The 54,609-nt window shown below is 68.5% G+C and carries 58 protein-coding genes and 1 tRNA gene (2 of these 59 only partly in view); 43 read left to right on the top strand and 16 right to left on the bottom strand.

Annotation, left to right across the window (positions count from 1 at the left end):
• Positions 1-1,101: the 3' portion of a UvrD-helicase domain-containing protein gene (locus tag ACSQ18_RS08075; RefSeq protein WP_436036659.1), read on the top strand. It extends 579 nt beyond the left edge of the window; only the last 1,101 of its 1,680 coding nucleotides appear in the window; the start codon falls outside the window, past its left edge; its stop codon occupies positions 1,099-1,101.
• A 23-nt stretch (positions 1,102-1,124) separates the two neighbouring features.
• On the opposite strand, the gene ACSQ18_RS08070 is transcribed toward ACSQ18_RS08075, so the two are convergent.
• Both ACSQ18_RS08070 and ACSQ18_RS08065 read right to left on the bottom strand, forming a co-directional pair.
• Positions 1,125-1,412 carry a transposase gene (locus ACSQ18_RS08070; RefSeq protein ID WP_436036658.1) on the bottom strand — a complete coding sequence of 96 codons (288 nt, stop codon included), beginning with the start codon at positions 1,410-1,412 and terminating at the stop codon, positions 1,125-1,127.
• A 197-nt stretch (positions 1,413-1,609) separates the two neighbouring features.
• On the bottom strand, positions 1,610-3,622 hold the full coding sequence (locus ACSQ18_RS08065) for a DUF262 domain-containing protein (RefSeq protein ID WP_436036656.1): 2,013 nt from the start codon (positions 3,620-3,622) through the stop codon (positions 1,610-1,612).
• Positions 3,623-3,745: 123 nt separating this feature from the next.
• Between ACSQ18_RS08065 and ACSQ18_RS08060 the strand changes: the two genes are divergently transcribed.
• The 5 genes from ACSQ18_RS08060 to ACSQ18_RS08040 all read left to right on the top strand — a co-directional run bounded on the left by ACSQ18_RS08060 (position 3,746) and on the right by ACSQ18_RS08040 (position 8,780).
• Entirely contained in the window at positions 3,746-4,519 is a 774-nt protein-coding gene (locus ACSQ18_RS08060) for a hypothetical protein (protein WP_301040210.1), read from the top strand.
• Positions 4,520-4,678: 159 nt separating this feature from the next.
• Positions 4,679-5,461 carry a DeoR/GlpR family DNA-binding transcription regulator gene (locus tag ACSQ18_RS08055; RefSeq protein WP_436036654.1) on the top strand — a complete coding sequence of 261 codons (783 nt, stop codon included), beginning with the start codon at positions 4,679-4,681 and terminating at the stop codon, positions 5,459-5,461.
• On the top strand, positions 5,458-6,405 hold the full coding sequence (locus ACSQ18_RS08050) for a 1-phosphofructokinase family hexose kinase (RefSeq protein WP_436036652.1): 948 nt from the start codon (positions 5,458-5,460) through the stop codon (positions 6,403-6,405). Before ACSQ18_RS08055 ends, ACSQ18_RS08050 begins: the two co-directional genes overlap by 4 nt.
• A gap of 29 nt (positions 6,406-6,434) precedes the next feature.
• Positions 6,435-8,480: a PTS fructose transporter subunit IIABC gene (locus tag ACSQ18_RS08045; protein ID WP_436036650.1), complete on the top strand. Its 2,046-nt coding sequence runs from the start codon at positions 6,435-6,437 to the stop codon at positions 8,478-8,480.
• A 30-nt stretch (positions 8,481-8,510) separates the two neighbouring features.
• Entirely contained in the window at positions 8,511-8,780 is a 270-nt protein-coding gene (locus ACSQ18_RS08040; RefSeq protein ID WP_067160653.1) for an HPr family phosphocarrier protein, read from the top strand.
• Between the two features lie 69 nt (positions 8,781-8,849).
• Here the strand turns inward: ACSQ18_RS08040 and ACSQ18_RS08035 are convergent, their stop codons facing one another.
• Positions 8,850-9,488, bottom strand: a complete 639-nt coding sequence (locus ACSQ18_RS08035) for an MBL fold metallo-hydrolase (protein WP_436036648.1) — start codon at positions 9,486-9,488, stop codon at positions 8,850-8,852.
• Between the two features lie 97 nt (positions 9,489-9,585).
• Here ACSQ18_RS08035 and ACSQ18_RS08030 point away from each other — a divergent pair.
• Positions 9,586-9,661 (top strand) — tRNA-Glu (locus tag ACSQ18_RS08030).
• 61 nt (positions 9,662-9,722) lie between these two features.
• Here the strand turns inward: ACSQ18_RS08030 and ACSQ18_RS08025 are convergent.
• Positions 9,723-10,868: a DUF4349 domain-containing protein gene (locus tag ACSQ18_RS08025; protein WP_436036646.1), complete on the bottom strand. Its 1,146-nt coding sequence runs from the start codon at positions 10,866-10,868 to the stop codon at positions 9,723-9,725.
• The gene (locus ACSQ18_RS08020) at positions 10,865-11,425 is read right to left on the bottom strand and encodes an RNA polymerase sigma factor (RefSeq protein ID WP_301040202.1); all 561 of its coding nucleotides are present in this window, start codon (positions 11,423-11,425) and stop codon (positions 10,865-10,867) included. Before ACSQ18_RS08020 ends, ACSQ18_RS08025 begins: the two co-directional genes overlap by 4 nt.
• Positions 11,426-11,649: 224 nt before the next feature.
• Between ACSQ18_RS08020 and ACSQ18_RS08015 the strand changes: the two genes are divergently transcribed.
• From ACSQ18_RS08015 to ACSQ18_RS07985, 7 genes are all read left to right on the top strand, one after another.
• Entirely contained in the window at positions 11,650-12,765 is a 1,116-nt protein-coding gene (locus ACSQ18_RS08015; protein WP_436036644.1) for a TerC family protein, read from the top strand.
• A 126-nt stretch (positions 12,766-12,891) separates the two neighbouring features.
• Positions 12,892-14,337 (top strand): 3-isopropylmalate dehydratase large subunit, encoded by a 1,446-nt coding sequence (gene leuC, locus ACSQ18_RS08010; RefSeq protein ID WP_436036642.1) that lies wholly within the window; start codon positions 12,892-12,894, stop codon positions 14,335-14,337.
• A 2-nt stretch (positions 14,338-14,339) separates the two neighbouring features.
• Complete coding sequence (gene leuD / locus ACSQ18_RS08005; protein ID WP_144808034.1) at positions 14,340-14,936, top strand: 3-isopropylmalate dehydratase small subunit; 597 nt, start codon at positions 14,340-14,342, stop codon at positions 14,934-14,936.
• A gap of 66 nt (positions 14,937-15,002) precedes the next feature.
• Complete coding sequence (gene murA / locus ACSQ18_RS08000; protein ID WP_436036640.1) at positions 15,003-16,367, top strand: UDP-N-acetylglucosamine 1-carboxyvinyltransferase; 1,365 nt, start codon at positions 15,003-15,005, stop codon at positions 16,365-16,367.
• A gap of 6 nt (positions 16,368-16,373) precedes the next feature.
• Positions 16,374-17,129 (top strand): lysophospholipid acyltransferase family protein, encoded by a 756-nt coding sequence (locus ACSQ18_RS07995; RefSeq protein WP_436036638.1) that lies wholly within the window; start codon positions 16,374-16,376, stop codon positions 17,127-17,129.
• Positions 17,119-18,249, top strand: coding sequence for an NAD(P)H-dependent glycerol-3-phosphate dehydrogenase (locus tag ACSQ18_RS07990; protein ID WP_436036636.1), 1,131 nt, complete (start codon positions 17,119-17,121; stop codon positions 18,247-18,249). The genes ACSQ18_RS07995 and ACSQ18_RS07990 overlap by 11 nt, the downstream gene beginning before the upstream one ends.
• Positions 18,155-19,240, top strand: a complete 1,086-nt coding sequence (locus ACSQ18_RS07985; RefSeq protein WP_436036635.1) for a D-alanine--D-alanine ligase family protein — start codon at positions 18,155-18,157, stop codon at positions 19,238-19,240. Before ACSQ18_RS07990 ends, ACSQ18_RS07985 begins: the two co-directional genes overlap by 95 nt.
• A 15-nt stretch (positions 19,241-19,255) precedes the next feature.
• On the opposite strand, the gene ACSQ18_RS07980 is transcribed toward ACSQ18_RS07985, so the two are convergent.
• Positions 19,256-19,753 (bottom strand): DUF3515 family protein, encoded by a 498-nt coding sequence (locus ACSQ18_RS07980; RefSeq protein ID WP_436036633.1) that lies wholly within the window; start codon positions 19,751-19,753, stop codon positions 19,256-19,258.
• 22 nt (positions 19,754-19,775) lie between these two features.
• Here ACSQ18_RS07980 and thiL point away from each other — a divergent pair, with 22 nt between their 5' ends.
• On the top strand, positions 19,776-20,768 hold the full coding sequence (thiL, locus tag ACSQ18_RS07975) for a thiamine-phosphate kinase (protein ID WP_436036632.1): 993 nt from the start codon (positions 19,776-19,778) through the stop codon (positions 20,766-20,768).
• A 37-nt stretch (positions 20,769-20,805) separates the two neighbouring features.
• Here the strand turns inward: thiL and rsmD are convergent, their stop codons facing one another.
• Positions 20,806-21,363, bottom strand: coding sequence for a 16S rRNA (guanine(966)-N(2))-methyltransferase RsmD (rsmD, locus tag ACSQ18_RS07970; RefSeq protein WP_436036630.1), 558 nt, complete (start codon positions 21,361-21,363; stop codon positions 20,806-20,808).
• A complete protein-coding gene (locus tag ACSQ18_RS07965; protein ID WP_436036628.1) occupies positions 21,360-21,944 on the bottom strand; it encodes a 1-acyl-sn-glycerol-3-phosphate acyltransferase in 585 nt (194 codons plus the stop codon). Before ACSQ18_RS07965 ends, rsmD begins: the two co-directional genes overlap by 4 nt.
• A gap of 60 nt (positions 21,945-22,004) precedes the next feature.
• Here ACSQ18_RS07965 and ACSQ18_RS07960 point away from each other — a divergent pair, with 60 nt between their 5' ends.
• The 9 genes from ACSQ18_RS07960 to ACSQ18_RS07920 all read left to right on the top strand — a co-directional run bounded on the left by ACSQ18_RS07960 (position 22,005) and on the right by ACSQ18_RS07920 (position 29,101).
• A complete protein-coding gene (locus tag ACSQ18_RS07960) occupies positions 22,005-24,164 on the top strand; it encodes an ATP-dependent DNA helicase RecG (RefSeq protein ID WP_436036626.1) in 2,160 nt (719 codons plus the stop codon).
• An 18-nt stretch (positions 24,165-24,182) separates the two neighbouring features.
• The gene (coaD, locus tag ACSQ18_RS07955; protein ID WP_301040189.1) at positions 24,183-24,680 is read left to right on the top strand and encodes a pantetheine-phosphate adenylyltransferase; all 498 of its coding nucleotides are present in this window, start codon (positions 24,183-24,185) and stop codon (positions 24,678-24,680) included.
• 9 nt (positions 24,681-24,689) lie between these two features.
• Positions 24,690-25,253 (top strand): YceD family protein, encoded by a 564-nt coding sequence (locus ACSQ18_RS07950; RefSeq protein ID WP_436036624.1) that lies wholly within the window; start codon positions 24,690-24,692, stop codon positions 25,251-25,253.
• A 2-nt stretch (positions 25,254-25,255) separates the two neighbouring features.
• Positions 25,256-25,465, top strand: coding sequence for a 50S ribosomal protein L32 (gene rpmF / locus ACSQ18_RS07945; protein WP_050721097.1), 210 nt, complete (start codon positions 25,256-25,258; stop codon positions 25,463-25,465).
• Positions 25,466-25,479: 14 nt separating this feature from the next.
• A complete protein-coding gene (gene rnc / locus ACSQ18_RS07940; protein WP_436036623.1) occupies positions 25,480-26,172 on the top strand; it encodes a ribonuclease III in 693 nt (230 codons plus the stop codon).
• Positions 26,165-27,094: a bifunctional DNA-formamidopyrimidine glycosylase/DNA-(apurinic or apyrimidinic site) lyase gene (mutM, locus tag ACSQ18_RS07935; RefSeq protein ID WP_436036622.1), complete on the top strand. Its 930-nt coding sequence runs from the start codon at positions 26,165-26,167 to the stop codon at positions 27,092-27,094. Before rnc ends, mutM begins: the two co-directional genes overlap by 8 nt.
• A 71-nt stretch (positions 27,095-27,165) precedes the next feature.
• On the top strand, positions 27,166-27,801 hold the full coding sequence (locus tag ACSQ18_RS07930) for a MerR family transcriptional regulator (RefSeq protein ID WP_436036621.1): 636 nt from the start codon (positions 27,166-27,168) through the stop codon (positions 27,799-27,801).
• Positions 27,798-28,751, top strand: coding sequence for a hypothetical protein (locus ACSQ18_RS07925; protein ID WP_436036620.1), 954 nt, complete (start codon positions 27,798-27,800; stop codon positions 28,749-28,751). The genes ACSQ18_RS07930 and ACSQ18_RS07925 overlap by 4 nt, the downstream gene beginning before the upstream one ends.
• Positions 28,748-29,101, top strand: a complete 354-nt coding sequence (locus ACSQ18_RS07920; RefSeq protein ID WP_436036619.1) for a DUF2834 domain-containing protein — start codon at positions 28,748-28,750, stop codon at positions 29,099-29,101. Before ACSQ18_RS07925 ends, ACSQ18_RS07920 begins: the two co-directional genes overlap by 4 nt.
• An 18-nt stretch (positions 29,102-29,119) precedes the next feature.
• Here the strand turns inward: ACSQ18_RS07920 and ACSQ18_RS07915 are convergent, their stop codons facing one another.
• The 3 genes from ACSQ18_RS07915 to ACSQ18_RS07905 form a co-directional block, all read right to left on the bottom strand.
• Positions 29,120-30,202, bottom strand: coding sequence for a GNAT family N-acetyltransferase (locus ACSQ18_RS07915; RefSeq protein WP_436036618.1), 1,083 nt, complete (start codon positions 30,200-30,202; stop codon positions 29,120-29,122).
• On the bottom strand, positions 30,199-31,284 hold the full coding sequence (locus tag ACSQ18_RS07910) for a GNAT family N-acetyltransferase (RefSeq protein WP_436036617.1): 1,086 nt from the start codon (positions 31,282-31,284) through the stop codon (positions 30,199-30,201). Before ACSQ18_RS07910 ends, ACSQ18_RS07915 begins: the two co-directional genes overlap by 4 nt.
• Before the next feature lie 73 nt (positions 31,285-31,357).
• A complete protein-coding gene (locus ACSQ18_RS07905) occupies positions 31,358-31,615 on the bottom strand; it encodes a hypothetical protein (RefSeq protein WP_436036616.1) in 258 nt (85 codons plus the stop codon).
• A 385-nt stretch (positions 31,616-32,000) separates the two neighbouring features.
• Between ACSQ18_RS07905 and smc the strand changes: the two genes are divergently transcribed.
• The 4 genes from smc to ACSQ18_RS07885 all read left to right on the top strand — a co-directional run bounded on the left by smc (position 32,001) and on the right by ACSQ18_RS07885 (position 37,406).
• Positions 32,001-35,507, top strand: coding sequence for a chromosome segregation protein SMC (smc, locus tag ACSQ18_RS07900; protein WP_436036615.1), 3,507 nt, complete (start codon positions 32,001-32,003; stop codon positions 35,505-35,507).
• A gap of 72 nt (positions 35,508-35,579) precedes the next feature.
• On the top strand, positions 35,580-36,452 hold the full coding sequence (ftsY, locus tag ACSQ18_RS07895; protein WP_436036614.1) for a signal recognition particle-docking protein FtsY: 873 nt from the start codon (positions 35,580-35,582) through the stop codon (positions 36,450-36,452).
• Between the two features lie 61 nt (positions 36,453-36,513).
• Positions 36,514-37,014, top strand: coding sequence for a DUF2004 domain-containing protein (locus ACSQ18_RS07890; protein WP_144808014.1), 501 nt, complete (start codon positions 36,514-36,516; stop codon positions 37,012-37,014).
• A gap of 2 nt (positions 37,015-37,016) precedes the next feature.
• The gene (locus tag ACSQ18_RS07885) at positions 37,017-37,406 is read left to right on the top strand and encodes an MmcQ/YjbR family DNA-binding protein (RefSeq protein ID WP_436036613.1); all 390 of its coding nucleotides are present in this window, start codon (positions 37,017-37,019) and stop codon (positions 37,404-37,406) included.
• Here the strand turns inward: ACSQ18_RS07885 and lipA are convergent.
• Both lipA and lipB read right to left on the bottom strand, forming a co-directional pair.
• Positions 37,403-38,419: a lipoyl synthase gene (lipA, locus tag ACSQ18_RS07880; protein ID WP_436036612.1), complete on the bottom strand. Its 1,017-nt coding sequence runs from the start codon at positions 38,417-38,419 to the stop codon at positions 37,403-37,405. The genes ACSQ18_RS07885 and lipA overlap by 4 nt on opposite strands.
• Positions 38,416-39,057 (bottom strand): lipoyl(octanoyl) transferase LipB, encoded by a 642-nt coding sequence (gene lipB / locus ACSQ18_RS07875; protein ID WP_436036611.1) that lies wholly within the window; start codon positions 39,055-39,057, stop codon positions 38,416-38,418. Before lipB ends, lipA begins: the two co-directional genes overlap by 4 nt.
• 66 nt (positions 39,058-39,123) lie before the next feature.
• On the opposite strand from lipB, the gene ACSQ18_RS07870 reads away from it, so the two are divergent.
• The 4 genes from ACSQ18_RS07870 to ACSQ18_RS07855 all read left to right on the top strand — a co-directional run bounded on the left by ACSQ18_RS07870 (position 39,124) and on the right by ACSQ18_RS07855 (position 44,671).
• Positions 39,124-40,077 carry a TetR family transcriptional regulator gene (locus ACSQ18_RS07870; RefSeq protein WP_436036610.1) on the top strand — a complete coding sequence of 318 codons (954 nt, stop codon included), beginning with the start codon at positions 39,124-39,126 and terminating at the stop codon, positions 40,075-40,077.
• A 74-nt stretch (positions 40,078-40,151) separates the two neighbouring features.
• Entirely contained in the window at positions 40,152-41,705 is a 1,554-nt protein-coding gene (gene ffh / locus ACSQ18_RS07865; RefSeq protein WP_436036609.1) for a signal recognition particle protein, read from the top strand.
• 159 nt (positions 41,706-41,864) lie between these two features.
• Complete coding sequence (locus tag ACSQ18_RS07860) at positions 41,865-42,977, top strand: hypothetical protein (protein ID WP_436036608.1); 1,113 nt, start codon at positions 41,865-41,867, stop codon at positions 42,975-42,977.
• Positions 42,974-44,671: a glycosyltransferase gene (locus ACSQ18_RS07855; RefSeq protein WP_436036607.1), complete on the top strand. Its 1,698-nt coding sequence runs from the start codon at positions 42,974-42,976 to the stop codon at positions 44,669-44,671. The genes ACSQ18_RS07860 and ACSQ18_RS07855 overlap by 4 nt, the downstream gene beginning before the upstream one ends.
• Here ACSQ18_RS07855 and ACSQ18_RS07850 read toward each other — a convergent pair.
• Entirely contained in the window at positions 44,665-45,828 is a 1,164-nt protein-coding gene (locus ACSQ18_RS07850; protein ID WP_436036606.1) for a glutamate--cysteine ligase, read from the bottom strand. The two genes, ACSQ18_RS07855 and ACSQ18_RS07850, sit on opposite strands and share 7 nt — an antisense overlap.
• Before the next feature lie 187 nt (positions 45,829-46,015).
• On the opposite strand from ACSQ18_RS07850, the gene rpsP reads away from it, so the two are divergent.
• The 4 genes from rpsP to trmD are packed head-to-tail and all read left to right on the top strand — an operon-like array spanning position 46,016 to position 47,989.
• Positions 46,016-46,447 (top strand): 30S ribosomal protein S16, encoded by a 432-nt coding sequence (rpsP, locus tag ACSQ18_RS07845; protein ID WP_301040168.1) that lies wholly within the window; start codon positions 46,016-46,018, stop codon positions 46,445-46,447.
• Between the two features lie 4 nt (positions 46,448-46,451).
• Positions 46,452-46,682 carry an RNA-binding protein gene (locus tag ACSQ18_RS07840; protein ID WP_436036605.1) on the top strand — a complete coding sequence of 77 codons (231 nt, stop codon included), beginning with the start codon at positions 46,452-46,454 and terminating at the stop codon, positions 46,680-46,682.
• A complete protein-coding gene (rimM, locus tag ACSQ18_RS07835; RefSeq protein ID WP_436036604.1) occupies positions 46,645-47,295 on the top strand; it encodes a ribosome maturation factor RimM in 651 nt (216 codons plus the stop codon). The genes ACSQ18_RS07840 and rimM overlap by 38 nt, the downstream gene beginning before the upstream one ends.
• Position 47,296: 1 nt before the next feature.
• Complete coding sequence (gene trmD / locus ACSQ18_RS07830; RefSeq protein WP_436036603.1) at positions 47,297-47,989, top strand: tRNA (guanosine(37)-N1)-methyltransferase TrmD; 693 nt, start codon at positions 47,297-47,299, stop codon at positions 47,987-47,989.
• A gap of 25 nt (positions 47,990-48,014) precedes the next feature.
• On the opposite strand, the gene ACSQ18_RS07825 is transcribed toward trmD, so the two are convergent.
• Positions 48,015-49,115 (bottom strand): alpha/beta hydrolase, encoded by a 1,101-nt coding sequence (locus ACSQ18_RS07825; protein ID WP_436036602.1) that lies wholly within the window; start codon positions 49,113-49,115, stop codon positions 48,015-48,017.
• A gap of 18 nt (positions 49,116-49,133) precedes the next feature.
• Positions 49,134-49,916: a type I methionyl aminopeptidase gene (map, locus tag ACSQ18_RS07820; protein WP_144808000.1), complete on the bottom strand. Its 783-nt coding sequence runs from the start codon at positions 49,914-49,916 to the stop codon at positions 49,134-49,136.
• 53 nt (positions 49,917-49,969) lie between these two features.
• Between map and ACSQ18_RS07815 the strand changes: the two genes are divergently transcribed.
• The 7 genes from ACSQ18_RS07815 to ACSQ18_RS07785 all read left to right on the top strand — a co-directional run.
• Positions 49,970-50,479, top strand: a complete 510-nt coding sequence (locus ACSQ18_RS07815; protein WP_436036601.1) for an MFS transporter permease — start codon at positions 49,970-49,972, stop codon at positions 50,477-50,479.
• Positions 50,480-50,664: 185 nt separating this feature from the next.
• Positions 50,665-51,012 (top strand): 50S ribosomal protein L19, encoded by a 348-nt coding sequence (gene rplS / locus ACSQ18_RS07810; RefSeq protein ID WP_144807999.1) that lies wholly within the window; start codon positions 50,665-50,667, stop codon positions 51,010-51,012.
• Between the two features lie 181 nt (positions 51,013-51,193).
• Positions 51,194-51,937, top strand: a complete 744-nt coding sequence (gene lepB / locus ACSQ18_RS07805) for a signal peptidase I (protein ID WP_436036600.1) — start codon at positions 51,194-51,196, stop codon at positions 51,935-51,937.
• Positions 51,934-52,593: a ribonuclease HII gene (locus ACSQ18_RS07800; protein ID WP_436036599.1), complete on the top strand. Its 660-nt coding sequence runs from the start codon at positions 51,934-51,936 to the stop codon at positions 52,591-52,593. Before lepB ends, ACSQ18_RS07800 begins: the two co-directional genes overlap by 4 nt.
• A 40-nt stretch (positions 52,594-52,633) precedes the next feature.
• Entirely contained in the window at positions 52,634-52,957 is a 324-nt protein-coding gene (locus ACSQ18_RS07795; RefSeq protein ID WP_144807996.1) for a DUF2469 family protein, read from the top strand.
• 99 nt (positions 52,958-53,056) lie between these two features.
• Positions 53,057-53,419 (top strand): YraN family protein, encoded by a 363-nt coding sequence (locus tag ACSQ18_RS07790; protein ID WP_436036598.1) that lies wholly within the window; start codon positions 53,057-53,059, stop codon positions 53,417-53,419.
• A protein-coding gene (locus ACSQ18_RS07785; protein ID WP_436036597.1) for a YifB family Mg chelatase-like AAA ATPase crosses the window boundary here: on the top strand, positions 53,416-54,609 show its 5' portion. The gene runs 348 nt beyond the window's last position; only the first 1,194 of its 1,542 coding nucleotides appear in the window; the start codon lies at positions 53,416-53,418; its stop codon lies beyond the right edge, outside the window. Before ACSQ18_RS07790 ends, ACSQ18_RS07785 begins: the two co-directional genes overlap by 4 nt.

Here is a 54,609-nt window from a genome sequence, read left to right as displayed (position 1 = left end):
GTCGCAGCGCTCTATAACGCGCACTTCGGCGCGGTCGTCGTCGACGAGTTTCAAGACCTGACTCCGCAGCAGCTTCGTATCGTGAACTCGATCGGCCGCGGGCGCACAACATTCGCCGGCGATCTTGCGCAGGGTATTTATGGCTTCGCTGGAGCAAGCCCTGACGAGGTCAGCCAAGCTGTCCGCGATGAGTGCTCTGAGGTTGTCGAGTTCTCCGAGTCCCATCGCTCGTCTCCTGCCGTGCTCGCGATGGTCAACTCTCTTTCGGGGCTCACGGGTGGAACCTCGCTCACATCAGCGACCCCGGCATCGTGGCCAGGCGGAGGAATGAAGTCGTGGGTTCAACACGACACCGCGACAGGTGAAGCAGAGTGGGCTGCCAAGCTGGCCATCGCACTCATCGAGCATGCTCCGAATCATCGCGTGGGCATTGTCGCCCGCACTGGACCGCGCCGTCGCTTCGTCGATGCCGCACTCAGTAGTGCAACCGTCGAGGTCTACCGCTGGGACGACGCGGTAGTCGACACGGACACCGCCAACCTTCTGAAGAGCCTCTTGCGTCAACTGAACGTCGTGGAGATGCTCTCCGCAGCGGATCCTCTGACCTATCTCCGGGACGCGGCGAACTATTCCTCTGCGACTGAGAGCAAGGATGTGCTCAGGGAAGCGCTGGACTGGTGCCACGACCTGCTCGTCTCCGGAGAAACGGCGGCGGCGGTTCGCAGTCGAATCCGCGTTGGTACCGGAACAACATTGATCACGGAACCGGGGATTCACCTGCTCACCGGCCACACGGGGAAGGGGCAACAGTTCGACTGGGTGATCGTTGTCGGCGCCGAGGACGGAACGATTCCTGATTTCCGGGCGAAGACGACCGAGACGATCGCTGAAGAGGCGCGTGTTCTGTCGGTCATGCTGTCCCGAGCTCGACACGGTGTAGTCCTGAGTTACGCGCTTTCCGTACCTGACAAGAACGGATCTCCGTGGTCAAAGCGCCCCACGAGGTTCCTGACGGAGATCGGAACAGCCAACCCGATGGACGACGCCGAGATGCGCAACTGGCTGAATACTTCGGATTGGGAGGCGCTGTCGGGGCGCTGATCCTCTGGGTCGATCGAGGCTGGTCAGTCGAAACGGTGAAGGGCGCGGAAGACAGCCCCATGCGAGAGGTGGTGACGCCGCTCAAGATCGGCGAGCGTCGCACCTGCCGCGTGCTCCGAAATCAGCCGTCGAGCGTGTTTGTCCGTGACGCCAGATTGGCGGATCGCAGCGTGCTGCTGGCGCAGGAAGCGGAGCAGCGCGGATGGTGCAACACCATGCTTACGCGCGATCAATGTCGCGCTGTCGCCAGCTTCGTAGTCATCAACGATTCGCTGCACCTGTGCCGGAGTGAAGCGCTGTGTCAGTGGCACGCTGGTGCGGCCGCGTGGTGGTCGGGACGCCGAATCCCGTCCACCGCCCGCGCGTAGTTTTGCCAGTCCACAAGGGTTAAAGCCCGACCCGGTATGGTTTGAACAGAGGCGGATAAGGCCAGCAAGGAAAACCCCCGCTCACGCGGAGGTTTTGCATTTGTGGCGATGCGGCGCAGGCGCGGTGCGTACGTCGGGCGTCACGGCATGGCATCCCCGATGTAGGAGTACTTCAGGAACACCTCCGACGCCCAGCCGGCCTCGTCGAGCACACCCTGCACCGCGGTCATCATGTACTTCGAGTCCCACCCCATGTACAGGTACTGACCGTCGGCGACTTCGTCCCACTGGCCGTTCCACGCCATCGAGGGGTAGAGCGGCCCGCCGCGGCGTGCGCTGAAGTCGATGACGCTCTGACGCGAGTCGGCCCACAGGCGCTTGAACACCCGGTTGAAGAGGTAGCGGACGTCCTTGACCTCCCAGTGCTCGCCACGGAACTCCACGTAGTCGAACTCGCGCTGCCATCCCCGGGGCCAGCCGCGACGCTTCTTGGCATCCAAGATCGGGGTGAGGTTGTCGTCGTCGATCCCGACGACCGCCGGACGCGCCCACACCTCCGCGAAGCGCGCCGTGAGGCTCTCCGTGCGCGCCGCGATCGCTGCCGTGTTCCACGACGGCTCGAGCGCCAGCTCGGCGGTGGGAACGACGGCGCTGCGGGCGTAGACGTCGCGCTTGGCGGGGAAGGGAGCGTCGAACGCGCGATCGAACAGGTCGCCTTCGAGGAGCACCAGGTTGCCGAGGGTCTGCGCGAGCGCCCGATGCGCGTTCTGCTCGTCGTCGGTGTAGTCCGCCCAGCGGCGGACGCCGTCGCCGGTCCAGTCGTCGCTCGGGGCGAGCGGGACCACATGGTCGACGTCGAGGCCGTCGTGTTCGTCCACGCCCGCAAGGCGTCCCAGCACATAGGGCGCGTGGGGGAGGTCGCTGTACTTCAGGCCGACGCGGGCGCGCTCATCGGACGGCGTGATGCGGGCGATGGCGTGGACGAGCGGTTCGCGGCCCTCGTCGGCGGCGCGGCAGAGCCGGGCGACCAAGCGGTCGTTGGAGAGGCCGACCACCTTGCGGCGGAGGAGGAGCGACTGGAGGTGCTCGGTCGACGCGATGAGCTCGTCGACGCTCAGCGTGCCCGCGAGGTGGTCGCGGTAGAGCCGCATGACGAGGGGGTACATGCCGCGGCCGAAGGTGTTGAGGTAGGCGAACTGTCGGCCGATCTCCGGGTCGGGGGCCAGCGGGGGGTCGAGCAGCGCGCGGTAGATCTCCGAGAGTTCGCGCCATCGGCCGGCGTGGATGCGCAGCGTGTCGATCCCCAGGCGAGGGAACTCGTTTCGGAAGGCGTCGTACACGCCACGCTCGCCCACGACGGCGACCTCACGCCCGGTCAGCATGACGAGGTAGTGGCGCCAGAACGAGCCGATCTGCTCACCGGTGTTCTGCTCGATCGGGAGCCAGTAGTCGTTCTCGATCTCGCTCTGCTCGGCGTGAGACAACCCCATCAGCACGTAGTTGTGGATGAGTTCGTGGTCGCGCAGCGGTTCGCCGGTGGAGTTGAGGCTCTCGAAGATCTGCTGCGCATTGGCGTCCGCGCCCAGGGTGATCGACACGTGCTCGAGCTTCTGGAGGCCGCGCCAGATGTGTGCGGCCTCGTCGGGTCGGATCTGACTGCGGAAGAAGGCGTAGTTGTCGTCGAACCGCGACTCGCGCTGTGCGTCGTCGGGGGAGCGGCGGTCGAGGACCACGCTCTCGAACACGTCGGCCCACGCCCGGTGCGGTCGCAGCTTCGTGCGGCTCCGGTCGCTGTCGCGCACGAGCACGCGCGCGAGCTCCGCCGCGAGTGCGGGGTCGTCGTCGACGAGGGTGTGGTGGAGCGCCGCGACGAGCAGCATGAGGGTCGTGATGCGCTGCTGACCGTCGATCAGCACGAGGTGCGCATCGTCGGATGCGCTGGTGGACGCAGTGGAGAGGATCGAGCCGATGAAGTGCGTGTGCCCGTGGTCGGTGTCGGCGACGGCGCGGATGTCGTGGAGCAGCTGCTCGCACCCGCCGATGTCCCAGCGGTACTGGCGCTGATAGACGGGGACCACGATCGTGGTCTCGGATGCCGAGAGCCACGCGATCGTGTTGACGGCGGTGGCATCGACATTCGTGGCAGTGCTCATGTTCTCCGTATCGCTCCTCGGAACCCCCGACGAGTCTAATCGGCCCCCGAGGGCGGCTCTGTAGGCTTGCCTAAGTCGGACCTGTAAAAACTTCGCTGGTCCGCGGAAAGGGCATGATTCGTCATGGGTTACATCAAGTCGAAGCATCTCGAGGAGACGGGCTACGTCGTCCTCGATCGCTACAACAAGGAGATCGATCCGAAGGAGTGGCTCGACGTCGAGTACGTCGACTGGAAGTCCTCCGGTGACACGCGCTTCGCGCCGCTCGCATCCGCCAAGGGCGAGATCGAGTGCAACGGGTTCTGGAACCACAAGCCGCCGCGCACCGACAAGGACGGTGTCTGGATCGACTCGCAGACCGCCATCGCGCCCACGCTCACGGAGCGCGCGCTCGAGCCGGGTTCGAACGTCGGCCGCTGCCGCATCATCGAACTGCAGCCGAACACCTACGCTGACTGCCTCTACAACCTGCACCAGGACGACAACAACCGCCTGAACCCCGACGGTACGGGATGGGTCGTCCGCAGCTTCTTCAACCTCACCGACGACAAGGACAGCTTCTTCGTCCTCCGGGAGAACCGCACCGATCCGAGCGAGGAGACGCGCATCGCGCTCCCCGCCGGCGCGCAGCTGATCATCGACACCCAGCGGCTGTGGCACGCGGCGACGCACCACGGTGACGCGCCCCGCTACTGCCTGATCACCTCGTGGACGAGCGGCCCCGAGCTCGACGCGTACATCGAGAAGTACAACGGCGTGAACCGTGTCGAGAGCTTCCCGGTCGACCAGGAGGAGCTCGACGCCGGTCAGGCGGAGCAGGCTCGCCGCCTCGCCGCGCGTGCCGCCGCTCTCGCCGCGCGCGGGCAGAAGGAAGTGACGGTGATGAGCGAGGCCTGAGCCTCGCGATTCACACGAAGGTCCCGGCCGACAGGCCGGGACCTTCGTCGTTGTGGCGGGAGTGGGAGCAGGCATTTCCGTGCGATGCGGTCATCGGCATCCGAGTGTTGTCACATGTTGGTATGTGTTGTAATGTGTGGCTTGTTCAAGGAGGACCACATGTACGCAACGGAGCGCCAGCAGCAGATCGAGCAGCTGATCGCCGCCGACGGACGTGTCGCGGTCGTCGATCTGGCGGATCGATTCGGTGTCACCACGGAGACCGTGCGTCGCGACCTCGCCCACCTCGAACGCACCGGTCTCGTGCGGCGCGTGCACGGCGGCGCCGTCAGTCGCACGCGGGCGAGCACCGTCGAGCGCTCTCTCGCCGAGCGCACCGGTGTCCGCAGCGGAGCGAAGCAGGCGATCGCCCGCGCCGCGGTGGACCTCCTCGGGAACGGCCTCGACGGCGCAGTGTATCTCGACGCCGGCACGACGACCGCGGCCGTCGCCCAACTCCTCGCTCGGGAGACCGTCGTCGGCACCGGGCTCGAGGTCGTGACGCACTCGATGACGGTGGCGCACACGCTCGCCGGTTCCCCGGCCGTCGGACTGACCGCGATCGGCGGACGCGTGCGCGGACTCACTGCCGCTGCGGTGGGCGCCCAGACAGTCGAGGCGGTCTCGCGACTGCGTCCCGACGTGGCTCTCGTCGGCGTCAACGGCATCTCTGCCGCGTTCGGACTGAGCACCCCCGACCCGGACGAGGCAGCCGTCAAGCGCGCCGTGGTCGCCGCGGCGCGACGGGTCGTTGTCGTCGCGGATGCCGAGAAGTTCGATGCCGAACTCCTCGTCTCCTTCGCGCCGCTGTCGGCGGTCGACGTTCTCATCACCGACGCCGAGCCCCGCGGTGACCTCGCACGTGCGCTCGACGACGCCGAAGTCGAGGTGCATGTCGCATGATCGTCACCGTCACGACCAATCCGTCGCTCGATCGCACGATCAGCATCGGCGAGCCGCTCCGCGTCGGCGAAGTGCAGGCCGCCGTCGGTTCGCGGGAAGACGCGGGCGGCAAGGGCATCAACGTCGCTCGTGTGATCGCGGCGGCCGGACACCCGACCATCGCCGTGCTTCCGCTCGACGAGAGCGACCCCTTCGCGGCCGCACTGCGCGGCGCGCGGCTGCCGGTGCGCACGGTGCGCGTGCACGGACCGGCGCGGGCGAATCTCACCATCGCCGACCCCGAGGGCGTCACTACGAAACTCAATCTTCCCGGCATCTCGCTGACCGAAGAGGATGCCTCCGCACTGGCGGATGCCGTCGTCGAGACGGCCGGGGGAGCCGACTGGCTCGTGCTCGCGGGCTCACTGGCCCCGGGGTTGCCCGACGACTACTACGTTCACCTCATTCGTGCCGTTCGCGCCCGCTGGGGCGCCCACGCGCCGGCGATCGCGGTGGACACGTCGGGCGCCGCGCTGCGCGCCGTGGTCGAGCACGGCCATCCCGACCTCATCAAGCCGAACGAGGACGAGCTCGCCGCGCTGGCGGGCATCGCGCTCGAGCCCGGGGCGCCGCTCGCCGAGGCCGTTCTCCCCGTCGCGCGCAAGCTCGTCCCCGAGAAGGTGGGGGCGGCCTTCGTGACGCTCGGTGGCGACGGCGCTGTCCTCGTCACGGCTGACGGCGCATGGCACGGCACCCCGCCGCCGATCCAGGTGCGGAGCACGGTGGGGGCGGGCGACAGCTCCCTCGCCGGCTACCTCCTCGCCGGGGCCGCGGGAGCACCGCCCGAAGAGCGCGTGCGCGGCGGCATCCGCTACGGCTCCGCCGCGGCATCCCTGCCCGGGACGCAGGCGCCCGCCCCCCACGACCTTCCCCCCGGCGACGTGCCGGTCCGTCCGCTCTCGTAACGCACACAACCCGACCACTGGAGGTCACCGTGACAGAGATCATCACCGCGGAGCTCGTCAGTCTCGACGAACCGCTCGGCAGCGACAAGCGCGCTGTCATCGAGGCCCTCGCGGCGCGCGTCGCCGCTCAGGGCCGAGCCACCGACGCTGCGGCGCTCGCGGCCGACGCGTGGGCCCGTGAGCAGAAGGACGAGACCGGGCTCCCCGGCGGGATCGCGATCCCGCACGCGAAGAGCGCCGCCGTCACACAGGCGACGCTCGCGTTCGCGCGGCTCACGCCCGGCGTGGACTTCGGCGCGCCCGACGGTCCCGCCGACCTCGTCTTCCTCATCGCCGCGCCGGACACCGCTGCCGAGGAACACCTCGCCGTCCTCTCGCAGCTGGCCCGCAGCTTCATGCGCGACGACTTCACGACGGGCCTTCGCACCGCAGCGACGCCTGCCGATGTCGTCGCGCTCGTCACCGCCGCCGTCTCCGGCACCCCCGCTGCATCGGCCAGTGCCCCGGCCGCAGCGGAGGCCGACGCCGCGCACCAGATCGACGGGCGCCCCGCCCGCATCGTCGCGGTGACGGCCTGCGCCACCGGCATCGCGCACACCTTCATGGCGGCCGATGCACTGGCGGCAGCCGGTGAGAAGGACGGCGTCGATCTCGTCGTCGAGCCGCAGGGCTCGAGCGGCTACAAGGCGATCGACTCCGGAATCATCGATCAGGCGGATGCCGTCATCTTCGCGGTCGACGTCGACGTGCGCGAGCAGCAGCGATTCGCCGGCAAGCCCGTCGTGCGCGCGGGTGTCAAGCGCGGCATCGAGCAGCCGTCGCAGCTGATCGCCGAAGCGGTGGCTGCGGCCAAGAATCCCGGCGCTCCGCGGGTGGCCGCAGGCGCCGCGACCGGAGCGACCTCATCGGCCGCACCGACGTCGCTCGGGGGCACCGTCAAGCGGGCACTCCTCACCGGCGTCAGCTACATGATCCCTTTCGTCGCCGGTGGTGGTCTGCTCATCGCGCTCGGCTTCCTGCTGGGCAACTACAACGTCACGGACAACGCTCAGGACGTCGTGCTCAACAACTCGCTGTGGAACCTGCCGACGGAGAACATCACGTCGATGTTCGGTCCGCTCGGGCAGTACCTCGGATCGGTGGCGTTCGTCATCGGTGCGGCGTCGTTCGGCTTCCTCGTCCCTGCTCTCGCGGGCTACATCGCGTACGGCATGGCCGATCGACCGGGTATTGCCCCCGGTTTCGTGGCCGGTGCGGTCGCCTCCCTCATGGGCGCCGGCTTCCTCGGCGGTATCGTCGGCGGTCTGCTGGCGGGTCTTGCCGCGTGGTGGTTGAACAGCCTCGACGTCCCCCGTTGGCTCCGCGGCCTCATGCCGGTCGTGATCATCCCGCTGTTGGGCTCCATCTTCGCGTCCGGTCTCATGCTCATGGTGCTCGGTGGACCCATCGCCTGGCTCACCGCCGTTCTGAACGACTGGCTGAGCAGCCTGACCGGCGCGGGTGTGGTGCTTCTCGGCGTGATCCTCGGCCTCATGATGTGCTTCGACCTCGGTGGTCCCGTCAACAAGGTGGCCTACGGGTTCGCCACGGCGAACCTCGCTGCCGGCATCGCGGGAGATGAGCGCTACCTGCAGATCATGGCGGCCGTCATGGCCGCGGGCATGGTGCCGCCGTTGGCGATGGCGCTGGCCTCGACCATTCTCGACCGGAAGCTCTTCTCGAAGCCCGAACGCGAGAACGGTAAGGCTGCGTGGCTCCTCGGCGCGGCGTTCATCTCCGAGGGCGCCATTCCGTTCGCCGCCGCGGACGTCTTCCGCGTCATCCCGGCCGCGATGGTCGGCGGCGCGATCACGGGTGCACTGTCGATGGCGTTCGCCGTCACGTCGAAGGCTCCGCACGGCGGCGTGTTCGTCTTCTTCGCCATCGACAACTTCTGGCTGTGGCTGCTCTCGATCGCCATCGGCACGGTCGTCAGTGCGGTGCTCGTCGTCGTGCTGAAGCGGTTCGCCCGCCGGCGTCCGTCCGAGGTTATCGACGGAACGGCGGACGTGCCGGCAGTGGCCGTCACGGCATAGGCTCGTAGCACCGATCCAAGGAGGAACACCATGGCAGAACGCACCGCCACCGTCGCGAGCAGCTCCGGGCTGCACGCTCGCCCCGCCAAGCTCTTCGTCCAGGCGGTCCAAGCCACCGGTGTGCCCGTCACGATCGCCGTCGACGGCGGTCCCGACCTGAACGCCGGGAGCATCCTCACCCTCATGGGTCTGGGCGCCACGCAGGGCACGGTCGTGACGCTGAAGGCCGAGGGTGACGGCGCCGAGGAGGCGCTGGACTCCCTGGTCGCCTTCTTGGAGACCGACCATGACGCCGAGTAACACCCGACAAGAAGACGGATGCCGCGGAGCGAGAGCCCCGCGGCATCCGTCTTTCGTCTTCGGTGCGGTTCAGAGGTCGGTGGACTCGCCGGGTTCCAGCGCGAGGAACTCGCCGCCGCCCTGTGCGGCGGCCCAGGTGAGACGCTGTCGATGCATGTCGAGGCCGATTCGGGAGAGGGTCATGTCGTGGGTGCCGAACGCGCGACGCGGCGCGACGGCGAGCACGAAGTCCATGGCCTCGCCGATCTTGAGCCACGGCGCGCCGATGGGCGCGGCGAGGAGCCCCACGTCGACGCCCTCGGGCACGGTGTAGGAGTCGCCCGGGTAGTAGAAGTCGCCGTTGACGAGCACGCCGAGGTTGTCGACGACGGGCATCGAGGAGTGGATGACGTTGTGCGTGCCGCCGAAGAAGTCGAGGGTGAAGCCGTCGACCGTCACGCTGTCCCCGGCAGCGACCTCGGTGACGTCGAAGCCGGCCGCGGCGGACACGACGCCCGCCGGTCCGAACACCTTCGCTTCGGGGAAGGCTTCCGTCAGACGCTCCAGATGCTCGGCCGTCCAGTGGTCGGGGTGCTCGTGAGTGAGGACGATCGCCACGACCTTGCGGAGGTCGTGCAGGGGCAGGGTGAATCCGCCGGGGTCGATGATCAGGGTGCGCCCCTCGGACTCGAGTCGGAGGCAGGCGTGTTCGTGCTTCGTGACGCGCATGGTGCAAGTCAACGCGTTCGGAGGGGCCGGAAGCAAGGCGCGGCACCGATTTGGCCGGAGCGTTCGAGGCATGGCATAATCGAACGGTTGCCTGATCGGCCCCATCGTATAGCGGCCTAGTACGCCGCCCTCTCACGGCGGTAACGCGGGTTCGAATCCCGCTGGGGTCACCAACACACGAAACGCCCGTCTTCGGACGGGCGTTTCGTGGTTTTCGCGCTCGGTGCGCCTGGTTCAGCGCTCGTCGTCGGCCGCCCTGGACGCCGTCTCCACCGCGCGGCCGCGACGGTCGCGCACCACCCGGCGTACGCCCCAGACGATCAGTCCGGCCACCGCGAGCACGGCGAGCCAGGGGAGCAGGAAGCCCACCGCGATGACGAAGCCGTTGAGCGCCGCCACGAGTCCGTTCCAGCCCGCCGCGACGCCGTCGCCGAATCCGGCAGGATCGGCGGTGACGACGGGGGCCGGTTCGAACAGCGAAACGGTCAGCGTCGACATCCCGACCTGTTCGTCGAGGTACTTCAGTTGCTGCTGGTAGGCCTCCAGCTCGGACTGGCGAGTCGCGAGGGCGTCTTCGGCCGCGATGAGGTCGGCGGTCGATTCGGCCTGCCCGACAAGATCGCGGAGGCGGTCGACCGAGGCGCTCAGCGCGTCGATACGAGCGCGGACGTCTATCGCCTCGGCGGTCACGTCGCGGCGGTCGACCTGCGACGACGTCACGTCGCCGATGTCCGACAGGGCGTTCGTCGTCTCGGTGAGGCTGACGGCGGGTACGCGCACGGTGATCCACGCGCTGGATGCCGGCGGGGCGCTGCCGACGGCGACATCTTCGCCCGCATACGGATCGACGGGATACGGCTCGATCGGCGATCCGCTCGTGCCCACGCTCATGGCCTCGACGTAGCCGCCGGCGGCCTCGGCGATCTCGCCGATGCCTGCCGCTGCCGCCTCGGCATCCGTCACCCGCACCGTCGCGGATGCCGTGGCGATGATCTCCCGCTCGCCCGCAGAGGGCGACGTCACGGGACCGTCCTCTTCAGACGCGGTCGTGGAGCCGGTCATCTCCCCGCCGGTGCCGCCCAGATCGGGATCGGTGGCGGGGGCGATGTCAGGGACGCCCTCCGCCGTGGAGGCGCTGCCATCTCCGCCGAGCAGCGCGGGCATCGACGGGGCGAGCACGGCTGCGACCACCACGACGGCGGCCGCTCCCGCCGCTCCCAGCCACATCCGGCCGCGTCGTGCGCGACGGGCGCGCTCGACGCCGCCGCGTTCACGCCGTTCGTCGTCGATCGCGGCGAAGAGGCTGCGCTCGATCTCGTCGACGCGTGCGTCGGTCAACTCGGGCAGTGTGATGTCCTCGGTGTTCATGTCGTCGTTCACGTCCCCTCCGGTTCCACGACGGTCCGCAACTGCGTGCGGATACGGGAGAGTCGATTCCTGACCACACCATGGGTGACGCCCAGCTCCTCGGCCGCGGCCTGATAGGCGTAGCCTTCCGCGGCGCACAGGCGGAAGATCTGCTGGTCCAACGGGCTCAGCGTCGCCACTTCCTTCAGGATGCGCTCGACGAGCTGCGACTGCACGACCTGGTGTTCGACGTCCACCGTCGACGGCAGCGTCTCCTCCGCAGCGGCCGCCGTGTGGGTGCGGTCGCGCTGCTGCCGCCGGATCCGGTTGGCGCACTGGAAGCGGCAGATGGTGACGAGCCAGGGGAGCAGCGACTCACCCGCGAGCTCCATGCCGGGCAGCTTTCGCCACGCGGCGAGGAAGGTCTCCTGAGTCACCTCCTCGGCATCCGCGGGGTTGCCTACGAGCCCGTGGGCGATCCAGTACACCGGCCGCACGTACGCCCGATAGAGCTCGCGGAAGGCGTGCTCGCTGCCGCCCGCCGCCGCAGCGACGAGCTCGGCGTCGGTGCGCTCCGCGGGTTCGGTCATGATGGTCATATCGTCTCTCAGCCTTGGAGTGTCGGCAATGACGCGAACGTCTCATGACGTGGGTGAGCGGGCGGCGCGCGAGGGGTAGTCTGAACGGGCGAGAGGGAGTATCCCGAAATCGCGCGTCCCGTCATCACGGGCTCCGGAGATGGAGCCCCGGGAGCGCACCGCGCTCTGCGGGGGAGAGACTTTCGACGATTCGTCATCCCTTCCGAAAGGCCCCCATGGACCTCGATCTGCCCATTTGGTTCGAGATCGGCTCGTTGATCGTGCTGACTCTCATCCTGGTCGCCGACCTGCTGATCATCCTCAAGCGGCCGCACATCCCCTCGACGAGGGAGTCGACACTGTGGGTGGTCTTCTACGTGACGCTCGCGCTGATCTTCGCGGGACTCATGTGGATCTTCGCGGGCGGGGAGTTCGCCGGGCAGTTCGTCGCGGGCTGGCTGACGGAATACAGCCTGTCGATCGACAATCTGTTCGTCTTCGTGCTGATCATGAGCCAGTTCGCCGTGCCCCGCCGCTATCAGCAGGAAGTGCTGATGGTAGGCATCATCATTGCGCTCGTCCTGCGCGGGCTCTTCATCCTCGCCGGCGCGGCCATCATCGAGCAGTTCAGCTGGGTGTTCTACCTCTTCGGCGCGTTCCTCGTGTGGACGGCGTGGCGACAGGCATTCCCGGGCGGCAACCACGAGGACGAGGTGCAGCGGGAGAACTTCATCGTCCGGCTGCTGCGCCGGACGATCGACATCTCCGACTCCTACGACGGGGCCAAGATCCGCACGGTCGTCGGTGGGAAGAAGATGTGGACGCCGATGATCATCGTCTTCGCGGCGATCGGTGTGACCGATCTGCTCTTCGCGATCGACTCCATCCCCGCCATCTTCGGCATCACGCAGAGCCCCTTCATCGTCTTCACGGCGAACCTCTTCGCGCTGATGGGCCTCCGTCAGCTCTACTTCCTGCTGGGAGACCTGCTCGATCGGCTGCGCTACCTGCACTACGGCATCGCGTTCATCCTCGCCTTCATCGGCGTGAAACTCGTCTTCCACGCGATGCACGTCAACGAGCTGCCCTTCATCAACGGTGGGGAGCACATCGAGTGGGCGCCCGAGATCTCCACCTGGATGTCGCTCGGCGTGATCGTGGTGGCCATGGTCGTCGCCACCCTCGCGAGCCTGGCCGCATCGGCACGAGAGCGCCGCGCGATCGCCTCCGACGGCGCCGCGACGTCCGATGCGACGCCGGTGGGCGCCGCGCAGACGGTCGCGGAGGAGAAGGGAACGCCGTCGACCGTGGTCGATCCGTCGACCGACGGCACGGACGACCGCCGATCGTGAAGTGGTAATCTGGCCCGATGCGGTTCGCTCGCCTTCTCCTTAGCGGCCGCGGCGAGACCTCGTTCTGAGCCCTCTCTCGTCGCGGAGTCCGTCGCGGGCACACCCCCTTTCTGGAGAACGAGATACATGAGCACTGCGATTCCGGACCGCCCCCGCACCCTGGCCGAGAAGGTCTGGGACGACCACCTCGTGGTCAAGGGTGAAGACGGCCAACCCGACCTGATCTACATCGATCTGCACCTCGTGCACGAGGTCACGAGCCCGCAGGCTTTCGACGGCCTCCGCGCGGAAGGGCGCCCCGTACGTCGGCTCGATCTGACGATCGCGACGGAGGATCACAACACCCCGACGCTCGACATCGACAAGCCGATCGCCGACCTCACCAGCCGGACGCAGATCGAGACCCTGCGGCGCAATGCCGCGGAGTTCGGTGTGCGCCTGCACTCCTTGGGCGACAAGGAGCAGGGCATCGTGCACGTCGTGGGCCCCCAGCTGGGGCTCACGATGCCGGGGATCACCGTCGTCTGCGGCGACTCGCACACCAGCACGCACGGCGCCTTCGGTGCGATGGCGTTCGGCATCGGCACGAGCGAGGTCGAACACGTGCTCGCGACGCAGACGCTGCCGCTCAAGCCCTTCAAGACGATGGCGATCACGGTCGAGGGAGAGCTCAAGCCCGGTGTCAGCGCGAAGGACATCGTGCTCGCCGTCATCGCGAAGCTCGGCGCCAACGGCGGGCAGGGCTACGTGCTCGAGTTCCGCGGCAGCGCGATTCGCGCGTTGTCGATGGAAGGCCGCATGACCATCTGCAACATGTCCATCGAGGCGGGCGCCCGCGCGGGGATGGTCGCTCCCGACGAGACGACGTTCGCATACGTAAAGGGGCGCGATCACGCTCCCACGGGCAAGGACTGGGAGGATGCCGTCGCCTACTGGCGCACGCTGCCTTCCGACGAAGGCGCCGTCTACGACGCCGAGGTGTTCCTCGACGCGAACGAGCTCGAGCCGTTCGTGACGTGGGGCACGAACCCCGGGCAGGGCGTCTCGCTGAGCGACGTCGTCCCCGATCCTGCGTCGTTCGCCGACCCGAACGAGCGGGCGGCAGCCGAGCGAGCACTCGAATACATGGACCTGACGGCGGGCACACCTCTGAAGGATGTCGCCGTCGACGCCGTGTTCATGGGTTCGTGCACCAACAGCCGCATCGAGGACCTTCGCCAGTTCGCCTCGATCATCCAGGGTCGGACGAAGGCCGAGGGCGTGCGCGTCATGGTGGTGCCGGGCTCCGCGCGCGTCCGCCTCGAGGCGGAGGCCGAAGGTCTCGACCGTATCTTCTTGGACTTCGGCGCGGAGTGGCGTTTCGCCGGGTGCTCGATGTGCCTCGGGATGAACCCCGATCAGCTCGCCCCGGGTGAGCGCTGCGCCTCGACGAGCAACCGGAACTTCGAGGGCCGGCAGGGCAAGGGCGGACGCACGCACCTGGTATCGCCGCTCGTCGCGGCATCCACTGCAGTCCTCGGGCGCCTTGCGAGCCCGAGCGATCTGCCCGCGATCGAGAAGGTGGAGGCCTGAGTATGGACGCGTTCACGACGCACACCGGAGTCGCCGCGCCACTGAAGCGCTCGGCGGTCGACACCGACCAGATCATCCCGGCCGTGTACCTCAAGCGGGTCACGAAGACGGGATTCGATGACGCGCTGTTCGCCAACTGGCGTCAGGATCCGACGTTCGTCCTCAACCAGCCGGCGTATGCCCACGCGAGCATCCTCGTGGCGGGACCCGACTTCGGCACCGGATCGAGCCGTGAGCACGCCGTCTGGGCGCTGCGCGACTACGGCTTCAAGGTGGTGCTGAGCCCGAAGTTCGCCGACATCTTCCGGGGCAACTCCGGAAAGCAAGGCCTCGTCACCGGCGTCATCTCCGAGGACGCCGTCGAGCGCATCTGGGCAGAGCTCGACGCGCAGCCCGGCGCGGAGATGACGGTCGATCTCGTCGCCCGCACGGCGCGCGTCGGCGAGTACGAGACCTCCTTCGAGATCGACGATTACACTAGGTGGCGGCTCCTCGAAGGGCTCGACGACATCGGGCTCACGCTGCGCAACGCAGATCAGATCGCGCAGTTCGAGGCGCGCCGTGAGGCGTGGCGGCCGCGGACGCTCCCTGTTCCGTAGCCCGAAGCACGCCCCTCACGACGGGGCGCGCAGACGTTTCCTCGAGATACAAGTGAGGTCCACCGGATGAACACACTCCTGAGCGAGTCCACCTCGTCGCCCTCGGGCGGCGGAGACAGCGGGCAGGTGCTGACCATCCGGGGCGGGAGGCCGTTGACCGGTCGCGTCGACGTCAAGGGGGCGAAGAACCTCGCGACGAAGGCGATGGTCGCCGCTCTTCTCGGCGAGTCGGCGAGCGTGCTGCGCGACGTCCCCGAGATCAGCGACGTCCACGTCGTGCGCTCGCTGCTCGAGGTTCACGGCGTGACCGTGGAGGAAGAGGGCGACGGCGTGCTCCGGCTCGACCCGAGCGGTGCGGTCTCGGCCCACATGGAGGAGATCGACGCGCACGCGGGCGCGTCCCGCATCCCGATCCTCTTCTGCGGTCCGCTCCTGCACCTGCTCGGACAGGCCTTCATCCCCGACCTCGGCGGCTGCCGGATCGGGGACCGGCCGATCGACTTCCACCTCGACGCCCTGCGCGCGTTCGGGGCGATCGTCGACAAGCTCCCCAGTGGCATCCGGCTGTCGGCGCCCGACGGACTCCACGGCGCGAACATCGAGCTGCCGTATCCGAGCGTCGGCGCCACGGAGCAGGTGCTGCTGACGGCCGTCCGCGCGAAGGGGACCACCGAGCTTCGCAACGCCGCCATCGAGCCCGAGATCATGGATCTGATCGCGGTGCTGCAGAAGATGGGCGCGATCATCTCCTACGAGCCCAACCGCGTCATCTTCATCGAGGGCGTCGACTCGCTTCGCGGCTACGACCACCGCTGCATCTTCGATCGCAATGAGGCTGCATCCTGGGCGTGCGCGGCGCTGGCGACCGACGGCGACATCTTCGTCGCCGGCGCGAAGCAGCAGGAGATGCTGACCTTCCTCAACGTCTTCCGCAAGGCCGGCGGCGACTTCGACATCGCCGAGGACGGCATCCGCTTCCGCCGCGGCGGCGCGCTCAAGCCGATCGTCGTCGAGACCGATGTGCACCCGGGCTTCATGACCGACTGGCAGCAGCCGCTGATCGTCGCGTTGACGCAGGCGGAGGGCGTATCGACCGTGCACGAGACCGTGTATGAGAACCGCCTCGGGTTCACGCGCGCCCTCAACCTGATGGGTGCCGACATCGTGGTGCACCCCGAGGGGATCGCCGCGCCGGAGCGCCGGGTGCCGCGACGTGCGCTGGAGCAGGCGGCGGTCATCACCGGCCCCACGCCGCTCCACGGCGCGGATGTCGTCGTGCCGGACCTGCGCGGCGGATACAGCTACGTCATCGCGGCGCTTGCCGCCGAGGGGGAGTCGACCATCCGTAACGTCGACATCATCCGGCGAGGCTACGAGAAGCTGTTCGACAAGCTGGCGGCGCTCGGCGCCGACTTCGTGGTCACGGACTGAGCGCACGTGGGCAACCGTCGGGCCTCGGCCGAGAAGAGCCGGCCGAGCGCGTTCTGGCCGGCAGCGGCGATCGTCGTTCCCGCAGTCGGCTGGTTCGCCAAGATCGAGATCGAGGGCGGGGAGCACCTTCCCCAGGAAGGCGCCTACATCCTCGCGCCGAATCACTACAGCGAGTTCGATCCGCTGATCACCGCGGTCGCCACGTGGCGGCTGGGCCGCGCGCCGCGATTCATGGCGAAGGAGAGCCTGTTCCGGGTGCCGCTCCTCGGAGGGCTCCTGCGGTCGCTCGGGATGATCCCCGTCGCGCGGGCGTCCACCGCCGCGGCCGCCAAGCAGACCATCTCCCAGGCCGAGGAGCTCGTGGAGTCGGGGCGAGGGGTCATCGTCTACCCGGAGGGCTCCCTCACGCGCGACCCCGACATGTGGCCCATGCGAGGAAAGACCGGTGCCGTCCGGCTCGCCCTCCTCGGGAATCTGCCGGTGATCCCCGTCGCCACGTGGGGCGTCCAGGAGATCATGCCGCGGTACGGCAAGCTTCGCGTCTTCCCGCCGCGACGTCGCGTGCGCGTGCTGCTCGGTCCGGCCGTCGACCTGGAGCCCTATCGCGCGGTGCGCACCTCGACCAACCTCGTCAACGCGACGGATGCCGTCATGTCGGAGATCTCGCGCCTCTTGGGTGTCCTTCGCGGGGAGACGCCCCCGGCCGAACGCTGGGATCCCGCGAACCACGGGCAGAGGGAGACGGGGCGCCTTGAGCCGTAGACAGGAGTTGGTCCGCCCCCGCATCGCCGTCATCGGCGCCGGGAGCTGGGGGACCACATTCGGGAAGGTGCTCGCCGATGGGGGCGCGCACGTCGTCATGTGGGCGCGTCGTTCCGAGCTCGCGCAGGAGATCCAGGAGGGTCACCGCAACAGCGAGTACCTGCCGGGAGTGAACCTCCCTCGCAGCATGTCGGCGACGACGCACCTGTCGGAAGCGCTCGACGGGGCCAGCCAGGTGTACCTGGCGATCTCGAGCCAGGCGCTGCGTCAAAACCTCAAGGCGATTCGTCCGCTCATCGCCGAAACCGATGCGCCGGTCGTTTCGCTCATGAAGGGTGTGGAGAAGCGCTCGGGCCTTCGGATGAGCCAGGTGATCGAGCAGGAGCTCCACTGCGATCCCGCGCGCATCGCGGTCGCCTCGGGTCCGAACCTCGCACTCGAGATCGCGCGGGAGCAGCCGACTGCGGCCGTGATCTCCTCCTCCAGCCGCGAGACGGCCGAGGCCGTCGCGCTCCGCGCCCGCAACTCCTACTTCCGCACGTTCGTCAACACCGACGTCGTGGGCACGGAGTTCGGCGGTGTCCTCAAGAACCTCATCGCGGTGGCGATCGGCATCGTCGACGGCGTCGGGTACGGCGAGAACACGAAGGCATCCATCATCACGCGCGGCCTCGTCGAAATGACCGACTTCGCCGTCGCGCAGGGTGCGGAGCCCGAGACGCTGCAAGGCCTCGCCGGACTCGGCGATCTGATCGCCACGTGTCAGTCTCCGCTCAGCCGCAACAACACGGCCGGACGGCTCCTCGGGCAGGGGTACAGCTTCCAGGACGTCGTCAAGCAGATGAACCAGACCGCGGAGGGACTGGCATCCGTCGCTCCCATCCTGCAGCTCGCCCGGGAGGCAGGCGTGCAGATGCCCATCGTCGAGCAGGTCAAGATGGTCCTCGACGGCACGATGAACCCGCGGGATATCGCCCCGCATCTGACGACGGACGACGACAAGCCCAAGGGTGAGAGGATGCAGGATGGTCAAGGCGGCAGTGGTGGTGCTCTTCGGAGGACGTTCGAGCGAGCACTCGATCAGCTCCGCCACGGCCGGCGGGGTGCTGCGCGCGATTGATCGGGAGCGGTTCCGGGTGGTGCCCGTCGGCATCACCCGCGACGGCGCGTTCGTGCTCGAAGACGACGACCCCGACAAGTTCGCCCTGAGTCACGGTGCGCTGCCGGAGGTCGTCGACAACGGCACCCGCATCCTCTGGCCGGAGTCGACGCTCTCTCGCGAGCTGCGGGTGCGGCGCGGCGACGGCACGGTCGAGTCGCTCGGCGACATCGACGTCGTCTTCCCGATCCTGCACGGCAGGTTCGGGGAGGACGGCACGGTGCAGGGCTTCCTCGAACTGCTCGGCCTGCCGTACGTGGGTGCGGGGCTGCTCATGTCCGCGATCGGCATGGACAAGCACACGACGAAGAGCATCCTGAAGGCCGCCGGCGTCCCGGTCGTTCCGTGGATCGCTTTCACCCGCAGCGATCTCGACCGCGATCGGGAGCTCTGGATGCGTCGAGCGCGGTCGCTCGGTCTCCCCGTCTTCGTCAAGCCCGCTCGGGCCGGCTCGAGCGTGGGGGTCTCGAAGGTGTCCTCGTGGGACGAGTGGGATGCGGCTCTCGAGGTCGCCTTCGCCGAAGACGCGACCGTGCTGGTGGAGCAGGCCGTGGTCGGGCGTGAGGTCGAATGCGGCGTCCTGGAGGGTCGCGATGGTGGAGCGCCCCGCGTGAGCGTCGCCGGCGAGATCGTCATCTCGGGTCGCGACTTCTACGATTTCGAGGCGAAGTACCTCGATGCGCCCGGGATCGACCTCGTGTGCCCGGCGGACATGCACGATGGCGAGCTGGCCGAGATGCAGCGCATCGCGGCACGGGCGTTCGAGGCGGTCGGTGGAGAAGGACTCGCCCGCGTCGACTTCTTCTTCACGGGCACCGACTTCTACGTCAACGAGGTCAACACGATGCCCGGGTTCACACCGATCTCGATGTTCCCGAAGTGCTGGATCGCGTCGGGCCTGCCGTACGACGCCCTGCTGACCGAGCTGATCGACCTCGCGCGCGTGCGGTGAGCGCCGGCTGACCGTTCAGTCCGTGGGGCGGTCGACGCATTCCAGGTCGGTCGACGGGAGCATGCCGACGGCGCCGGACAATGCGTTCAGCACGTCGTTTCCGCTGACGACGTCGTAGTCGAGGTAGACCTCGACGGCGGGGACGCGGCCGAAGGTCGTGAACCGGTAGCGAGGCGCCTCGCTGTCGTCGATGAGCCAATCCACGCCGCCCACCGACTGGCATTGCAGGGTGGACGGCCCCGGCGGCTCCAGTCCGCAGGTGAGGATGACGGAGCTCGGCGCACCCCACGCGCCCGTCGCCTGCGCGTCGGTCCAGACGCGCGGCTGCCCGTCGACGGTGGCCGGGAGCCGGACGGTCACGGCCGCACAGTCGGGAGAGTCTGCAGCGGGGGCGGGTTGCAGCGACACCGTCGTGGCGCACGCGCTGAGGAGGGATGCCAGGAGCACTGCCGCGCTCCCTGCCGCCACGCTTCGTCGGACGGCCCGCACGGGGGAGCGGCGCGTCGGAGTCACCCCTTCAGGCTACCGTGGAGGAATGGACCCCCGGCACGCCTCCGACGCCGGTGCGCTCGTGGGTGACATCGCCGAGCGCGACCTCCTGTCCCACATCCTGCAGGTGCTCGCCGGCTCCTCGCGGGCGATCGTGGGACCGGGTGATGATGCGGCGGTGCTGGCGGCGCCGGGCGGCAGGGTCGTCGTGTCCACCGACACGCTGGTGCACGGACCGGACTTCCGGCTCGCGTGGTCGTCGGGATTCGACCTCGGGTTCAAGGCCGCCGCGGTGAACCTCGCCGACATCGCCGCGATGGGTGCGCGTCCAACCGCTCTCGTCGTCGCGCTCGCGGTTCCCGCGCGGACGCCAGTCGCGCTGGTGACGGAGCTTGCGCGAGGGCTGCGCACGGCGTGCGAGCGACTGACGATCGGCTGCGCCGTCGAGGGCGGCGACCTCACGGTCTCCGACACGTTGACGATCGCGGTGACCGCGCTCGGAGTGCTCGACGGTGCACCCGTGCTCCGCAGTGGCGCCCGGATCGGCGATACCGTCGCCGTCGCCGGGGAGCTGGGCGCCGCGGCGCGCGGGCTGGCGGTGCTCTTCGATCGATTCTGCACCGAGGCGGGCGACCCGGTTCCGGTCGACCTGGACGCGCTCAGCCCTGCCGAGCGCGCGGATCTCGGCGCTCAGCTGCGCCCCGAGCCGCCCATTGCACTCGGCCCCGTGGCAGCGGCCGCTGGCGCCACCGCCATGATGGACGTCTCCGACGGGCTGCTCTTGGATGCGACGCGACTCGCCGACGCGTCACACGTCACGATCGCCCTGCAGGGCGTCGCCGACGGACCCGCGTTGCGCGGGGGCGAGGACCACGCGCTGCTCGCGACGTTCGATCCCGCCACCCCTCTGCCGGACGGCTTCCGTGCCATCGGGCGGGTGGTCTCCCGGGTCGACGCGGCGGTGACCCTCGACGGCGTCGCCGTTTCCGGGCCCGGCGGCTGGGACCCGATGCGCGACTGGGATGCCGGTCGCGGCTGACGATCCGCCACGGGAGCGGAACACTGTCACGCACGAATCAGCGCGGCGACACCCACCACAGCGTCGTGTCGCCGTAGCGCTTGCTCCGCGAGGAGACGAGACTGTCGGGAAGGGCGGGCGCGGGGGAGCGCGTGGCCCGCTCCACGATGACGACGGCATCCCGGCTGAGACGCGGTGCGAGCAAGTCCAGAGTGGTGGCGAGCTCGGGCTCGGCGATGTCGTACGGCGGATCGATGAAGACGAGATCGAATGCCGAGCTTCCCGCCCGGAGGAACGCGTCGGCGGTGGTGCGGTGGACGGTCACCGCGGCGGCGGGGACTGCGCGCTGGACCGTACGGACGTTGCGCTCCGCGACGGTCGCCGCGCGCGGTGCGCGCTCGACGAGATCTGCGGAGGCCGCTCCGCGGCTGACCGCTTCCAGACCGAGAGCGCCCGACCCCGCGTAGAGGTCGGCGACGGCGGCACCTTGCAGCAGATCGGCTGCCTCGAGCGCTCCGAAGAGCGATTCCCTCACGCGATCGCTCGTCGGACGAGTACCCGCGTCGGGCACGAGGAGTGTCAGCGACCCCGCGGCGCCGGCGATGATGCGCGTCATGGCGTGGCGGCGTCGTTCGTCTCGGAGCGGAGGCGCGGTTCCGTGCGCAGATGCGGGCGAAGGCCCGCCTTGTCGGCATAGAAGGCGCGGATGCGGTCCATGTCGGCGCCGACGTCGCCGGTGAGCTCGATCGTGGGGCCGAGGCCGGTGGTCATGGTCGTGCGGTCGACGTAGCCGAGTGTCACCGGCATCCCCGTCTCGCGAGCGATGCGATAGAAGCCGCTCTTCCAGTACGTGTTCGTGCCCCGCGTTCCGTCAGGGGTGACCACGAGACCGAAGACCTCGCCGGAGCGAACCCGCTCGACCACCTCGCCGACGACCCTGGCCGCGTCGGCGCGATCCACGGGGATGCCGCCGAGACGGCGCATGACAGGGCCGCGCCAGCCGCGGAAGAGGGCGTCCTTCCCGAGCCATCGGACCGGGATGCCGAGCTGCCACGCGATCGCCAGCATCAGCACGAAGTCCCAGTTCGACGTGTGCGGCGCACCGATGAGCACGGTGGGTACGCGCGGGGCCGGTTCCGAGCGGAGCGACCATCGGCTGAACGTCCAGAACACGCGGGCGACGAAGCGTCGGAGCATCCGTCCACTTTACGCGTCGACTCCGTCCACCACGTCGGGCGTCGTCCCTAGACTCGACTCATGTCTTCCGTGAGCCTGTCGTCTGCGCTGACGGACGTCGTCGGCGCGAAGACGGCGGCCAGTCTGTCGCGAGCGTTCGGCATGGCGACCGTGGGCGATCTGCTCGCGCACTATCCGCGCCGCTATGCACAGCGAGGCGAGCTCACGCCGATAGCCTCGCTGCCGGTGGGGGAGCAGGTCACCATCGTCGCGGAGGTGCGCGCCGTGTCGGCGCGGCCCATGCGCGGACGCAACGGGACCCTCCTCGAAGTCGTGATCAGCGACGGCGCCGGCACCGTCAACCTCACCTTCTTCAATCAGGTCTGGCGCCAGAGCGAGCTGCGCGTCGGACGCCAGGGCATCTTCTCCGGCAAGGTCGGGGAGTTCAAGGGACAGCGGCAGTTCGCCCATCCCGACTACCAGCTCTTCGACGATGAGGACGAGGCTCGGTTGAACGCCGAGGCGCGTCAGCACCAGCCGATCCCCATCTACCCGGCGACGAGCACGATGGCGAGCTGGCAGGTGGAGAAGGTGATCGCTGCCGTGCTCCCGCGCCTGGAGAAGATCCCCGATCCGCTTCCGGAGGATCTGCGTCGAGAAGAAGGACTCCTCCCCGCGCAGAGCGCGCTTCAGCGCATCCACCAGCCGGACTTCCCCGATGAGATCGAGCCGGCCCGGCAGACGCTGCGGATGCACGAGGCGTTCGTCCTGCAGGCCGCGCTCCTTCAGCAGCGCTTCGAAGTGCGGCAGCTGGTCGCCACGTCGCGTCCCGCCGGCGAACTTCTCGCGCGGTTCGATGGAGCGCTGCCGTTCGCGCGCACGGCCGATCAGCTCGCCGTCGGTGACCGTATCGAGGCGGATCTGGTCCAGGGCTGGCCGATGAACCGGCTCATCCAGGGTGAGGTGGGGTCCGGAAAGACGCTCGTGGCCCTGCGCGCGATGCTCCAGGTGGCCCAGTCGGGGGGACAGTCTGCGCTCATCGCCCCGACCGAGGTGCTCGCCGCCCAGCACGTGCGCTCGATCGCTCGCATGCTCGGTCCGCAGCTCGCGCCCGAGCTCATGCCGACGCTGTTGACTGGACAGCTCCCGGCGCGCGAGCGTCGTAAGGCCGCCCTGCGTGTCGCGTCCGGTCAGGCGCGGATCGTGGTGGGAACCCACGCCCTGTTGAGCGCCTCGACGACGTTCGCCGACCTCGGTCTGGTCGTCGTCGACGAGCAGCACCGCTTCGGCGTCGAGCAACGCGAGACGCTCCGGGCGAAGGGCATGTCCCCGCACGTGTTGGTGCTCACCGCCACGCCGATCCCGCGGACCGTCGCGATGACCGTGTTCGGTGATCTTGACGTGTCGACCATCCGTACGCTCCCGGCCGGACGCCCCGGCATCTCCACCTTCGTGGCGCCGCTCGCCGAGAAGCCGGGCTGGTTCTCACGCGTGTGGGAGCGCGTCGTCGAAGAGGTTGCTCAGGGCCGCCAGGCCTTCGTCGTGTGCCCTGCCATCGACACGTCGGGTGGGTCCGTCGACGTCGACGCGCCGCAGGTGCCCGCGGTCGAGGGGGAGTCCGAACGCACACGATGGGGCGTCGTCCAGGTCGCCGGTCTGCTGGCATCCCATCCCGGCTTCGGCGACCTCCGTATCGCACTGCTGCACGGCAAGCTCCCTGCCGAGGAGAAGGATGCCGTCATGCAGGCGTTCGCGCGCGGTGACCTCGACGTTCTCGTGGCCACGACGGTCGTGGAGGTCGGCGTGGACGTGCCCAACGCCTCCACGATGGTGATCCTGGAGGCGGATCGGTTCGGGGTGTCGCAGCTGCACCAGTTGCGCGGTCGTGTGGGCCGGGGGAGTGTCCCGGGCCTGTGCATCCTCGTCACGGAGGCACCAGCCGCGACGAAGGCGCGCGATCGGGTGGAAGCGGTGGCTACCACCGGCGACGGCTTCGAGTTGGCGGAAGTCGATCTCGAGCTGCGAGGGGAGGGCGACGTCCTGGGCGACGCGCAGTCGGGCGCCCGCACGTCGCTGCGACTGCTGCGGGTGGTGGCAGACGCCGACCTCATCGGCCGCGCCAGGAGTGCCGCCGAGGCGGTCATCGACGCCGATCCGACGCTCGCGCACCACCCCGACCTCGCTGCCGCCATCCGCCGGCGCGTGGGAAACGAGGAGCGCGCAGCGCTCGCGAAGAACTAGCCGGATAGGCTGGATGCCATGAACAACCGCATCGCGGTCGTACCCGGGTCTTTCGATCCGCCGACGCTCGGACACCTCGATGTGATCCGCCGGGCTGCCGCCCTCTACGACCAGTTGCACGTGCTCGTGGTGCACAATCCCGGCAAGGAAGCCATGCTTCCCATCGCTCAGCGGCTGACGCTTCTCGAGCAGTCGGTCGCCGAGGCAGGCATCGAGGGTGACGTGATCGTGGCCTCGTGGAGTATGGGCCTGCTCGTCGACTACGCCGTCGACGTCGACGCCGGCGTGCTCGTCAAGGGCATCCGTTCCCAGGTCGACGTCGCGTACGAGACGCCGATGGCGATCGTCAATCGCCACCTCGCCCACGTCGAGACCGTGTTCCTCCTGCCCGACCCGGCGCATGCGCTGGTCTCGAGCTCGCTCGTGCGGCAGGTCGCGTCGCTCGGGGGCGACGTTTCACCATTCGTGCCGGCACCGGTCGCCCGATTCCTGGACACGGGCGCCGGAAAGATCTGAGGAGGAGACATGAGTCGCAAACGATTGAATGGACCGTTCGTCCTTCCGGCGCACGACATCGTCCACCGCTCCGGCGAGATGCGCGAGCACCGCCTGGAGGTGGCAGCGCCCTCGCAGTGGGGCGAAGGACTGGTGTCGGTGGCAGCCGGGGAGCCCATCGCGATCGATGTCCGCCTGGAGTCCGTACACGAGGGAATCCTGGTCACGGCAGAGATCGACACGCGGTACACCGGTGTCTGCGGCCGCTGCCTCATCGACATCGCCGAGCCCCTCGAAGTCGAGTTTCAGGAACTCTTCGGGTATCCTGGTGGAGAAGCGAACGACTTCGAGCTTCAAGACGACCACGTGGATCTTGAAACTCCTGTCAGGGATTCGATCGTCCTGTCGCTTCCTTTCCAGCCGGTATGTCAGCCGGACTGCCCCGGGCTCGACCCGAACACGGGCGAGAGGCTGACATCGGAAGCCGTGCCGGAAGCACCGGTCGATCCGCGCTGGGCCGCGCTGAAGGCCCTCACCCCAGACCACGACGGCGAGGCAGTGCGCCCCGCCGCCGACGACACAGAGAAGAGCTAGCCATGGCAGGTAACCCCCCGAAGCGGAAGGTCTCCCGCTCCAACACGCGTTCGCGTCGTGCCCAGTGGAAGGCGGAGGCGCCCGCCCTCGTCAAGACCGTCGAGAACGGCAAGGTCGTCTACAGCCGCCCGCACCAGGCGAAGGTCGTCACGGACTCGCAGGGCACCGAGCTGTTCCTCGAGTACAAGGGCCGCAAGGTCGCCGACGTCTGAACGACGGTCACGTCGTGACGGACGTCTCCTTGGAGCACGCGGTGCTCTCCGACAAGCTCGGGGTCGATATCGACCCCGAGCTTCTGTCGCTCGCACTGACGCATCGTTCTTTCGCGTACGAGAACGGCGGTATCCCGCACAACGAACGCCTCGAGTTCTTGGGCGATTCGATCCTCGGACAAGCGGTGACGGTGCACCTCTTCACGCTGCATCCTCATCTCGACGAGGGGTCGCTGGCGAAGCGACGCGCGAGTGTCGTGTCGACGGTCGCCCTCGCCGAGGTGGCGCGACGCATCGGCCTCGGCGCTCATCTGCGACTCGGGCGTGGGGAAGACCAGACCGGCGGACGCGACAAGGATTCGATCCTGGCCGACACGATGGAGGCGGTCTTCGGTGCGACGTTCTTGTCAGCCGGCCCCGACGCGGCGACCGAATTGGTCCTGCGGCTCCTCGAACCGCTCCTCACCGATCCTGAGCGTTACGGCGCCGCGATGGACCCCAAGACGAGTCTGCAGGAGCTCGCGGCGCGCCTCGCCCTCGCGCCGCCCGTCTACACGGTGACGGCCGAAGGCCCTGATCACCATCGCCGGTTCACCGCGACCGTCTCGGTCGGCGAGGTGTCGTGCACGGGGTCGGGCTCGAGCAAGAAGCAGGCCGAGATGGCCGGTGCGCTGGCCGTCTGGCGTGAGCTCTCGGCGCGTGCCTGAGCTCCCTGAAGTCGAGGTCGTCCGCGCCGGACTGGAACCCGCGGTCACCGGTGCCCTCGTGCTCGGCGCGGATGTGCGCGACATTCGCGCGCTCACCCGGCATCCTGGCGATGCAGCGTCGTTCGAACGGGCGGTCGTCGGTCGTCGATTCGCGGCTGCGGCGCGCCGGGGGAAGTTCCTGTGGCTGCCGTTCCAGCGAGCGGGTGCGGCGCGCGACGAAGACTCGGTGCTCCCCGCAGACGCCGTCGTCGCCCACCTCGGGATGAGCGGCCAGTTGCTGCTTCGCGCGGTCGACGCACCGCCGGAGCGCCATGAGCGCATCCGCATCCATCTGACCCATCCGGAGCACGGCGAGCTGGCCGTGGTGTTCGCCGATCAGCGCACCTTCGGATCGCTCGCGGTGGACGACCTGATACCGACGCCCGACGGTGCGCCCGGGGGCTGGGGAGCGAGCGCGGCGCAGGTTCCGACGCAGGTCGCGCACATCGCGCGTGATCCGCTGGATCCGGCGTTCTCGGAGAGCTCCTTCCGTGCGAGGCTGGGTCGCACCGAATCGGCGATCAAGCGGGTGCTCCTCGATCAGACGGTGGCGAGCGGGATCGGCAATATCTACGCCGACGAATCGCTGTGGTCGGCCAGAATCCACCCGGAGACTCCGGCCTCCTCGCTCTCGACGCGTGCCGTGAATCGTCTGCTGCACGATGTGAGAATCGTCTTGGAGCGTGCCCTGGCGGAGGGTGGGACGAGCTTCGACGCGCAGTACGTCAACGTCAACGGGCAGGCCGGCTACTTCGCTCATTCTCTCCGTGCGTATGGGCGAACGGGGGAGCCGTGTCCGCGATGCGGGCGGCCGATCGTCCGGGTGTCGTTCACCAACCGGTCGAGCCACTACTGCGCTCACTGCCAACGCCGACCGCGGTAACGCGCGCCCCGACCTCCTCCGTCTCTCGACGCGCTATTGATATCTGCGCTATCGATAGTCATACTAACGATATGCGGATATCCGAGCTCAGTGAGATCTCCGGCGTCAGCGCCGCGACGATCAAGTACTACACGCGGGAGAATCTGCTCCCCGCGGGCGAGCGCACCGGCTACAACCAGACAGAGTACGGCCGAGTGCACGTCGACCGGTTGCGGCTGATACGCGCGCTCATCGAGGTGGGGGGCCTGTCGGTCTCCGCGGCGCGTGACGTGCTCCGCGCCATCGACGATGACGGGATGCCGTTGCCGCATGTCTTCGGCATCGCGCAGCACGCTCTTCCGCAGCGGGAGACGCCGGCCCGACCTGAGTCGATCGCTCGCGTGCGTGCCGAAGCCGACGCGCGCGGCTGGCACACGGCACCCGAGAACCCCGGGCTCGAACTGGCCGCGGGCGTGCTCGACGCGTACGAGGCGCTCGGCCGGAATGATCTCTGGTCGACCCTGGGGGCCTATGCCGGCGCCGCCGAACAGGTCGCTGCAGCAGACCTCGACGCGCTCGACAGCAGCGGCAGCCGAGCCGCGATGGCCGAGACCGTGGTCGTCGGCACCGTGCTCGGTGACACCCTCTTCGCGGGGCTGCGGCGACTCGCGCAAGAGGCCGAAACGGCACGCCGGTACTCGATGTCGACTCAGGAGACGACCACATGACGACCACGATCTCGCGTGCGGCGCATCCGCTCGCCACCCTTCCCCGGCCGGACCGCTGGCACCGCCCGCTCCTTGCTCTAGCCGCCGGCATGCTCGTGCTGAGCGTCGTCTGCGGCATCCTTGCGATCGTCGATCCGCGGCTGATCCTGGGGCAGAACGCCTGGTTCAAGCCGCTGAAGTTCTCCTTGTCGATCGCGGTGTACGCGCTGACCCTCGCGTGGCTGATCGGGCAGGTGCATCGCTGGCGCCGCGCGGCGAGTATTGGGGGCACCATCGTCGTGATCGCGCTCGTCGCCGAGATGGTGATCATCGTCGGTGCCGCGGCGGCGGGGACCACCAGTCACTTCAACGTCTCGACCCCGCTGAACACCACGCTCTGGTCGGTGATGGCGGCATCCATCGTGATCGTATGGATCGTCACCCTGCTGGTGGGGATCGCGCTCGTCGTCAGCCCGACGCCCGACGCGGCACGCAATCTCGCGATTCGCGGTGGCGTCGCGCTCGGGCTCGTGGGCATGGCGGTCGCCTTCCTGATGACAGGCCCCACGCCCGGACAGCTCGATGACTTCCAGGGGATCGCGGGGGCTCACGCCGTCGGGGTGGCCGACGGGGGAGCCGGGTTGCCCTTCCTCGGCTGGAGCACCGAGGGTGGTGACCTCCGAGTGCCGCACTTCGTTGGGATGCATGCTCTGCAGATCCTCCCACTGAGCCTCCTCGCGCTCGAACTGCTGAGCCGTCGGATGCCGGCGCTGCGCGATGGCGGCGTCCGGTGGAGGCTCATCCTTCTCCTGACGGTGGCGTACGCAGCCACGATCGGCATCCTCACCTGGCAGGCACTTATCGGGCAGTCCGTCGTCGCCCCCGCCGGATCCGTCCTCGCCGCGGGAATCGGGGTCGCTGTGGCCACACCCCTCGGGTGCGCGGCTGTCATGGTCGGAGCACGCCGATGACCCCGCGCTGGAAGCCCCTCGCCATCTTCTACCTCGCGCTGGCGATCGCCGGACTCGGGATCACCTGGACGTTCAACGCCATCGCCATCGTTCAGAACAGCGCGTGGTTCGGCGAGTGGTTCGCCAACGGGGCCGCGACCCAGTCGCTGCAGTGGGACCTCGTCGTCGTGGTGGCCGCGGCGAGCATCTTCATCGTCGTGGAAGGACGCCGGATCGGGATGCGGTGGGCGTGGCTGTTCGTTCCGCTCTCGTTCCTCACTGCGGCAGCGTTCACCGTGCCGCTCTTCCTCGCACTCCGAGAACGACGGCTCTCACGTCTCCGCGACGAGGGGGCGGGGTCGACCGTCTGACGACGACCCCGCTCCACCTCAGTCGAGAATGCGCTGCCAGGCGCCGCCGACGGTGAACGGGACGAACCCGATCGCCTCGTTGACGTCGAGCATCGGACGGTTCTCCTCGGCATTGAAGGTCGAGACGAAGGGTGACGTGGGAACCTCCGCGGCCCAGCGCAGGAGGTTCTCGCACTTCACGAGCGTCCCCAGCCGTCGCCCTCGATGCTCCTTCACCACGAGCGTGCCCCACTGGTCGGTCGGGCGCGAGCGGTCCTGCCCGATTCCCAGCTCGTTGTACGCGACGATCCTGCCCGACGGTACGTGCTCCACGGCGGCGACGCCGATGTGGAGTCCGCCGTCCGCCAGCCGGCGGTCGCGATGCTCCACCCGCTCGACGTCCCAGCGCTCCTCGGTGATGTCGAGGCCGCTCAACGGAACGTCGGTCGACATGCGCGACAGCACGTAGGCGAAGGCCTCGCGGAACCGCTCCGGTGTGCCACCGCTCCACACCTGCACGCGATAGTCGCTGCCCGCTGCGTCACGGGCCGCGTCGCGCATCGCACGCACCGCGTCGAGCGAGCCGCGGAGATCGAAGATGCTGTTGCGCTCGACCTGCTGGAGCGTGAAGCCCCGATCGAGGTAGAATTGCGTCCATGCGTCGCGGGGTACGGCGCCGAAGCCCGTCGGTGAAGGGCAGGTCGGCAGTCCCGTGTCGAGGCGGTGCAGGCTGTACGTCTGCAGCACCGTCCGCCCCGCGGCCCGAGCGTCGGCGATCGCGAGCTCCAGCAGCCGTTCCGTCACCCCGTCGTCGCGCACGTCGGGCAGGGCCGCGAGATCGAATTCGAGGTTTCGTGATCCCGCTTCCATCGACATGCTCCACTGGATTGCGCCGACCGTGCGGTCGCCGTGGCGCGCGACGTGTCCGCCGCGCGCCACGTACCGCTGCACGTGCCACGCCGGCAGCACTTCCGAAGGGGCGATGCGGAGGTGGTCGGTTCCCACGTCGTGCTCGACGCCGCGGTTGAGGACGTCGATCATGTCGACGAAGTCCCGGGCGTCCGCATCGTCCAGGTCGCGCGGAGCGGCGACGCGGACGATGTCGAGCGTTCGCGTGCTCATGTGAGGACCTTCTTCCACGCGCCGTTGTAGGCGGCCGGACGGAACCCGATGGCCTCGTTGATGTCGAGCATGGGACGGTTCTCCTCCGCGTTGTAGGTGATCACCTTCGGCGACTCGGGCGCGATGTCACGCCACGTCACGAGCGCGGCGCACTTGACCAGCTGACCGAGCTTGTGACCGCGGTGCTCCTTGAGCACGAGCGTGTCCTCCTGATGCGTCGGTCGCGTGCGATCCTCGCCGACGACGAGTTCGTTGAACGCGACGAGCTCACCGGTGGCGATGTGCTGGGCGGCGGTGACGAGGGCCGTCATCCCGGCGTCGATCCATCGCTGATCGTGACGAGCGACGCGCGCGGCATCCCACGTCTCCTCGTCGAACTCCATGCCGGCCGCGGGGGCGTCCGTCGACATGCGCGACTTCATCCACGCGAAGCCTTCGGCATGCTCAGCCGGGGTCGGCGCCATCCACTGGACGACGCGGTAGCCGGCCGAAGCAGCCTGCGCCTCGGCCAGCAGGCGATCCACCGTCGGGGCGCTCTCGCGCAGGTCGAGATCGCTCTGGCGCTCGATCTGCTCGAGCGTGTAACCGTTGGCGAGGTAGAACCGCGCGGCGCGGTCTCGTGGGATGCTACCGAAACCGGTGGGCGCGTCGAGGCGGTCGCCGACAGTCTCGGGATGCTGTGCCCACGACTGCAGGACGCTGCGTCCGTGAGCGCGAGCGGCATCCTCCACGAGACGGTACGCCACCGTGCCGATGCCGCGCCCGTGGCACTCGCGCAGCAGCTCGACGAGCCAGAACGCGTTCTTCGAGCCCGCTTCGTGCGGAATGTCGACGCCCACCCGGCCGACGACCTGACCATCGACGACAACGACCCAGCTGAGCCGTGTCTCGTCGGGATCGGGCTGGTAGTGCGGAAGGAGCTCGGCGGCATCCATGGCGTCGTCGTCGTTGCCGGCGATCTCCGCGTAGACGGCGTTGCGCACGCGCGTCATCTCGATGAAGGCGGCGGCGTCGACCGCGTCGATGCTGCTCGGAATCGTGAGGGTTCGGAACTCGACGCCGAGTTCGGTCTGGGGGTTCATGAGGAGTGTGCTCCGTTGGTCAGAAGGGAAGAGATTCGGGGGATGCCGGCGCGTGTGGGCGCCGGCATCCCGCTCACAGGAGGGGGAGTCGGTGGCAGCGCAGCTGCCAAGCGTGCTCCCGGGCGATGCGGTCGAGTTCCCGTTGGCGGGAAGCCGGTGTCTGTGCCCGCGTGGGTCGGGTGCTCCACAGCAGCAGTGCGAGTGCCAGCCGGAGGGCCACCCGATCCGGGAGGGACGTCCGCGGAGTCAGGTCGTTCAGAGGATGCTGCAGCGGCACGGCGCCGTCGAAGGGTCGACGTTCCGGGCGCTGCGGCGCGATGAGAGTGTTCACGAGAGTGCTTTCGATGGAAGTGGGTGCCGCGATGGCGGCGGGGATCGTGCCGCAGCACGAAGAGGCGGGGCACAGTAAGGCCCGGGAGTCCGATCGGACCCGTTCAGACGACGGAGATCACGCCCAGAGGGCAGACTCGTCCCCTGCGGGGATCAGATGAACGCGTGCGTGCGCGCGTTCTGGAAGGCGCCGAAGGAGACGGTCCCGGTGCACGCGAGACGCGGAGTCATTCCTCCGGTGGTGTTCATGTGCATCATTTCGGGACCTCCTTTCTCAACTTCTGACGCGGAGAGTGACGATAGCGCGTGGCTGGCGCGTGCGTCAAGCCCACTGCCGGTAGCGTGGTCGCGACAGCCGCGCGAGACCCGACGGAGGACGGCCACTTATGCACCTGAAGAGCGTGACGCTCAAAGGCTTCAAGTCGTTCGCGCAGCCCACGACGTTCGCGCTCGAACCAGGCGTGACCTGCATCGTCGGCCCGAACGGATCCGGCAAGTCGAACGTCGTCGACGCTCTCGCCTGGGTCATGGGAGAGCAGGGCGCCAAGACCCTGCGCGGCGGCAAGATGGAGGACGTCATCTTCGCCGGGACGGCCACGCGCGGTCCGCTCGGTCGCGCCGAAGTGCAACTGACGATCGACAACAGCGACGGGGCACTCCCCATCGAGTACAGCGAAGTGACGATCAGTCGCACGCTGTTCCGCAACGGCTCCAGCGAGTACGCGATCAACGGGGAGACCTGCCGCCTCCTGGATGTGCAGGAGCTGCTCAGCGATTCGGGGCTGGGTCGCGAAATGCACGTCATCGTGGGCCAGGGACGCCTCGACACCGTGTTGCAGGCGAGCCCGGAGGACCGGCGCGGTTTCATCGAAGAGGCCGCCGGCATCCTCAAGCATCGCCGCCGCAAGGAGAAGACGCTCCGCAAGCTCGAGGCCATGGAGACGAATCTCATGCGGCTCAGCGATCTCGCGGGGGAGTTGCGGCGACAGCTGAAGCCGCTGGGAAAGCAGGCCGAGATCGCGCGGGAGGCCGCGACGATCGCTGCCGTCGTCCGCGACGCAAAAGCGAGATTGTACGCCGACGAACTCGTGACGCTGCGCACCCAGCTGGCCGATCACGCACGGAACGAGCAGGACCGTCATGCGGAGCGGGTGCTGCTCCAGGATCAGGCTGAGCAGGTCAAGCAGCGCATCGACGCGCTCGAGTCGCAGCAGCGTTCCGAGGCCGTCGACAGCGCCCGTGCTGCGGCCTTCGGTCTCGAACAGGTCCAGGAGCGGCTCCGCGGACTGTACTCGCTCGCCGGGCAGCGGCTCTCGCTCCTCGAGGACGACGGGCAGCTCGCCCTGGAAGTCACCACCGTCAGTCAAGCCAGCATCGATGACGCGCGGGCAGAGGTCGATGAGATCGCGTCGGGACTCGGCGCCGCACAGGATGCCGCCGCCGCCGCCGCGCGCGAGGTGATCCGCTCGCGGGCCGAGCTCGACGCCCTCGACGCCGACATCGCGGCTCAGAGCGCCCTGGTCTCCGAGCACGACATGCGTCTGACGGCTCTGCGCGGCTCTTCTGAAGCGGCAGCGTCGCGACTGGATGCCGTACGGGCAGCTGTCGAACGGCAGCAGCGCGCGCTCGACGCGGCACTCGCGCGTCGGACCGAGGCGGAGGAGGTGCTCGCCGGGGTCGATCCCGATCTGGTTCCCGAAGGTTCGTCGGCAGAGTACGCCGCCGCGTACGAACGCGCCCAGCGCGACGCCACGGAGGCGGAGTCGAACGTTTCCGGCCTGCGCGAACGGCTGCATGCGGCCGAGCGTGAGGTGGAATCGCTGACGGCGCAGACGGCAGCGCTGAGTCGGGCGCTGGACGTGCGCAACGCCGCGGCGGCCCTCCTCGAACGCGGAGGCCCCGGCATCCGCGGCCTGGTCGGCGACGCCGTCAAGGTGACGCCGGGATACGAAGCGGCTGTTGCGGCGGCGCTCGGGTCGTTGGCGGAAGGACTGCTGGTCGACGACTTCGAGGCGGCCGTCGGGGCGGCCGCTGTCGCCCGCGACACGGACCTCGGCGCCGTGGACATCGTGCTCGCCGCGTCGGGGGGCTCCGCACCCGACGCGCGTGTCATGCCGCGAGGTGCCACCCCCGCGGACGAGGTGGTCTCGGCTCCTGACGGTGTGCGCGGGGTGCTCTCGCGTGTGCTGATCGTGGACGACCTCGAGTCCGCCCGGAAATGGACCGAGACGGCGACCGACGCGGACGCGGGTGCCGTGCTCGTGACGCGGGGCGGCGAAGTGGTCACGGCGCATACCGTCCGGGCCGGTTCGGGCTCCGGGCGATCACGACTCGAACTCGCGGCCGAGCGGGATGCGGCGGCCGACCGTCTCACCGAGATCGCCGTCGTCGCGGATTCGCTGCGAGAGGCGCTCGTCGATGCGCAGTCCGCGTGGGACGACGCGCGCCGCCGCACCAAGGAATCGCTGCAGACGCTGCGCGAGCACGACGCCGCTCTGGCCGCCCACAGTGAGCAGGTCAATCGAGCGACAGTGCGCCACGAGGCCGCCATCGCGGAGTGCGAGCGCCTCGACGCGGGACTGCGTCAAGCCCAAGCGGCCGTGGTCGACGCGGAGTCGGCGGCTCGGGTCGCAGGAGATGCCCTCCGACAGGCCCAGGCGGCTCCCCGCCCGATCCTCGATGCCTCGGCGCGTGACGGCCTTCTGGCCGAACTGGAGGCTTCACGCGACGCCGAGATGCGGTCGCGGCTCGACGTCGAGACCTTGAAGGAGCGGGTTCGCGCGGGGGAGTCGCGGGTCGTCCAGCTCGAACGACAGCGCGAACGCGAGCGCGCTGCCGCCGAGGAGGCGGCTCGCCGGGCTGTCATCCGGCGTGCGCAGCGGGAAGTCGCCGCCGAGGTCGTCGCACAGCTTCCCCCGATCCTGGACTCCGTCGACCGATCGGTCTCGCAGGCGCGGGTCGAACTGCAGCTCGCGGAGCAGACGCGCACGGCGCTCACGGCGGAACTGGGGGAGCTGCGCGGCCAGGAGTCCGGGCTCCGCGAACGCCTGAATGCGCTCACCGAGAGCGTGCACGGGATCGAACTGCAGATGCACGAAAAGCGGCTACACGTGACGTCGCTGCTCGAGCGCGTGAACAGCGAACTGGGACTGGGCGAGAATATTCTCGTTTCGGAATACGGCCCCGATCAGCCCGTCCTCGGGGATGACGGCGACGACGGCGCTCCTTTCGAACGCGGTGCTCAGCGGCGTCGGCTACAGGAGGCGGAGCGGAAGCTGGGTCAGCTCGGTCGCGTCAATCCGCTCGCTCTCGAGGAGTTCGCTGCGCTGGAGCAGCGTCACGCGTTCTTGACCGAGCAGCTCGCCGACCTCACCCAGACCCGCGCGGATCTCCTCACGATCATCGAAGAACTCGACGAGCGGATGCAGACCATCTTCTTGGCGGCCTTCGAGGACACGAAGACCGCATTCGGGGAGGTCTTCCCGATCCTCTTCCCCGGCGGCTCCGGCAGCATCACGCTCACCAACCCGGACAACCCCCTCACGACGGGGATCGACGTGTCGGTTCGTCCCGTGGGCAAGAAGATCGAGCGGCTCTCGCTCCTGTCGGGCGGGGAGCGGTCGCTGGCGGCGGTGGCGCTCCTCACCGCCATCTTCAAGGCGCGCCCCAGCCCGTTCTACATCCTCGACGAGGTCGAGGCCGCACTCGACGATGCGAATCTCGGCCGGTTGCTGGGTGTGTTCGAACAGCTCCGCGCTTCGAGCCAGCTCATCGTCATCACGCATCAGAAACGCACGATGGAGATCGCGGATGCTCTCTACGGCGTGTCGATGCGGCAGGACGGGGTGTCGGCCGTCGTCGGCCAGCGTGTACGCGAGCGGGCGCCCGCCTGACCTGATGCCGACGCACCGGGCGCGTTTCGCCGAGGGTGCGGCGGAGGTCGCGTGAACTCCTAGGCTGGAGTCATGGCGGAAAACTCCTGGTCGCTCGGTCGCGCTCTGCGTGGAATGTTCGTCAAGCCCACGATCGACGAGACGACGTGGGACGACCTCGAGACCGCTCTTCTCACCGCGGACTTCGGTCCCGAAGTGAGCGAGCGCATCATCGACGACCTCCGCGCGAAGGTGGAACGGTATCGCACCACCGATCCCCGTGACCTGCAGCGGATGCTGCGGGAGACGCTGGAGGAGCACTTCGCGAAGTTCGACACGACGCTGCGACTGTCGGAGCGTCCGGCGGTCGTGCTGGTGGTCGGCGTGAACGGCGTCGGCAAGACCACGACGATCGGCAAGTTCGCCGCCTATCTGCGCCGGTTCGACCGGTCTGTCGTCGTCGGCGCTGCCGACACCTTCCGAGCGGCCGCCGTCGAACAGCTCGCCACGTGGGCGGAGCGCGGAGGCGCGGAGATCGTGCGTCCGCAGCAGGAGGGCCAGGATCCCGCCTCGGTCGCCTATCAGACCATCGAGCACGCGGTGCGCACCCAGACCGACATCGTGCTCGTCGACACGGCCGGGCGTCTCCACACCAAGGGTGGGCTCATGGACGAGCTCAGCAAGATCCGCCGGGTGGTGGAGAAGCTCGCGCCCATCAGCGAGGTGCTGCTCGTCCTCGATGCAACGACGGGTCAGAACGGCGTCCTGCAGGCCGAGGCGTTCCTGGAGCACGCCGGCGTGACCGGACTCGTGCTGACGAAACTGGACGGCTCCGCTCGCGGGGGCTTCGTCCTCGCCGTGCAGGAGCGCACCGGCATCCCCGTCAAGCTGCTGGGCCAGGGAGAGGGCATCAACGACCTCACGGGCTTCACCCCGCATGTCTTCGCCGCTGCGCTCGTCGACTGAAGGGGACGCGACATGCGCAGACGCTATCGCGCCGTGAGCGCAGGGGTGGTTGCATAGGGCCATGGCGATCGAGCACGACTACTTCGGCCTTCTGGAGTCGGGGCCAGACGGATCGATCTTCTGGAGCGAGTCGATCGACTTCGGCGACCAGAGGGTGACCGTCGATCTGACCGCGCCCGATCAGGATGACGTGTCGCCGGCCGCGCTCGACGTGGCGGCCGCGATGATCTCGTCCCTGGAGCAGATCGACCTGCAGGCACGCAACGCGATGGTGTCGGAACTCGACGATCGCACGAGTGAGGTGACGGAGTACATCCTCCAGCAGCAGGAGCAGCTGGGCGAAGAGATCGAGGACTTCCTCGTCGACATCTCCGGCGATGTCCACATCGACGTCATTCGGGCCCTCCAGCTCGTCAGCATGACCATCCTCGCCGACGAGCACGGCGGCTCGGATCCCTTCGCCGTGCTGGAATACGCGCTCGACCGCGATGCGACCGACGAGGTGCTGCTGGTCAACCTGACCAGCGACGGGGCGGTGCAGTCGGTCACCAGCGCCGACTGACGATGGCCACCGTCGGCGACGTCCGCCGTATCGCCGCCGTGCTTCCCGGCGCGGTCGAGCGCCAGACCACGGGCGGAGCGGCCTGGTTCGTGCGGGCGAAGCTCTTCGCGTGGGAATGCCATCCGTGGCCGAGCATCCCGGATGCCGTCCGCGCGATCATCGCTGCGGAGCCGGTGATGGGAGTGAAGGTGGCCGATCCTGACGATGCACTGGCGCTGCGGGAGATGGCACCGGACGTCTTCCTCCCCAAGACGACGGGGTGGGGCGAGCCCAAGATCGCGTTCCGCATGGCGACCATCGACATCGACCACCTCGAAGAACTCGTGACCGAGGCGTGGCGCACACAGGCGCCTCGCTATCTGGTGCGCGAGTTCGATCTCGGTGCAGGCTAGACCGCCTGCGCGAACCCGCCTTCGGTCGCAAGATGCGCCAGGTGCGCAGGGATCGCGCGACCCTTCGACGCCATCGACTGTGCCCAGAGCCTGCCGGCGCGATACGACGAGCGGACGAGCGGGCCGGCGAGCACTCCGAGGAAGCCGATGCGCTCCGCCTCCTCCTTGAACTCCACGAACTCCTGGGGCTTGACCCATCGCGCGACGGGAAGGTGCCGTGGCGTCGGTCGCAGGTACTGGGTGATCGTGATGATGTCGGTGCCCGCCTCGTGGAGATCGACCAGGGCCTGCACGACCTCCTCCGGTTCCTCGCCCATGCCGAGGATCAGATTGGACTTGGTGATGAGGCCGGCCGCGCGCGCCTGCGAAAGGACGTCCAGTGAGCGCTCGTAGCGGAATGCGGGGCGGATGCGCTTGAAGATGCGCGGAACGGTTTCGACGTTGTGCGCGAAGACCTCCGGGCGCGCGTCGAACACCTCGCCGAGGAGCGCGGGGTCGCCGTTGAAATCGGTTGCGAGCAGCTCGACCCCCGTGTGCGGGTTCTGCGTGTGGATCTGACGGACGGTCTCGGCGTTGAGCCACGCGCCGCCGTCGGGAAGGTCGTCCCTGGCGACACAGGTGACGGTGGCGTAGCGCAACTGCATGCGGGTGACGCTCTCGGCGACACGACGCGGCTCGTCCACGTCATAGGCGGCGGGGCGTCCGGTGTCGATCTGGCAGAAGTCGCAGCGACGCGTGCACTGCGAGCCGCCGATGAGGAAGGTCGCCTCGCGGTCCTCCCAGCACTCGTAGATGTTGGGGCAGCCGGCCTCCTGACAGACCGTGTGGAGTTGCTCGTCCTTCACGAGCGCGTGAAGGGCCTGGTACTCAGGCCCCATGCGAGCCTTCGTCTTGATCCAGTCCGGCTTCCGCTCGATGGGCGTCTGCGCGTTGCGGACTTCCAGGCGCAGGAGCTTCCTCCCGTCGGGAGCGGCCTGCGCCGATGCGGCGCCGGGGGCAGACCCGCAGCTCATGCCGCGACCTCCGTCGAGAAGGCGTCGCTGAAGGCGGATGCCACGGCATCCACGACATCAGCGGGGGAGATGTCCGCGCCGACGACCTCGCTCAGCGTCGTCACCCCGGCATCCGTGATGCCGCACGGGACGATCTGCGAAAAGGGGAGCAGCGAGTTGTCGCAGTTGAGCGCGAAACCGTGCATCGTCACGCCGCGCTGGACGCGCACGCCGATCGCCGCGATCTTGTCTTCGGACAGAGGGCGGCGCACCCACACGCCACTGCGCCCCTCGACGCGATAACCGGCGACGTCGAACGCCGCCAGCACGTCGATGAGGATGCCTTCGAGACGTCGCACGTGGGCGACGACGTCCACCGGCTCGCCGAGCCGGACGAGTGGATAGCCGACGAGCTGCCCGGGTCCATGCCAGGTGATCTTGCCTCCACGGTCCACATCGACGACGGGAGTGCCGTCAGTGGGCCTCTCGTGTCGCGCCGTGCGTGCGCCCGCGGTGAACACGGGCTCGTGCTCGAGCAGCAGGAGGGTGTCCGCCCGCGTGCCCGCCACGATCTCGCCGTGAATCCGGCGCTGCAACGCCCAGCCGTCGGTGTAGGGCACATACGCAGGCGCAAGGCCGATCGTTCTGATGTCGAGCACGATTCTCCCGGGTCTGGCATTCATTAGTTAGACGGCGTCCAATAATAGCGAGGATAGGCTATCCGGATGAGCACCGGTCGTCCGAAGTCGTCCTCGCGAGAAACGCTGTCGGAAGCCGCGTGCGAACTGTTCCTCGAGCGCGGCTACGACAGCACCACCGTCGGAGACATCGCCGCGCGCGCGGGCGTCAGTCGCTCCAGCTTCTTCAACTACTTCGCGTCCAAGGCCGACGTCCTGTGGGCGGGGCTGGACGAACGTCTCGTCGTCGTAGAAGGCGCCCTGGAGGCCCGCGCCGAGATCCGAGCCGCGTTGGCGCTCATCGCGGAGGACTTCGCGCCCGATGCTCTCGCCCTCGCCCTCGTCAATGCGGGCGCCATGGGCATCGCGGCGGAACTGGAGCGCGAGTCGGCGCTCCGCCGCGCGCGTGTGGCGGCAGCGGTGGCCAGGCGTCTCACGGCCGAAGGGGCTTCCGTGATCCAGGCGCAGGTCTGCGGGGCGGCGCACGGCGGCGCGGTCGTCGCTGCCATCGAGGAATGGGCGCGGCGCGGGCCGGGCGCGACCTCGTTGCGTGCTGTGCTGGATGCCGCCCTCGATGCCGCTGGACCGACCCTGCCCCGTCCGGTGCGTCAGCTGCGCGTCGTCGCGCGGGCGGACCACTTCGACGGTGCCGTCACGTTCTACCGAGACGTGCTGGGGATGGCCGAACAGGAGTCCTACCAGGGTGACGGTGGCGCGCGGGTCGTGATCCTCGACGCGGGTCGCGCCACGCTGGAGCTGTCCAACGCTGCGCAGATCGACCTCATCGACCGAGTGGAGACCGATGGCGACGCCCCGAGCGAGTCGATACGCCTCGCGGTCGAAGTAGACGACACGGTGTCGGTCACGGCATCCCTGCTCGAGGCGGGTGCGCTGCTGGAGGCCGCACCGCGCGTGACGCCGTGGCGCTCCCGCAATGCGCGGGTGCGGGGGGCGGCGGGATTGCAGCTGACGGTGTTCCAGGAGCTCGACCGGCCGTCCTGACCTCGCCCCCGGCGGAGCCGCGTCTGGAGCGGGGCGGCGGGACAGCGCGCGCACTCCCGTAGAATCGGGGCATCATGGCGACTTTCGGCACACTCTCCGACCGGCTGACAGAGACTTTCCGCAATCTCCGGACCAAGGGAAAGCTGACCCCCGCCGATGTCGACGGGACCGTGCGCGAAATCCGGCGCGCATTGCTCGACGCCGATGTCGCGCTGGTCGTGGTCAAGGACTTCACGGCGAAGGTGCGCGAACGGGCCCTCGGCGACGAGGTGAACCGTGCGCTCAACCCTGCTCAGCAGGTCGTGCAGATCGTCAACGAGGAACTGGTAGCCATTCTGGGTGGACAGCAGCGCCGCTTGCAGTTCGCCAAGAACCCTCCGACCGTCATCATGCTGGCGGGCCTTCAGGGTTCGGGAAAGACCACCTTCGCCGGCAAGCTCGCGCGCCAGCTCGAGAAGGAGAACCATACGCCGTTGCTCGTCGCTGCCGATCTGCAGCGGCCGAACGCCGTCACGCAGCTTCGGGTGGTGGCCGAGCGTGCCGGAGCGACCATCTTCGCTCCCGAGCCCGGCAACGGCGTCGGCGATCCCGTGCGCGTCGCACGTGACGGCGTCGAGCATGCACGGCGGCACCAGCACGACGTCGTCATCATCGACACCGCCGGTCGACTGGGCGTGGACGCGGAACTCATGAAGCAGGCTGCAGACATCCGCACGGCGGTCGATCCCGATGAGGTCCTGTTCGTCATCGACGCGATGATCGGCCAGGATGCCGTCAACACCGCCAAGGCCTTCCAGGACGGCGTCGACTTCACCGGCGTCGTGCTGTCCAAGCTCGACGGCGACGCTCGCGGTGGCGCGGCCCTCTCGGTCGCCTCGGTCACCGGCCGACCGATCATCTTCGCCTCCACCGGCGAGGGCCTGGAGGACCTCGAGGCGTTCCATCCCGACCGGATGGCGAGCCGGATCCTCGACCTCGGCGACATCCTCACGCTGATCGAGCAGGCGCAGGCTGCGTTCGACGAGGAGGAGGCTCGGAAGGTCGCGGAGAAGCTCGCGACCGAGCAGTTCACCCTTGAGGACTTCCTCGAGCAGATGCAGCAGCTCAAGAAGATGGGCTCCATGAAGAAGGTCCTCGGCATGCTGCCGGGCGCCGGGAACATGAAGCAGCAGCTCGAGAACTTCGACGACCGCGAGATCGACCGGACCGAGGCGATCATCCGCTCGATGACTCCGGGGGAGCGACGCAATCCCAAGGTCCTCAATGGGTCTCGCCGCCTGCGGATCGCGCGCGGCTCTGGCATGACGGTGACCGACGTCAATCAGCTCGTCCAGCGTTTCGATCAGGCCGCGAAGATGATGAAGACGGTGGCGCGCGGCGGGGTTCCCCAGATCCCCGGCATGGGGCCGATGGGCGGCAAGCCGGGCGCGTCGGCGAAGCGCGGAAACAAGCAGAAGAAGGGCGGCGGGTCACGTTCGGGCAACCCGGCCAAGCGTGCGGCGGAGAACGCCGGGCTCGCTTCCGTCGCCCCCGGTGCGGCATCGGGTTCGGGGTTCGGACTCGGCGCGACGCCGCAGCCGTCCGAGGCTGATCTCGCCGAGATCCAGAAGCTCTTCGGCAAGGGCTGAGACACGCGCCGAGACGTGACTTTCCTGTCACTCTCATCCCGCTAGGCTGAGCCGAACGGGACGTCTGGGGTTACCGGGGGAGATTGCGACGGGAGTGTGACCAGCAGAGTCTCGACGAGCACGGTCTTCGAGCGCGATACGCCTCTGTTCCGTGAAAGCGTGAGCGGGCGTCTCGCGAAGTACCCTCGCAACGTCTGGTTGCGCTGGGGCGTGCGTCTCCTGATCGCGGCGGCGTATGCGGCCGTGGCCATCTGGTTCCACCTGGCCACGCAGGGTGGCTGGGACGGCACGCCGAACTGTGCGCTGGCCGACCGCATCGCGATCCTGCGCGCCGGGGGAGCTGTCGGCGGAGATGTCGGGGTCATCGGCGCCCTCTATCCGCCGCTCACGAGTCTCGTCGCCATGGTGATCCCCGGGGGCGCCTTCGGACTTTCGATCGCCGGATGCCTCGTCGCCGGGCTGATGCTCCAGTTGATCGTCCAGTCGATGCAGCGACGCGACTTCCCTCTGTTCGTGCGCCTCGTGTTCATCTTCACGCTGGGAGCGACGCCCGTCTTCGCCTACATCGCGACCACGAACTTCGAAGCCGTGGTCGGCCTGATGTTCTTCGGGCTCGGGATGGTCGATCTCGTGCGGTTCGTGACATGGGCGAACACGCAGGCGGGCTTCCGCGCCGGCATCCTGTTCGCCTGCGCGGCGTTCTCCGATTCCACCGTCACCTTCACTGCGCTGGTCGCCGCGATCGCCGGAACGCTCATCATCCAGTCGCGCCCGGGTGCACGGCTGGCCAACGCGTACGTCGTCGCATTCCCCACGATCACGCTGTTCCTCTCGCTCGCGCTCCTGGGAGTCGCGTTCGGCGCCGGACCGCTCGCAATGTTCCGCGGTGATCTCAGCTGGCATCCCGAGCGCTTCGATGCGCTGCTGACCTTCTTCGCGTCGCCGGCGGGCATCGTGTACTTCGCACCGATGCTCCTCCTCGTGGTGACGAGTTTCGCGCTCCGCTTCCCGGGCACGGCACTCATCGCCGTGCTTCTGACCGCGAGCACACTGCTGGCCTTCGTGCTCGGTCTCACCCCGCCGGGCACCGCCGGCATCAACTACACGCTGATGCTGCTCCTGGCGATCGCGATCGTGCCGACGATGACGACCCTGGCCCACACCCTCCTCACGTGCGCCGTGTCGGTGGTGCTGTGGATCATCGGGTGGCTCACCCCGCTGCAGTGGCGGACACTCGCCGACTGGATCAGTGCCCTCGGAGGACTCTCATGACGGACGCGGACACCTCGCTGCTCTCCGCGGAGCTGCGCACCCGCTACGTGCAGGAAGGCTGGGTGCCGCTGGGTCGGGACGGTGACGCCGTGGTGATCGGGGCGTCGCGCGATCTGGGTCGTGCGGCTCGTTCAGAGATCAGCGCGGCAATCGGCGCGCCGCTGGTGGTGCGCCCCCTCGACCAGCGTGCGATCGTCGACCAGGTGGTGCAGCACTTCCGCGACGACTTCGCGGATCAGGCCGCCAACGGCCTCTATCACGCCGATCCCGGCCTGTCCGCGCGGCGCGTGCTCTCGCGGGCGCAGCAGGTGGGCCTCGCGATCTTCCTCGTCGTGCTCGTCGCGTCGCTCATCCTGTGGACGCTGCCGACGGTCGTCATCGGCATCGCCGTCGCCAGCATCGTCTTCCTCTCCAGCACCCTGTTCAAGTTCTCGGTCGCTCTACACGGGTCGCGATACGACCTCGTGCAGCATGTCGACGCGGATGCCATCGCCGCCCTGCGCGACGAAGACCTCCCGATCTACACCGTGCTCGTGCCCGTCTTCCGGGAGGCGCGGATCGTCGGACGCCTCGTCGAGAACCTCGGGCGTCTCGACTACCCCGCGCACAAGCTCGAGGTCATCATCCTGGTGGAGGAGGAGGACGACGAGACGAGGGATGCCATCGCGGTGTCCTCACCGCCGGAGAATTTCATCGTGGTGACGGTGCCCAAGGGTGCCCCGCAGACGAAGCCGCGTGCCTGCAACGTGGGTCTGGAGGTTGCGCGGGGGGAGTTCCTCGTCATCTACGACGCCGAAGACGCGCCCGAGCCCGACCAGTTGAAGAAGACCATCGTCGCCTTCTCGCACGCCGACGCGTCGACGGTGGTCATGCAGGCATCCCTCAACTACTTCAACGCGCGGGAGAACGTGCTGACGCGCATGTTCGCGCTCGAGTACAGCTACTGGTTCGACTACATGCTCGCGGGCCTCGACGTCAGGGACCTCCCGATCCCGCTCGGGGGCACGTCCAATCACTTCCGCACGGCTGCGCTGCGCGAGCTCGGCGGGTGGGATCCCTACAACGTGACCGAGGACGCCGACCTCGGCATCCGAGCCAGCGCACTCGGGTATCGGGTCGGGGTCGTCGACTCGACGACGATGGAAGAGGCGACGAGCCGGATGGGGATCTTCATCGGCCAGCGGAGCCGGTGGATCAAGGGCTACATGCAGACGGCGCTGGTGCACGCTCGTCGCCCGGGGCGACTCGTCGGGCAGATCGGGCTGCGGCGATTCTTCTCGTTCGCACTCCTCATCGCGGGGACCCCGCTCACCTTCCTCGGCGTGATTCCGTTCACGGCACTGCTGGTCGCCTCGTTCGCGATTCCGTGGCTCGACGTCTCCGAGGCCTTTCCGCCGCTCGTGCTCTGGCTCTGCCTGCTGAACTTCCTGATCGGCAACGGCCTGATGGTCTACCTCAACATGATGGGGCCGTACAAGCGAGGCGCCTTCTGGCTCGTCGGCTGGGCACTCCTCAATCCCGTCTACTGGCTCCTGCACTCCGCCGCGTCGTACAAGGCCCTGTGGCAGTTGATCACCAAGCCGCACTACTGGCAGAAGACCGAGCATGGCATGTCGACGTTCGAGCTGCACGGAGCCGACGTCGATGCGTCCGTGCCCGCAGCGGACCCGGTGGAGGTCGCGGACCGTCAGTGACTCTGGCTCGCGAGGTGATCGCGCAAGGTGGGACCGGCGCGGAACTCGCGAATGAGGTGATGGACGACCTCGCGGAGATCCCCATCCGCCGCCTCCGCCACGTGCATCTGACGCTCGTAGCTGGCGCCTTGGGTCAGGATCGTCTCGATCCCGGCGAGCTCACGGGCGCAGTGGAGCTGTTCGGCGACAGGGGAGAGCTGCGCGACGGTCTCCCTGAGATGGTCGACCACGGGGCGCTGGGTGCCGTCGCGATCGACGATGACGCGCGCTTCGAGGCCGTACCGCGCGGCGCGCCACTTGTTCTCCCTGACGAACCACGGCGGGATCGTCGCCGGTTCTCGTCCCTCGTCGATCTCGCGGGAGAAGTGCTCCACGAGCACCTGCACGAGCGCGGCGACCGCCGCGAGCTCCGGGAGCGTCGACATGCCGTCGCAGGCACGTACCTCGATCGTGCCCCAGCGCGGCGCCGGTCGGATGTCCCAGCGCACCTCGGTCGCGTCGGCCATCACACCGGTGCGCACCATGTCCTCGAGGTAACCCTCGAACTCCGACCACTCCGTGAGCGGCCACGGCAGGCCCGCGGTCGGGAGCTGTTGGAACACGAGGGCACGGTTGGACGCATACCCCGTGCGCTCGCCCGCCCAGAACGGACTGGATGCCGACAGCGCCTGCAGGTGGGGGAGATACACCGACAGAGCATTGATGATCGGCAGGACCTTGGTCACGTCGTCGACGCCCACATGGACGTGGATGCCCCAGATCATCATGTTGCGCCCCCACCACTGGGTGCGCTCGATCAGGTTGTGGTAGCGGGTCTTGTCGGTGACCTGCTGGTCGTACCACTGCGCGAACGGGTGGCTCCCGGCACAGAGCAGCTCGATGCCGCGCGGGTCGGTGAGTGTGCGCACCTGGGCGATGGCATCGGCGATGTCGTCGACAGCGGCGGCGACGGTATCGCCCACCCCGCTCGTGACCTCGACCGTGTTGGTGAGCAGTTCGCCCGTGACGGTGTAGCGCTCGTGGCGTGTCCGCTCCTCCAACTCCGGAAGGAGTTCCGGTGCGCGCGGTGCGAGGTCGCCCGTCTCCGGATCGGCCAGCATGAGCTCCCACTCCAGACCCACCGACGAGCGGGCGGATGTCGCGAACGGCACCGTCATGCGCACAGTCTGACACGCGCAGGCCGGCTGGTTCGCAGCATCCGCCATGATCTGGCAAAATAGATCGCTGGACCTGTTGCTCGACCCTCTATCCGGCCGCCGGTCCACCCGCAGAGCTTCCGCCGGGTGTGCACCCCACTCTCCAGGCGACGTTCATCATCACTTCCCAACACCATTCAGGAGAATTGTGGCTGTCAAGATCCGTCTGAAGCGCCTCGGCAAGATCCGTGCGCCGTACTACCGCATCGTCGTGGCCGACTCGCGCACCAAGCGCGACGGTCGCGTGATCGAGGAGATCGGCAAGTACCACCCGACCGAGGAGCCCTCGTTCATCGAGGTCGACTCCGAGCGCGCGCAGTACTGGCTGTCCGTCGGCGCCCAGCCGACCGAGCAGGTCGCCGCTCTGCTCAAGCTCACGGGCGACTGGGGTCGCTTCAAGGGCGACAAGAACGCCGTCTCGACGGTGAAGACCGCCGAGGGCAAGTCGGAGTTCGTCGCCGACACCTCCAAGAAGTCCGTCATCAAGCCGAAGGTGGAGAAGAAGGCCGAAGAGCCTGCTGCCGCCGCGGATGACGCGCCGGCCGACGACGCCGCCGCAGAGACCACCGAGGCCGAGTAAGACTGTGCTGGCCGCCGCGCTCGAACACATCGTCAAGGGGATCGTCGATCACCCGGACGATGTCACCATCCGTTCGTCCTCGTCGCCTCGCGGTGACGTGCTCGAGGTGCGCGTGCACCCGGACGACCGGGGACGGGTGATCGGGCGCGGCGGACGCACCGCCAAGGCGCTGCGCACGCTCATCACGGCGCTGGCCGATGGCGCGCGCGTCCGCGTCGACGTCGCGGACGACTGACGTGTCGGCATCCGGAGCCGCGCGCACGCAGTTGCGCGTCGGCCGCCTCGTCAAGGCGCACGGGCTCAAGGGCGCCCTCAAGCTCGAGCTGTACACCGACGACCCCGACGGGCGATTCGTCCCAGGCGCGGTCTTCACGCTGCAGGTTCCGGAGTCTTCACCCTGGCACGGCAAGAACGTCACCGTTCGTGAGTTCCGCTGGATGAACTCGCACCCGGTGCTCTTCCTCGACGACGTCGACGACCGCACGGTCGCGGAGTCGCTCGTGCGGGCGATCCTCTGGGTCGACCAGGACGAAGACGCGGCGCCGACCGAGGACGACGCGTGGTACGACCATCAGCTCGTCGGCCTCCAGGTCGTCCGTGACGACGTCGTCGTCGGGCGTGTGGTCCGCGTGGATCATCTGCCGGCGCAGGACCTCCTCATCGTCCGGCCCGAAGACGACGCCGAACGCGAGATCCTCGTGCCGTTCGTCGCGGCCATCGTCCCCGAAGTGGACATCGCGGCCGGGCGCGTCATCGTCACGCCTCCCGCAGGACTCTTCGAAGATCTCGTCGGCGACGACGACCCCGAGCCGGCCCCCGCCGCCGAGGACGAGAACGCCGAGGACTGACGTGCGCATCGACGTCGTCACGATCTTCCCCGCCTTCTTCGACGTCCTCGAGGTCTCGCTGCTCGGAAAGGCGCGCGCAACGGGGCTGTTGGACGTTCACGTCCACGACCTGCGCGACTTCGCCCATGATCGTCACCGCAGTGTGGACGACACGCCTTACGGCGGCGGGGCTGGCATGGTCATGAAGCCCGAGCCCTGGGGTGAGGCGCTGGATGCCGTGGCCGCGGCGGCAGGCGCAGCACGCCCCACCTTCGTCTTCCCATCACCGGCGGGAGAGCGCTTCGTCCAGCGCACCGCGCGCGAGTTCGCGGATCTGCCGCATCTGGTCTTCGGCTGCGGCCGTTACGAAGGCATCGATGAGCGGGTCTTCTCGTACGCCGCAACGCTCGGGGACGTGCGGCTCGTGAGCCTCGGCGACTACGTCCTCAACGGCGGCGAAGTCGCGGCGATGGCCATGATCGAGGCGGTGGGCCGTCTCGTCCCCGGCGTCGTCGGGAATCCCGAGAGCCTGGTCGAGGAGTCGCACGAGGACGGCCTCCTCGAGTATCCGTCGTACACGAAGCCGGCCACCTGGCGCGGCTACGACGTTCCGGAGGTCTTGCTCAGCGGCCACCACGGCCGCGTCGCCGAGTGGCGCCATGAGCAGCAGGTCGCGCGCACACGGGAGCGCCGCCCCGACCTCCTCGCCGAGTGAACGTTCCGCGCGGCCTGCGGCGGCGTCACGCGTGCAGGGATCGCAGCGCGGCGACGACCTGAGCGTGCCACGAGCGTGCCGCAGGTAGCGCAGCCGTGTAGATCGGCGTGTCGTGCGTGACGCCGAGGTAGCGCACCACGGTCGCGTCCACACCGCTCGCGCGCAGTCTCGCTCCGTATGCGGCACCGTCACGACGGAGCGTGTCGTACTCGGCGGTCATGATCAGCGCCGGAGGAAGTCCGGTGTGGTCTGTGGCCCGCAAGGGTGACGCGTAGGGATTCCGCGCATCCTCCCGGCGCGCGAGGTAGGTGCGCGCGATGGAGCGGAGTTCACGGAACACGAGGAGCGCGGGCACTCCCATGCGCCACGTCGGGATGAGATCGACGTGGCGGCCCGTCAGATCGGTGACGGGCACTTCCAGCACCTGCAGCCGCAACGGACGACCTCCGCGATCGCGATTCATCAACGTGACGGCCGCGGCGATGGCACCGCCCGCCGACGTGCCGGTGACCGCGAGTCGGTCGGCATCCACCCCGAGTTCCTCGCTGTGTCCGACGACCCACTCCAGGGCGGCCATGCCCTGTTCGACTTGCGTGGGGAAGCGGTGTTCGGGCGCGAGCGCGTAGGACACGGAGATGACGACGACATCTGCCTCCGCTGCCCGTCGCCGACAGGTGGCATCCGTCGTGGGGTAGTCGATGCCGCCGATGCGGAAGGCACCCCCGTAGAAGTACAGCGCTGCCGGTCGCACGCGGTCGTCGGCAGCCGGCCGATAGACGCGAACGGTCACCGCAGGGAAGCCGTCGACGGGCACGACGTGATCGGTGATCGGCAGGTCCGGACCGCGCACGCCGGCCGAGGCGAGCTCATCTCGATCCCACGCCCACGCGGCACGGCGGTGGCGTGCTCGCGCCCGGGCTGCGCGCTCGACACGCGTCGGCTCGGGAGTGCTTCCCGTCGCGGCGGCGACCGGTGAACTCATCTCAGAAGGTCGCGGCGGGGGAGAGGCCGCCGAACGCGGCGCCAGCCACCACGGCAGCGTGTCGCGCAGCCGCCCGAGCACCTGGCGCAGCAGGTAGCGACGGTGTCGCCGCAGACGTTGCGTGAAGTAGGGGTCGAGCGGCATCCGGGATCAGCTCTCGCGTCAGCGGACGCCGAGGAACGATCGGTCGGTCAACACGATCGGTCCGTCGTCGGTGATCGCGACAGTGTGCTCGGAGTGCGAGCCCCGCGACCCGTCGACGCTGCGGAGGGTCCAGCCGTCCGGGTCGGTCACGAGCTCGTCCGTGGTGCGCAGGAACCACGGCTCGAGGGCCAGGACGAGGCCTGCACGGAGGGGGTAGCCGCGGCCGGGTTTGCCGTCGTTGGGGACGTGGGGGTCACCGTGCATCGTGCGGCCGACTCCGTGACCGCCGAAGTCGGTGTTGATGGCGTATCCGTCGGCGCGCGCCACCTGCGAGATCGCCGCCGAGATGTCGCCGATGCGATTTCCGACGACAGCGGCGTCGATCGCCGCATCCAGCGCGCGCTCGCTCGTGTCGATGAGGGCGAGGTCCTCGTCGCGGGGAGTGCCCACGATGAAGGAGACCGCAGAGTCGGCGACCCAGCCGTCGACGGACACGGCGAAGTCGAGCGTCACGAGGTCGCCGTCTCGCAGTGCGTAATCGTGAGGCAGGCCGTGCAGGACGGCGTCGTTCACGGAGGTGCAGATGACCTTGCCGAACGGGCTGGCACCGAACGAGGGGTGGTAGTCGATGTAGCAGGACTCGGCCCCCGCCCGGCGGATCATGTCGTGTGCGCGACGATCGATGGCGAGAAGATTCGTTCCGACCGTCGTCTCGTCGCGCAGGGTCGCGAGGACTTCGGCGACGAAGCGTCCTGCGGGACGCATCTGCTCGATCTCGGCGGGGGTGCGCAGCTCGATCATCGGCTTCCTTTCACTCAGCTTCCATTCTGACTGACCGGCGTACCATCGAGGACATGTGGGTACGACAGGCGTTCTACCGGTGGTTGATTCCCGCGGCATTCGTTCTCCCGCTGTGGCTGTTCGTCGGGTGGATCGTGTTCGGCGCCAACCCGTGGGCCCTGCTCTGGGTGCTGCTGTCCGCTCCGCTCGTTCTCATCGGGCAGCTCATCCTCACGCTGCTGATCCGCGCCCGAGGTACCGTGCGTTCGGAGCGTGCGGTCTCGTGGACGGATGCCGGTGCCGTCGGCGCGTGGCACGTGCTCGTCATCGCGTTGGGCGTCTTCGACAGTCGATGGTGGTGGATCGTGCTGCTGGGCGCCGTTGCGGTCGGCGTCGTGGCGCTGTGGACCTCGCTCACGCAACTGTGGCGCGAAGCGCGCGGCATCCCGGACGTCCTGCGCTCTGCGACGGGGCAGCGCTACGTCCGCCCCGCGGCAGACCCGTCGGTCACGACGGACGCGCGCCGCCCCGAGCCGCACGAGGTCATCGTCATCACCGAGTCGACGCGCCCAGACGGTCGCTGACGGGGCGGCTCCGACGGTTGCACCCGGTTTGGAGCGGGCGCTCGTCCATGGCAGAATGGTTCTTTGTGCCCTGAACAGGCTCTGCCTCAGGGGAGCACGGCGCCGCCTCAGGCGCCTCGGGCACGCAACATCCTCCAATTCAGACTCTCGCGATCGACCTGTGGCGGTCGCAGGAAGTGACGATCATGCAGATCCTCGACTCCGTCGACGCGGCCTCGCTCCGCTCCGACATTCCCGCCTTCGCTCCCGGTGACACCGTCAAGGTGCACGTGAACATCACCGAAGGCAACCGCTCGCGCGTGCAGGTCTTCCAGGGCGTCGTCATCGGCCGCTCGGGCGACGGTGTCCGCGAGACCTTCACGGTCCGCAAGATCAGCTTCCAGGTCGGCGTTGAGCGCACCTTCCCGGTGCACAGCCCGTCGATCGACCACATCGAGGTCGTCACCCGCGGTGACGTCCGCCGCGCCAAGCTCTACTACCTGCGCGACCTGCGCGGCAAGAAGGCCAAGATCAAGGAGAAGCGCGACCGCTGACGCGCCTCCGACGATGCCCCGGGTCCCTTCGGCCCCGGGGCATCGTCGTCTCCGAATACCGCGCTTGTGATCGCCGCGGAACGGTTGGTCGTGCGCGGCGCCGACCGGAGATGTGCGAACCTTGACGGGTGTGGCCGGGCGGATGCTCCCCGCCGTCGCGACCGCCGAGAGAAGGATCTGAATGACCACCGAGAACAGCGCCGCCCCGGCCGCGACCGATCCGTTCCGTCCGCGGCGCCGGCGCATCTGGCCGCTCGTCCGCGACGTTCTCGTGATCATCGTGATCGCGGTGCTGGTGTCCTTCCTCGTGAAGACCTTCCTGGTGCGGTCGTTCTACATTCCTTCCGGCTCGATGGAGCAGACTCTCCGCATCGACGATCGCATCCTCGTGGATGAGCTGACACCGCGATTCGGCGGCTATGACCGCGGCGACGTCGTCGTCTTCCGTGACCCCGGTGGCTGGCTGCCGTCCGAGCCGAAGGTCGAACGGTCGGTGCTCGTGGAGGCCGTCGACTGGGTGCTCGCGCTCGTGGGCATCTCCGCTCCGGACAGCAAGGAGCACCTGATCAAGCGCATCATCGGCGTGCCCGGAGACCACGTCGTGTGCTGCAACGCGCTCGGCCAGGTGACCGTCAACGACGTCCCGATCGATGAAGGGCCGTACCTGAACCTCGCGCCGGGCCAGAATGCCCCCGAGGTCATCCCGTACGACGTCACCGTGCCCGACGGGTCTCTGTGGGTGCTCGGGGACAACCGCGATGCCTCGAGGGACTCGCGGTACAACACCGATCAGCCCGGCGGCGGGTTCGTCCCCATCGACAACGTCGTGGGTCGCGCCTTCCTCGTGACGTGGCCGCTCGATAGATTCGGTCTCATCGATTTCCATCACGACGTCTTCGCGGGCGTGCCCGACCCCACGCCATGACCGTCGTTGCTCCGCGCCTCACCGTCGAAAGGCGGCTCCTGCGGGAGCACGCGTTGCTCATCGCGTGCGATGAGGTCGGGCGGGGCGCGCTGGCGGGACCCGTCGCGGTGGGAGCCGCCGTGGTGGATGCCACGGGAGCGCGACGACGTGTACCTGCGGGCCTGCGGGACTCCAAGCTCGTCGCAGAACACCATCGACCTGCCGTCGCCGAGCGCGCGCGTGACTGGACGATGGCCTCGGCTGTCGGGTGGGCCGACGCCGCCGAGATCGATCGCGTGGGGATCATCCGGGCGCTCGGGCTCGCCGCGCTTCGGGCGATCGGTGAGCTCCGCGCGAGCGGCATCGTCCCCGAGGATGCCGTGATCATCCTCGACGGCAACCACGACTACATCACTCCGGCCGGGGGGAGCGGGCTGCGTGTGCAGCCCATCGTGAAGGCCGACCGCGACTGCGCATCGGCGGCCGCGGCATCCGTCATCGCGAAGGTCGCTCGCGATGACCTGATGACGCGTCTCCACGACGAGGAGCCCGTGTATGGCTGGGCGCGGAACAAGGGATACGCGAGCGCGGCACATCGTGAGGCAATACGCTCGCATGGTCTGAGCGCGCATCACCGCGCTTCGTGGGCGATCGCGGACGCCCCCACGTTGTTCTGATCGGCGGCTACCGCCTCGGGGCGCATAGGATTGATGCACCATGGATGACGAAGTCTTCGAGGATTACGACCGCGAGCTGGAGCTGGCGCTGTACAAGGAGTACCGCGACGTCGTTTCGCAGTTCCAGTACGTGATCGAGACGGAGCGACGCTTCTATCTCGCGAACGATGTGAACGTGGTCCGTCGCGACACGGAGCACGACTTCTATTTCGAGATCTCGATGACCGACGTGTGGGTGTGGGACATCTACCGCGCTGACCGATTCGTGAAGTCCGTTCGAGTGCTGACCTTCAAAGACGTCAACGTCGAAGAGCTGCAACGGCGTGACTTCCAGATCCCCGACGAGTTGTCACTCGATTCCTGATCCCCGGAGACTTCTCCCCAGGTCCGCACCTGCGCGCGCCATCCACCGACCCTTCTCCGAGCCTCATCGGAGGCAAGCCCCCTCGCCACCATCGAGAGCATGGCGAAGAAGGACGACCGGGGTCGTGAAGGTGAAGAGCGAGCGGCGCGCTATCTCGAGGAGCGCGGGTACCGCGTCTGGGACCGCAACTGGCGGTGCCCACAGGGCGAGATAGACATCGTCGCCGACGACGGACGGGATCTCGTCATGGTCGAGGTCAAGACCCGGCGCACGGACAGGTTCGGGCATCCGTTCAGTGCGGTGGATCGTCGCAAGCGGGAGCGACTCTGGCGTCTCGCACATGCGTGGATGCGGGCGCACCCCGGCGCTGCGCGCGGCCGGAGCGTGCGCATCGATCTGATCGGCATCACCGGCGAGCGTCCGGCCACCGCCGTCCTCGAGCATCTGGAAGACCTCCGATGAGCGTCGGACGCACCTGGAGTGTCGTGCTCACCGGATTGCAGGGCGACCTGGTCGAGGTCGAAGCAGACCTCTCGACGCAGACTCCCGGGTTCTCGATCATCGGGCTGCCGGACAAGTCGATCGGCGAGGCGCAACAGCGCGTCCACAACGCGTGCGGCAACAGCGACTTGCCGCTGCCCAGGCGTCGCGTCGTGGTGAACCTGTCTCCGGCCGGTCTGCCCAAGCACGGCACAGCGCTGGATGTCGCCGTGGCGATCGCGGCGCTGGCGACCGAGTTGCCGATGGAGGCGGCGTCCCTGGAGCGCACCGTGCACCTCGGCGAACTGGGGCTCGATGGGAGGCTCAGGCCCGTGCCCGGCGTGCTGCCCGCCGTCGTGGCGGCCGCTCGCGCGGGCATGTCCCGCGTCGTCGTGCCCGCGGCGTGTGCCGACGAGGCACGGTTGGTCGACGGCGTCGAGGTCATCGCGGCGGTGAGCCTCCGCGATGTCGCGCGCTTTCACGGACTGGACGTCGCGGACGTCGAGGCGGAGCCGGTCCCGTTGGCCGGGGAGGGGATGCGAGGCGGCGGCACGCCCAATGACGTGGTCGACCTGTCGGAGGTCGTGGGCCAGCGGGAGGCGGTCGACGCGCTCGTGATAGCCGCCGCGGGTGGTCATCATCTGCTCATGAGCGGACCGCCCGGCGCCGGCAAGACGATGCTGGCGCGGCGGCTGCCCGGACTCCTGCCCTACCTCGATGACGACGCCGCGCTGCACGTGGCATCGCTGCGCTCGCTTTCGGGCGAACCCGTGCGCGTGCTGAACCGCACTCCACCCTTCGAAGCGCCGCACCACTCGGCCAGCGTCGCCGCTCTCGTCGGCGGCGGAAGCAGGACGGTACGCCCGGGGGCGATCGCGCGCGCGAGCGGCGGGGTTCTCTTCCTGGATGAGGCGGGGGAGTTCGGGGCCCATGCCCTCGATGCCCTGCGTCAACCGCTGGAGTCGGGCGAGATCGAGATCCATCGTGCGGGCTTCCGCGTTCGCTTTCCCGCACGTTTCCAACTCGTTCTCGCGACGAATCCCTGCCCGTGCGGCCAGTACGGCGTGCCCGGCGGCGTCTGCACGTGTCCGTCTCTCGCCATCCGTCGCTACCTCGGAAGGTTGAGCGGCCCTCTCCTGGATCGCGTGGATATCGAGCTCTCCCTGCGGCGG

Origin of the sequence: Microbacterium sp. LjRoot45 (genome assembly GCF_964253325.1) — a bacterium.
Lineage (GTDB): Bacteria > Actinomycetota > Actinomycetes > Actinomycetales > Microbacteriaceae > Microbacterium.
This window is presented reverse-complemented; position numbering and strand designations above follow the sequence as displayed.

What these genes read in the sequence shown, in the direction of transcription:
- ACSQ18_RS08050 (WP_436036652.1), top strand. Translation starts at nt 5,458, where the DNA reads ATGATCGTCACCGTCACGACCAATCCGTCGCTCGATCGCACGATCAGC.
- ftsY (WP_436036614.1), top strand. Translation starts at nt 35,580, where the DNA reads ATGGCGGAAAACTCCTGGTCGCTCGGTCGCGCTCTGCGTGGAATGTTC.
- ACSQ18_RS07825 (WP_436036602.1), bottom strand. Translation starts at nt 49,115, where the DNA reads ATGCCGCTCGACCCCTACTTCACGCAACGTCTGCGGCGACACCGTCGC.
- ACSQ18_RS07790 (WP_436036598.1), top strand. Translation starts at nt 53,057, where the DNA reads ATGGCGAAGAAGGACGACCGGGGTCGTGAAGGTGAAGAGCGAGCGGCG.
- lipA (WP_436036612.1), bottom strand. Translation starts at nt 38,419, where the DNA reads ATGAGCTGCGGGTCTGCCCCCGGCGCCGCATCGGCGCAGGCCGCTCCC.
- rsmD (WP_436036630.1), bottom strand. Translation starts at nt 21,363, where the DNA reads ATGACGCGCATCATCGCCGGCGCCGCGGGGTCGCTGACACTCCTCGTG.
- leuD (WP_144808034.1), top strand. Translation starts at nt 14,340, where the DNA reads ATGGACGCGTTCACGACGCACACCGGAGTCGCCGCGCCACTGAAGCGC.
- leuC (WP_436036642.1), top strand. Translation starts at nt 12,892, where the DNA reads ATGAGCACTGCGATTCCGGACCGCCCCCGCACCCTGGCCGAGAAGGTC.
- ACSQ18_RS08015 (WP_436036644.1), top strand. Translation starts at nt 11,650, where the DNA reads ATGGACCTCGATCTGCCCATTTGGTTCGAGATCGGCTCGTTGATCGTG.
- ACSQ18_RS07920 (WP_436036619.1), top strand. Translation starts at nt 28,748, where the DNA reads ATGACCCCGCGCTGGAAGCCCCTCGCCATCTTCTACCTCGCGCTGGCG.
- ACSQ18_RS07855 (WP_436036607.1), top strand. Translation starts at nt 42,974, where the DNA reads ATGACGGACGCGGACACCTCGCTGCTCTCCGCGGAGCTGCGCACCCGC.
- ACSQ18_RS07930 (WP_436036621.1), top strand. Translation starts at nt 27,166, where the DNA reads ATGCGGATATCCGAGCTCAGTGAGATCTCCGGCGTCAGCGCCGCGACG.
- ACSQ18_RS07985 (WP_436036635.1), top strand. Translation starts at nt 18,155, where the DNA reads ATGGTCAAGGCGGCAGTGGTGGTGCTCTTCGGAGGACGTTCGAGCGAG.
- coaD (WP_301040189.1), top strand. Translation starts at nt 24,183, where the DNA reads ATGAACAACCGCATCGCGGTCGTACCCGGGTCTTTCGATCCGCCGACG.
- smc (WP_436036615.1), top strand. Translation starts at nt 32,001, where the DNA reads ATGCACCTGAAGAGCGTGACGCTCAAAGGCTTCAAGTCGTTCGCGCAG.
- ACSQ18_RS07925 (WP_436036620.1), top strand. Translation starts at nt 27,798, where the DNA reads ATGACGACCACGATCTCGCGTGCGGCGCATCCGCTCGCCACCCTTCCC.
- ACSQ18_RS07960 (WP_436036626.1), top strand. Translation starts at nt 22,005, where the DNA reads ATGTCTTCCGTGAGCCTGTCGTCTGCGCTGACGGACGTCGTCGGCGCG.
- ACSQ18_RS08065 (WP_436036656.1), bottom strand. Translation starts at nt 3,622, where the DNA reads ATGAGCACTGCCACGAATGTCGATGCCACCGCCGTCAACACGATCGCG.
- ACSQ18_RS08060 (WP_301040210.1), top strand. Translation starts at nt 3,746, where the DNA reads ATGGGTTACATCAAGTCGAAGCATCTCGAGGAGACGGGCTACGTCGTC.
- ACSQ18_RS08020 (WP_301040202.1), bottom strand. Translation starts at nt 11,425, where the DNA reads ATGACCGAACCCGCGGAGCGCACCGACGCCGAGCTCGTCGCTGCGGCG.
- rimM (WP_436036604.1), top strand. Translation starts at nt 46,645, where the DNA reads ATGGCGCGCGCGTCCGCGTCGACGTCGCGGACGACTGACGTGTCGGCA.
- ACSQ18_RS07800 (WP_436036599.1), top strand. Translation starts at nt 51,934, where the DNA reads ATGACCGTCGTTGCTCCGCGCCTCACCGTCGAAAGGCGGCTCCTGCGG.
- lepB (WP_436036600.1), top strand. Translation starts at nt 51,194, where the DNA reads ATGACCACCGAGAACAGCGCCGCCCCGGCCGCGACCGATCCGTTCCGT.
- ACSQ18_RS07915 (WP_436036618.1), bottom strand. Translation starts at nt 30,202, where the DNA reads ATGAGCACGCGAACGCTCGACATCGTCCGCGTCGCCGCTCCGCGCGAC.
- ACSQ18_RS07815 (WP_436036601.1), top strand. Translation starts at nt 49,970, where the DNA reads ATGTGGGTACGACAGGCGTTCTACCGGTGGTTGATTCCCGCGGCATTC.
- ACSQ18_RS07795 (WP_144807996.1), top strand. Translation starts at nt 52,634, where the DNA reads ATGGATGACGAAGTCTTCGAGGATTACGACCGCGAGCTGGAGCTGGCG.
- rplS (WP_144807999.1), top strand. Translation starts at nt 50,665, where the DNA reads ATGCAGATCCTCGACTCCGTCGACGCGGCCTCGCTCCGCTCCGACATT.
- ACSQ18_RS07890 (WP_144808014.1), top strand. Translation starts at nt 36,514, where the DNA reads ATGGCGATCGAGCACGACTACTTCGGCCTTCTGGAGTCGGGGCCAGAC.
- ACSQ18_RS08035 (WP_436036648.1), bottom strand. Translation starts at nt 9,488, where the DNA reads ATGCGCGTCACGAAGCACGAACACGCCTGCCTCCGACTCGAGTCCGAG.
- ACSQ18_RS07850 (WP_436036606.1), bottom strand. Translation starts at nt 45,828, where the DNA reads ATGACGGTGCCGTTCGCGACATCCGCCCGCTCGTCGGTGGGTCTGGAG.
- ACSQ18_RS07885 (WP_436036613.1), top strand. Translation starts at nt 37,017, where the DNA reads ATGGCCACCGTCGGCGACGTCCGCCGTATCGCCGCCGTGCTTCCCGGC.
- murA (WP_436036640.1), top strand. Translation starts at nt 15,003, where the DNA reads ATGAACACACTCCTGAGCGAGTCCACCTCGTCGCCCTCGGGCGGCGGA.
- ACSQ18_RS08055 (WP_436036654.1), top strand. Translation starts at nt 4,679, where the DNA reads ATGTACGCAACGGAGCGCCAGCAGCAGATCGAGCAGCTGATCGCCGCC.
- ACSQ18_RS07950 (WP_436036624.1), top strand. Translation starts at nt 24,690, where the DNA reads ATGAGTCGCAAACGATTGAATGGACCGTTCGTCCTTCCGGCGCACGAC.
- thiL (WP_436036632.1), top strand. Translation starts at nt 19,776, where the DNA reads ATGGACCCCCGGCACGCCTCCGACGCCGGTGCGCTCGTGGGTGACATC.
- map (WP_144808000.1), bottom strand. Translation starts at nt 49,916, where the DNA reads ATGATCGAGCTGCGCACCCCCGCCGAGATCGAGCAGATGCGTCCCGCA.
- ACSQ18_RS08040 (WP_067160653.1), top strand. Translation starts at nt 8,511, where the DNA reads ATGGCAGAACGCACCGCCACCGTCGCGAGCAGCTCCGGGCTGCACGCT.
- ffh (WP_436036609.1), top strand. Translation starts at nt 40,152, where the DNA reads ATGGCGACTTTCGGCACACTCTCCGACCGGCTGACAGAGACTTTCCGC.
- ACSQ18_RS07965 (WP_436036628.1), bottom strand. Translation starts at nt 21,944, where the DNA reads ATGCTCCGACGCTTCGTCGCCCGCGTGTTCTGGACGTTCAGCCGATGG.
- ACSQ18_RS07910 (WP_436036617.1), bottom strand. Translation starts at nt 31,284, where the DNA reads ATGAACCCCCAGACCGAACTCGGCGTCGAGTTCCGAACCCTCACGATT.
- ACSQ18_RS07870 (WP_436036610.1), top strand. Translation starts at nt 39,124, where the DNA reads ATGAGCACCGGTCGTCCGAAGTCGTCCTCGCGAGAAACGCTGTCGGAA.
- rpmF (WP_050721097.1), top strand. Translation starts at nt 25,256, where the DNA reads ATGGCAGGTAACCCCCCGAAGCGGAAGGTCTCCCGCTCCAACACGCGT.